Source organism: Cryobacterium gelidum (genome assembly GCF_004403985.1).
Lineage (GTDB): Bacteria > Actinomycetota > Actinomycetes > Actinomycetales > Microbacteriaceae > Cryobacterium > Cryobacterium gelidum.
In genome coordinates this window covers 288,358-346,028 of sequence record NZ_SOHL01000027.1, presented here as the reverse complement: position 1 = coordinate 346,028, position 57,671 = coordinate 288,358, and the positions used below count along the sequence as shown (strand labels likewise).

43 protein-coding genes and 1 pseudogene (2 of these 44 only partly in view) are annotated in these 57,671 nt (G+C 65.7%); 26 read left to right on the top strand and 18 right to left on the bottom strand.

The window, feature by feature from the left end:
* A protein-coding gene (gene ku / locus E3T50_RS14670; protein WP_134461105.1) for a non-homologous end joining protein Ku crosses the window boundary here: on the top strand, positions 1-568 show its 3' portion. It extends 272 nt beyond the left edge of the window; 568 of the gene's 840 nt are visible here — the last part of the coding sequence; the start codon falls outside the window, past its left edge; the stop codon is at positions 566-568.
* A gap of 102 nt (positions 569-670) precedes the next feature.
* Positions 671-1,168: a VOC family protein gene (locus E3T50_RS14665; protein WP_241990945.1), complete on the top strand. Its 498-nt coding sequence runs from the start codon at positions 671-673 to the stop codon at positions 1,166-1,168.
* Positions 1,169-1,266: 98 nt separating this feature from the next.
* Here the strand turns inward: E3T50_RS14665 and E3T50_RS14660 are convergent, their stop codons facing one another.
* Positions 1,267-2,835, bottom strand: coding sequence for a maltokinase N-terminal cap-like domain-containing protein (locus E3T50_RS14660; protein ID WP_134552905.1), 1,569 nt, complete (start codon positions 2,833-2,835; stop codon positions 1,267-1,269).
* A gap of 187 nt (positions 2,836-3,022) precedes the next feature.
* Between E3T50_RS14660 and E3T50_RS14655 the strand changes: the two genes are divergently transcribed.
* Both E3T50_RS14655 and E3T50_RS14650 read left to right on the top strand, forming a co-directional pair.
* Positions 3,023-3,733, top strand: a complete 711-nt coding sequence (locus tag E3T50_RS14655) for a GntR family transcriptional regulator (RefSeq protein WP_134552904.1) — start codon at positions 3,023-3,025, stop codon at positions 3,731-3,733.
* A 561-nt stretch (positions 3,734-4,294) separates the two neighbouring features.
* Positions 4,295-4,792 (top strand): DUF1003 domain-containing protein, encoded by a 498-nt coding sequence (locus E3T50_RS14650; protein ID WP_338145368.1) that lies wholly within the window; start codon positions 4,295-4,297, stop codon positions 4,790-4,792.
* A 41-nt stretch (positions 4,793-4,833) separates the two neighbouring features.
* Here the strand turns inward: E3T50_RS14650 and E3T50_RS14645 are convergent, their stop codons facing one another.
* The gene (locus E3T50_RS14645; RefSeq protein WP_134552902.1) at positions 4,834-5,334 is read right to left on the bottom strand and encodes a GNAT family N-acetyltransferase; all 501 of its coding nucleotides are present in this window, start codon (positions 5,332-5,334) and stop codon (positions 4,834-4,836) included.
* 130 nt (positions 5,335-5,464) lie between these two features.
* Between E3T50_RS14645 and E3T50_RS14640 the strand changes: the two genes are divergently transcribed.
* Together E3T50_RS14640 and E3T50_RS14635 are read left to right on the top strand one after the other, a co-directional pair.
* Positions 5,465-7,183: an AMP-binding protein gene (locus E3T50_RS14640; RefSeq protein WP_134552900.1), complete on the top strand. Its 1,719-nt coding sequence runs from the start codon at positions 5,465-5,467 to the stop codon at positions 7,181-7,183.
* Positions 7,184-7,242: 59 nt separating this feature from the next.
* Positions 7,243-8,256: pseudogene (locus tag E3T50_RS14635) on the top strand (pyruvate formate lyase family protein); the annotation flags it as partial.
* A 386-nt stretch (positions 8,257-8,642) separates the two neighbouring features.
* Here the strand turns inward: E3T50_RS14635 and E3T50_RS14630 are convergent.
* Both E3T50_RS14630 and E3T50_RS14625 read right to left on the bottom strand, forming a co-directional pair.
* Positions 8,643-9,497 (bottom strand): TIGR00645 family protein, encoded by an 855-nt coding sequence (locus E3T50_RS14630; RefSeq protein WP_134552896.1) that lies wholly within the window; start codon positions 9,495-9,497, stop codon positions 8,643-8,645.
* 51 nt (positions 9,498-9,548) lie between these two features.
* The gene (locus E3T50_RS14625; RefSeq protein WP_166784318.1) at positions 9,549-10,286 is read right to left on the bottom strand and encodes an AfsR/SARP family transcriptional regulator; all 738 of its coding nucleotides are present in this window, start codon (positions 10,284-10,286) and stop codon (positions 9,549-9,551) included.
* 203 nt (positions 10,287-10,489) lie between these two features.
* On the opposite strand from E3T50_RS14625, the gene E3T50_RS14620 reads away from it, so the two are divergent.
* Positions 10,490-11,389 carry a caspase family protein gene (locus tag E3T50_RS14620; protein WP_338145367.1) on the top strand — a complete coding sequence of 300 codons (900 nt, stop codon included), beginning with the start codon at positions 10,490-10,492 and terminating at the stop codon, positions 11,387-11,389.
* Positions 11,390-11,464: 75 nt separating this feature from the next.
* Here E3T50_RS14620 and E3T50_RS14615 read toward each other — a convergent pair whose 3' ends face one another.
* On the bottom strand, positions 11,465-13,183 hold the full coding sequence (locus E3T50_RS14615) for a gluzincin family metallopeptidase (RefSeq protein WP_134552890.1): 1,719 nt from the start codon (positions 13,181-13,183) through the stop codon (positions 11,465-11,467).
* Between the two features lie 311 nt (positions 13,184-13,494).
* Here E3T50_RS14615 and E3T50_RS14610 point away from each other — a divergent pair, with 311 nt between their 5' ends.
* From E3T50_RS14610 to E3T50_RS14600, 3 genes are all read left to right on the top strand, one after another.
* The gene (locus E3T50_RS14610; protein ID WP_166784317.1) at positions 13,495-15,693 is read left to right on the top strand and encodes a caspase family protein; all 2,199 of its coding nucleotides are present in this window, start codon (positions 13,495-13,497) and stop codon (positions 15,691-15,693) included.
* 226 nt (positions 15,694-15,919) lie between these two features.
* A complete protein-coding gene (locus E3T50_RS14605; RefSeq protein ID WP_166784316.1) occupies positions 15,920-17,587 on the top strand; it encodes a flotillin family protein in 1,668 nt (555 codons plus the stop codon).
* A gap of 545 nt (positions 17,588-18,132) precedes the next feature.
* Positions 18,133-20,499 carry a transglycosylase domain-containing protein gene (locus E3T50_RS14600; protein WP_206751317.1) on the top strand — a complete coding sequence of 789 codons (2,367 nt, stop codon included), beginning with the start codon at positions 18,133-18,135 and terminating at the stop codon, positions 20,497-20,499.
* 21 nt (positions 20,500-20,520) lie between these two features.
* Here the strand turns inward: E3T50_RS14600 and dnaE are convergent, their stop codons facing one another.
* Together dnaE and E3T50_RS14590 are read right to left on the bottom strand one after the other, a co-directional pair.
* Positions 20,521-23,976: a DNA polymerase III subunit alpha gene (gene dnaE / locus E3T50_RS14595; RefSeq protein ID WP_134552883.1), complete on the bottom strand. Its 3,456-nt coding sequence runs from the start codon at positions 23,974-23,976 to the stop codon at positions 20,521-20,523.
* Positions 23,973-24,245 (bottom strand): hypothetical protein, encoded by a 273-nt coding sequence (locus tag E3T50_RS14590; protein ID WP_134552881.1) that lies wholly within the window; start codon positions 24,243-24,245, stop codon positions 23,973-23,975. The genes dnaE and E3T50_RS14590 overlap by 4 nt, the downstream gene beginning before the upstream one ends.
* A gap of 222 nt (positions 24,246-24,467) precedes the next feature.
* On the opposite strand from E3T50_RS14590, the gene E3T50_RS14585 reads away from it, so the two are divergent.
* The 7 genes from E3T50_RS14585 to fdhD all read left to right on the top strand — a co-directional run bounded on the left by E3T50_RS14585 (position 24,468) and on the right by fdhD (position 34,080).
* Positions 24,468-25,625: a sugar diacid recognition domain-containing protein gene (locus tag E3T50_RS14585; RefSeq protein ID WP_134552879.1), complete on the top strand. Its 1,158-nt coding sequence runs from the start codon at positions 24,468-24,470 to the stop codon at positions 25,623-25,625.
* Positions 25,626-25,700: 75 nt separating this feature from the next.
* Positions 25,701-26,876, top strand: a complete 1,176-nt coding sequence (locus tag E3T50_RS14580; RefSeq protein WP_134552877.1) for a glycerate kinase — start codon at positions 25,701-25,703, stop codon at positions 26,874-26,876.
* A 44-nt stretch (positions 26,877-26,920) separates the two neighbouring features.
* On the top strand, positions 26,921-28,279 hold the full coding sequence (locus E3T50_RS14575; RefSeq protein WP_134552875.1) for a GntP family permease: 1,359 nt from the start codon (positions 26,921-26,923) through the stop codon (positions 28,277-28,279).
* Between the two features lie 131 nt (positions 28,280-28,410).
* Positions 28,411-30,516 carry a PhoX family protein gene (locus E3T50_RS14570; RefSeq protein ID WP_134552873.1) on the top strand — a complete coding sequence of 702 codons (2,106 nt, stop codon included), beginning with the start codon at positions 28,411-28,413 and terminating at the stop codon, positions 30,514-30,516.
* 178 nt (positions 30,517-30,694) lie between these two features.
* Positions 30,695-31,912: a formaldehyde dehydrogenase, glutathione-independent gene (gene fdhA / locus E3T50_RS14565; RefSeq protein ID WP_134552871.1), complete on the top strand. Its 1,218-nt coding sequence runs from the start codon at positions 30,695-30,697 to the stop codon at positions 31,910-31,912.
* Positions 31,913-32,060: 148 nt separating this feature from the next.
* Complete coding sequence (gene moaA / locus E3T50_RS14560) at positions 32,061-33,179, top strand: GTP 3',8-cyclase MoaA (protein ID WP_134552869.1); 1,119 nt, start codon at positions 32,061-32,063, stop codon at positions 33,177-33,179.
* A 49-nt stretch (positions 33,180-33,228) separates the two neighbouring features.
* Positions 33,229-34,080 (top strand): formate dehydrogenase accessory sulfurtransferase FdhD, encoded by an 852-nt coding sequence (gene fdhD / locus E3T50_RS14555; RefSeq protein WP_134552867.1) that lies wholly within the window; start codon positions 33,229-33,231, stop codon positions 34,078-34,080.
* A gap of 6 nt (positions 34,081-34,086) precedes the next feature.
* Here the strand turns inward: fdhD and E3T50_RS14550 are convergent, their stop codons facing one another.
* The gene (locus E3T50_RS14550) at positions 34,087-36,387 is read right to left on the bottom strand and encodes an FdhF/YdeP family oxidoreductase (protein ID WP_134552865.1); all 2,301 of its coding nucleotides are present in this window, start codon (positions 36,385-36,387) and stop codon (positions 34,087-34,089) included.
* Between the two features lie 207 nt (positions 36,388-36,594).
* Here E3T50_RS14550 and E3T50_RS14545 point away from each other — a divergent pair, with 207 nt between their 5' ends.
* The 4 genes from E3T50_RS14545 (at position 36,595) to E3T50_RS14535 (ending at position 41,943) form a co-directional block, all read left to right on the top strand.
* Positions 36,595-37,989, top strand: a complete 1,395-nt coding sequence (locus tag E3T50_RS14545) for an OFA family MFS transporter (RefSeq protein ID WP_134552863.1) — start codon at positions 36,595-36,597, stop codon at positions 37,987-37,989.
* Complete coding sequence (locus E3T50_RS17005) at positions 37,986-38,087, top strand: MFS transporter small subunit (RefSeq protein WP_420898734.1); 102 nt, start codon at positions 37,986-37,988, stop codon at positions 38,085-38,087. Before E3T50_RS14545 ends, E3T50_RS17005 begins: the two co-directional genes overlap by 4 nt.
* 308 nt (positions 38,088-38,395) lie before the next feature.
* Positions 38,396-40,633 (top strand): glycosyltransferase, encoded by a 2,238-nt coding sequence (locus tag E3T50_RS14540; RefSeq protein WP_241990943.1) that lies wholly within the window; start codon positions 38,396-38,398, stop codon positions 40,631-40,633.
* Positions 40,630-41,943, top strand: coding sequence for a nucleotide disphospho-sugar-binding domain-containing protein (locus E3T50_RS14535; RefSeq protein WP_134552859.1), 1,314 nt, complete (start codon positions 40,630-40,632; stop codon positions 41,941-41,943). Before E3T50_RS14540 ends, E3T50_RS14535 begins: the two co-directional genes overlap by 4 nt.
* Positions 41,944-41,952: 9 nt before the next feature.
* Here E3T50_RS14535 and E3T50_RS14530 read toward each other — a convergent pair whose 3' ends face one another.
* From E3T50_RS14530 to E3T50_RS14520, 3 genes are all read right to left on the bottom strand, one after another.
* A complete protein-coding gene (locus E3T50_RS14530) occupies positions 41,953-42,543 on the bottom strand; it encodes a nucleotidyltransferase family protein (protein ID WP_241990942.1) in 591 nt (196 codons plus the stop codon).
* A gap of 69 nt (positions 42,544-42,612) precedes the next feature.
* The gene (locus E3T50_RS14525) at positions 42,613-45,444 is read right to left on the bottom strand and encodes a molybdopterin-dependent oxidoreductase (protein ID WP_134553079.1); all 2,832 of its coding nucleotides are present in this window, start codon (positions 45,442-45,444) and stop codon (positions 42,613-42,615) included.
* A 35-nt stretch (positions 45,445-45,479) separates the two neighbouring features.
* Positions 45,480-46,301 carry an FAD binding domain-containing protein gene (locus E3T50_RS14520; RefSeq protein ID WP_134552857.1) on the bottom strand — a complete coding sequence of 274 codons (822 nt, stop codon included), beginning with the start codon at positions 46,299-46,301 and terminating at the stop codon, positions 45,480-45,482.
* 267 nt (positions 46,302-46,568) lie between these two features.
* Between E3T50_RS14520 and E3T50_RS14515 the strand changes: the two genes are divergently transcribed.
* Positions 46,569-48,062, top strand: coding sequence for a dihydrolipoyl dehydrogenase family protein (locus E3T50_RS14515; protein ID WP_241990941.1), 1,494 nt, complete (start codon positions 46,569-46,571; stop codon positions 48,060-48,062).
* Here E3T50_RS14515 and E3T50_RS14510 read toward each other — a convergent pair.
* Positions 48,044-48,631, bottom strand: a complete 588-nt coding sequence (locus E3T50_RS14510) for a DUF2017 family protein (protein WP_134552855.1) — start codon at positions 48,629-48,631, stop codon at positions 48,044-48,046. The two genes, E3T50_RS14515 and E3T50_RS14510, sit on opposite strands and share 19 nt — an antisense overlap.
* The gene (gene clpS / locus E3T50_RS14505; RefSeq protein WP_134463102.1) at positions 48,628-48,912 is read right to left on the bottom strand and encodes an ATP-dependent Clp protease adapter ClpS; all 285 of its coding nucleotides are present in this window, start codon (positions 48,910-48,912) and stop codon (positions 48,628-48,630) included. Before clpS ends, E3T50_RS14510 begins: the two co-directional genes overlap by 4 nt.
* Before the next feature lie 98 nt (positions 48,913-49,010).
* Between clpS and E3T50_RS14500 the strand changes: the two genes are divergently transcribed.
* Entirely contained in the window at positions 49,011-50,363 is a 1,353-nt protein-coding gene (locus E3T50_RS14500) for an aminotransferase class V-fold PLP-dependent enzyme (RefSeq protein WP_134552853.1), read from the top strand.
* Positions 50,360-50,839, top strand: coding sequence for a Fe-S cluster assembly sulfur transfer protein SufU (gene sufU, locus E3T50_RS14495; RefSeq protein ID WP_134552851.1), 480 nt, complete (start codon positions 50,360-50,362; stop codon positions 50,837-50,839). Before E3T50_RS14500 ends, sufU begins: the two co-directional genes overlap by 4 nt.
* 99 nt (positions 50,840-50,938) lie before the next feature.
* Here sufU and E3T50_RS14490 read toward each other — a convergent pair whose 3' ends face one another.
* From E3T50_RS14490 to flgN, 5 genes are all read right to left on the bottom strand, one after another.
* On the bottom strand, positions 50,939-52,618 hold the full coding sequence (locus E3T50_RS14490; RefSeq protein WP_134552849.1) for an HNH endonuclease signature motif containing protein: 1,680 nt from the start codon (positions 52,616-52,618) through the stop codon (positions 50,939-50,941).
* Between the two features lie 280 nt (positions 52,619-52,898).
* Entirely contained in the window at positions 52,899-53,297 is a 399-nt protein-coding gene (locus tag E3T50_RS14485; protein WP_134463094.1) for a flagellar assembly protein FliW, read from the bottom strand.
* A complete protein-coding gene (flgL, locus tag E3T50_RS14480) occupies positions 53,294-54,202 on the bottom strand; it encodes a flagellar hook-associated protein FlgL (RefSeq protein WP_134552847.1) in 909 nt (302 codons plus the stop codon). Before flgL ends, E3T50_RS14485 begins: the two co-directional genes overlap by 4 nt.
* A gap of 3 nt (positions 54,203-54,205) precedes the next feature.
* The gene (flgK, locus tag E3T50_RS14475) at positions 54,206-55,645 is read right to left on the bottom strand and encodes a flagellar hook-associated protein FlgK (RefSeq protein WP_134552845.1); all 1,440 of its coding nucleotides are present in this window, start codon (positions 55,643-55,645) and stop codon (positions 54,206-54,208) included.
* Positions 55,646-55,679: 34 nt separating this feature from the next.
* The gene (gene flgN / locus E3T50_RS14470) at positions 55,680-56,165 is read right to left on the bottom strand and encodes a flagellar export chaperone FlgN (RefSeq protein WP_134552843.1); all 486 of its coding nucleotides are present in this window, start codon (positions 56,163-56,165) and stop codon (positions 55,680-55,682) included.
* Positions 56,166-56,460: 295 nt separating this feature from the next.
* On the opposite strand from flgN, the gene E3T50_RS14465 reads away from it, so the two are divergent.
* Both E3T50_RS14465 and E3T50_RS14460 read left to right on the top strand, forming a co-directional pair.
* Entirely contained in the window at positions 56,461-57,291 is an 831-nt protein-coding gene (locus E3T50_RS14465; protein WP_134552842.1) for a sigma-70 family RNA polymerase sigma factor, read from the top strand.
* A gap of 68 nt (positions 57,292-57,359) precedes the next feature.
* Positions 57,360-57,671, top strand: the 5' portion of a protein-coding gene (locus E3T50_RS14460; RefSeq protein WP_166784315.1) for a flagellin. Its footprint extends 45 nt past the window's final position; the window shows 312 of its 357 coding nt (coding positions 1-312); its start codon is at positions 57,360-57,362; the stop codon falls past the right edge of the window.

The window sequence follows — 57,671 nt, the reverse complement described above, 5'->3', positions numbered from 1 at the left end:
CGTCGAGTTTGTGCCGAGCGACCAGATCGACCCGATCATGCTTGACAAGAGTTACTTTCTCGAACCCGACGGCAAGTCGTCCAAGGCGTACGTGCTGCTGCGGCGCACCCTCGAGGCCACTGATCGCACGGCCATTGTGCACTTTGCGCTGCGGCAGAAGACACGACTGGGCGCGTTGCGCGTGCACGGCGACGTGCTCATGCTGCAATCCCTGCTCTGGGACGACGAGGTGCGCGAGGGCAAATTTGCGTCCCTCGACGAACGGGTGAAAATCAGCGCCAAGGAACTGGACATGTCGGCGGCGTTGGTCGAGTCGTTTGCGGCGGATTTCGCACCGGATGCCTTCAGCGACGACTATCAGGATGAGCTCCGGGCACTCATCGAGGCCAGGCTGAAAAGTGGTGACGCCGTGTCGACCGAGGCGACGTTCGGCGAAGCCCCCGAAGAGGGAGAGGGCGGCGAGGTGCTCGACCTGATGGAGGCCCTGCGGCGCAGCGTCGAGGCCAGCCGTGACCGGGCCAAACCTCAGCCTCAGCCCAAATCGCAACAGTCCCGCTCTGCTTCCTGATCCTGTGGCCGAGCTCCTGCCGCATCGAGAACGGTGCGGGGTCGCCGGCGCCGTTTGCGTTGGCGTGGGTGATGTGTTTGGTGGTGGTGGCTGGCGGCGGTAGTGCGGCTGCCGAAGTGTGTCGCATGTGGCAGCAACACCGCCTCCTGGTTTGACGGTCAGGCCGAGCAGGCCGCCAATTTCTATATCTCGATCTTTCCCAATTCGCGCATGCTCAACGTGGCGCGCTACCCCGAGGGCGGGCCAGCACCGGCCGGCAGCGCCATGTCGGTGTCGTTCGTGCTCGACGGCCTGGAGAATCAAGGTTTGAACGCGGGACCGCAGTTTTCGTTCACCGAGGCCATCTCCTTCTTCGTGCAGGTCGAAACCCAAGCGGAAATCGACGACTTCTGGAACCAGCTCACCAGCAACGGAGGCGAGCCTGGTAACTGCGGCTGGTTGAAAGACCAATTCGGTTTGTCATGGCAAGTGGTGCCGACGACGCTAGGTCAGCTGCTGGGCGACCTCGACCCGGCGCGGGCCAGTCGGGTGATGGCGACGATGATGGGCCAGACCAATATTATTATCGCCGACCTGCGGGCCTCGGCCGACTCCGAGTAGCTTCAGCGTTGTTCAGACCAGGCAAGAGCGAACCGGTCAGAGCGAACCGGCCAGAGCGAATCGGTCAGAGCGAATCGGTCAGAGCGAACCGGCCAGAACTAAGTCCTGACCAGCCGTTCAATCGCAGCGAGGGGGATCGGCAGCCAGGTGGGGCGGTTGCGAATCTCGTAGACCGCTTCGTACAGTGCCTTGTCGAGCTCGAACGCATCCAGCAGCGCGCTCTGATCGGCCAGTTTGATGCCGGAGCGATCGGCGTAGCCCGCCAAGAAGGCACCGCGGCAGGCCGCGGCCCACTCGAAAATACTGGGTGCGGCACCTGTCGCCTTGTCCGCCGTCGTCTTGTCCGACATCACCTCACCCGGCGCTGACTTGCCCGGCATCTCCACCGTGGCCGTATCGGCCGTCGTCGTTGCCGTCATGGCCCCCGAAACATAGGAGAACGACCTCAGCATGCCGGCGACATCGCGTAACGGAATGTCGGGCCGGGTGCGCTCGCGCAGGGTGCGTAGTGGTTCGCCCTCAAAGTCCAGCAGCATCCAGCCGCGGCCCTGCACGTCGAGAACCTGGCCAAGGTGAAAGTCACCGTGGATACGCTGTAATTTCGGCCACACCGCGGTCTCCGCCCGGGCAAACACAGCCTCGATCGCGTCGCGGTGACCGGCCAAGACCGGCACTTCACGCAGGGCCTGATCGCAGCGCAGCCGCATCTTGGCCATCTCTCCGGCAATCACCGCGGGAGTTGCATCGAGGGTCGGCAGGGTACGGGCGAGGTCGTGGTGTACCTCGGCGGTGGCTTGACCCAGCCGAAAGGCGGGGCCCGTGAAATCGCTGCCGGCGGCCGCTGCGACCAGGGCGGTGCGCCAGGCATCCGGGGCATTGGGCAGAAACTCCTGGGCGAAGGCCAGATGGCCGCTAGCCCGGCTCGCGGGTTCGGCGGGGTCATCCCACTCGCCGAGAATTGCGCCGAATGGCAGCGGGATCCGCTGTGACGCGGCGCTGGCCAGCGCGGCCTGCACCGTCACATCCGGGTTCTCTCCGGCATGAATGATGCGAAAAACCTTGCAGATGATCGGCGTCGCCGGCGCCCCGGTCGGATCAGTGCGCTGCACGATGATCGAGGTATTGGATTGCTCACCGCTGAGCACGCGACTCGATGTGACGCGCGCCATCGATGAGGCGGGGGAGCCCGGTCGCAGGTCGTTCCCGCGCGCGCTGGCGGCCGAGCGACCGGTCGCCCTTTCACTGGTCGTGGACGCCTCGCTCTGCGCCTCCATGAAAGCGAGCACTGCGGCAGCGAAAGCTGGATCGTAGGCTGCGTCGTAGATGTACCGCGCGTGGTCGGAGCCGGGTTTGCGCACAGTGATCAGTGCATTATCTAAACCGGCGAGTTCGGCGACCCGTTCCGTGGTTGGCAGCTGGTACAGCGTGAAGCCCAGGCTCGCGGTGTCCAGCACGAGATCGACGCGGATTGCGACTCCGGGCTCGGCGGAGGTGAGAGCGAAATGGCCGATGCTGCGTAAGGCCGGAACATGCCCCTTGTTGCCGAACCAGCGCTGCGTCGACACCCAGGCGTTGACATAGTCGGGCAACGGGGTGCCCCGATGGATGGGGGCGAGGTCGGGATTGGTGGAGCGGGAAGCGTTGTGGTCGCGGTCTCCATCGATCATGCCGTCAGCGTAGCCTCCTCACCCGCATTGCGCCCACTAGTGCGGGGGCAACTTTTTGGTGGAGTGTCGCGCTGGCCGCACCGCGTTCGTCAAATTCCTCCCTGCGCGGTGGCGAGGATCAGGCGACATTTTCGAGCGCCAGAGCTAGAATTGTTGACAATTAAAACGAGAAAGAACTGGGAAGGGCATGTCCCCGCGATACTCATTGGAACCCGTCATCCAGGAATCCACCCCGTCGATCATCGCCCGCAAGCTGCGGTACGCGATCGCGCACGGCGCGGTAGCGCCCGGGTCGCAACTCGGCGAGGCCGAACTCGCCCGCGAACTCGGTGTCAGCCGGGGTCCGCTGCGCGAAGCGATGCAGCGGTTGACGCAGGAGGGTCTGTTGATCAGCATTCGCAACCGCGGCTTGTTTGTGATCGAAATGACGGATGCCGAGATTCGCGATATGTACGTGTTGCGCACCGCCGTGGAATCGGCCGCCTGCAAAATGCTCGTGGGCGCTGGCCACGTCGCTTCCGGCCAGGACCTGCTCTCCAAAGTCGCGGAGATGGAGAATGCAGCGGTCACCGGCGATCACGCCGCCATGAGCGACGCCGATATGGCCTTTCATGAACACCTCGTGGCGCTGAGCGGGAGTCGCAGCCTCGTTCGCATCCACACCACGCTCATGATCGAGACGCGCATGTGCCTGGCCGTCTTGCAGTACTCCCACCGGGTCACCGATGAATGGATCGAAGAACATCGCGGCATCGCCGAGGCCGTGCGGGGCGGCGACGGTCTCTTGGCCCAGAGCCGTCTGAACGACCACGAAGACAACGCGTTAGCGCAACTGACGAGCGCACCGGCATCCGCTTCGATCGATTCTCGCCGAACCCGAACCCGAACCCGAAGCTGAATGGGTGCCGGATCTCAGCGAGCAGCCGACACAGCGCCACCGGATCGATCGGGGGTTGGCCCCGTCGTGGTCGGCGCGACGGCCGAGCGCGTCACGCCCGTGCGAGCGCCGAGAGGGCGACGTGGGGAAGACGCACGGGTTCAACGCGAATGCTGGTGCGTTCGCAACCGGAGCACTTGAGAATGTAGAGGGGAAGCGTGAGCCGCTGGGCTTGTGCGGGGTTCGGCTTCAAGTCGGCCTGTGACTTGCAAAACGGGCAGGTGATTCGCATCGAGGGTTCTCCCTTGGCTTGATTCTGCGCAAGCGATCACTCGCGTCAGGTCGACCATAGGGGGCAACGCGCAAGGACGGCACCCCTTGAAACTTCCCGGCGCTATGTGTATGCAGAGCCGTGCGGCTGTCCCCGTTCCGACGGACGCACCACTACGACATTCGGGTCGGTGCCCGTCAAGGGGAGGAAATGATTTGCCGCTCTGTATACAGAGGGGTATCGCCAGGCCGGACGATCGGCGTCTTATTCGGCGCGCAAACGCATGGATTCATCAGTCGTATACTGTGCCCATGAATACTGTGCCCGGCACCTCCGACACCTCACCCGGGTCGTCGGGCATCGCTCACACAGCGAGCGCGCACCGCGGACTCACCATTACCTGGCACCAACAGCACAAGAAATCCCTGACCGCGGGGGAGCGGGCCGCCGATACTTTGCGCAATTCCATGGGCAGCTGGCGCTTCGTCGGTGGCTTTGTGCTGTTCATGATTCTGTGGGCCGTGGCGAATTCCTACGCGTCCGGCTGGGATCCGTACCCGTTCATTCTGCTCAACCTGTTCCTAAGCATGCTTGCCGGCCTGCAGGGCGCTATCCTGCTCATCTCGGCCAAACGGCAGGATGCAATCGCCGCAGCCCTGGCCCAGCACGACTGCGACACAAACATCGCCGCGAAGGTCGACATTGAGGCTTTGCTGGAGATCAACAACCGCCAGCTCGCGATGATCAGCGACCTGCGGGCGATCCTGGATCGTCTCGACCGGCCCCGGCCGACACCCGCGAACGACTAGCGCCGCTGGCGGGATCACAGCAGGTCCCGGGCAGTGGCTTGCTAAACGGATGCCGCCAGCAGGCTCACGACGACGGTGTCCCCCTTCGTTGACAGCTGGCCGACCTCGGTGAACCCGAGACGATCGTGAAAGGCGAGCGAACCCGGGTTCGGCGGCTCCAGGTTGACCTCGCACAGCACCTCAGCGAGCAGCTCGCGGCGTGCCGCGCCAAAGATTGCGTCGTAGAGCACCTGGCCGAGGCCCTGCCCGCGAGACCCATCAGCGACAACGATGCGGTCGACATAGAGAAAATCCGTGGACCGGCCGGAAAACCACCGGTAGTTTTCGCTCTCATAGTCTGCCCCGGCGACAAATAGGATGGCAAACCCGAGCGCGACATCGGCTGCGCCGTCGGCAACGACAGCGACCGCGAGGTGGCTATGTTCTGCAAGAGCGGCCAGCGCCGGAGCATCCAGCTCATTGACCGCGGGAACGGCTGCATTGTTGAGCGCGAGCAAACGCGGCAGGTCGTCGGGTACGAGGGAGCGAATAGAGAAGGTCATCCTTCAACGATAGGCCTCGCAACGAGCCGAGTACACGGCTCGCTGTCGGCCAGACTGTGGCTAACCCGAAGCCCTGTCAGAATAGACTGTCGCCGTTTCCCCGGCGACTCGTTCAAGGAGACAACGGCGCATGAGTCACCAGGTGAGCACAAACAACACGAGCACGAGCAACTACCGTGCCGCACGCGACCAGCTTCTCGCCCTACGCGACGATCACGCACGCGCCGCACAAGAATTTCGCTGGCCCGACGTGGGAGAACACTTCAACTGGGCCACGGACTGGTTCGACGTGCTCGCCCGCGGCAACGACAAAATCGCGCTGTGGATCGTCGAGGAAGACGGCAGCGAGCAAAAGCTCACCTTTGACGAGATGGCCCATCGATCCGACCAGGTTGCCACCTGGCTGACCAGGCGGGGCGTGGGGCGGGGCGACCACGTCATGCTCATGCTTGGCAACCAGCGGGAGATCTGGGAGGCGATGCTCGCCATCATGAAGGTCGGCGCCGTCATCATGCCCACGAGCACCGTTCTCGCCTCGCACGACCTGACCGACCGGGTGCGTCGCGGCGGCGTCGCCCACGTGATCGCTAACTCGGGCGACGCGGCCAAATTCGACGACGTTCCCGGCGACTACACCCGCATCGGTGTCGGTCCGGCCCGGCCCGGGTGGGCCGACTTCGCGGATGCCTACCAAATCACCCCTGAACCGATCACGACGGTTGTGGAATCCGCTCACCCCTCGCTGATCTACTTCACCTCGGGCACGACGAGCAAACCGAAAATGGTACTGCACTCGCAGACCTCCTACCCGGTCGGCCACCTCTCCACCATGTACTGGCTGGGCCTGCGTCCCGGTGACGTCCACCTCGCCATCAGCTCGCCCGGCTGGGGCAAACACGCCTGGAGCTGCTTCTTCGCCCCGTGGATCGCCGAGGCGACCGTGTTCGTCTATAACTACTCCAAGTTCGACCCGGCCGCCCTGATTGCGCAGCTTCACCGCGCCGAGGTCAACACGTTCTGCGCACCGCCGACAGTTTGGCGCATGCTCATTCAAGCGGATATCGGCGCCCGCCCGGCCAGCCTCCGCGAGTTGCTCTCGGCTGGAGAACCACTCAACCCCGAGGTCATCCGGCAGATCGACAACGGCTGGAAGCTCACCATCCGCGACGGATTCGGCCAGACCGAGACCACCGCAATCGTCGGAAACGGGCCCGGCTCCGCGCTGAAAGCCGGGTCGATGGGCCTGCCCCTGCCCGGTGTCTCGATCAAGCTGCTCGACCCGATCACCGAGCTGCCCGCCGACGAGGGCGAAATCTGTCTCGACCTCTCGCAGAGCCCGGTCAACCTCATGAGCGGCTACCACGGCGAACCCGACCTCACCGCGCATGCCATTCGGGGTGGCTTCTTTCACACCGGCGACGTCGCAACGGTGGATGCCGACGGTTACCTCACCTTCATCGGCCGCACCGACGACGTGTTCAAGTCGAGCGACTACAAGGTGTCGCCGTTCGAGGTGGAGAGCGTGCTGCTCGAACACCCCGCGGTCGCCGAAGCCGCCGTCGTTCCCGCGCCCGACGCGACCAGGCTGAACATTCCCAAGGCCTACATTCATCTCGCTCCGGGTTGGGAACCGACGGCGGAGACCGCCGAAGCCGTGCTGCGGCACGCCCGCACCGGGCTGCCGGCCTACATGCGGGTGCGGCGGGTGGAGTTCTTCGATCTGCCCAAGACCATCTCGGGCAAGATTCGCCGAGTCGAGCTGCGCGAGCGTGAAGACGCTGCGGCCGCTGCGGGTATCCTTATGCCGGACGAGTGGCGCGACGACCAGTTTCCGGGACTCAAGCGCTAACAGCATCCGCTGCAAAGACGGGACTTCCGGCCCGTGACGCGTTCCGGCGGCGTCGATAGCTGTCGGCGATGTTTCCCCGGGAGCGAGAGCCCGGCGTCTACGACGTCGACGCCGCCACGCCGGCGTCGATCACGGCGCACACACCCGGCTACATCGACCGGCCGAACAAAATTATCGTCGGCCTGCAAACGGATGCCCCGCTCAAGCGAGCCATCATGCCCTTCGGTGGCTGGCGCATGGTCGCGACGAGCCTCGACACCTACGGGTACCCGGTCTCGCCCGCGCCGAAAACCATCTTCACGAAGTATCGCAAGACGCACAACGACGGTGTCTTCGACGTGTATCCGCCCGCCGTCAAACCGGCCAGGCACAGCCACCTCATCACGGGGCTGCCAGGTGCCTCCGGTCGCGGCCGCATCATCGGCGACTACCGCCGTGTCGCGCTCTACGGCGTGACCGCCCTTATCGCGGCGAAGAAACTCGAACGCGCCGCACTCGACGAGCAACCGAGCACCGAAGACGTGATTCGTTCCCGCGAGGAGAACGCCGAGCAGGTACGCACGATTGACGGCGACTATCCTGCGTTCGGCAACGACGACGACCACGTCGACGCGATCGCCGTGACCATCGTCGAAACGTTCATGGCCATGATTCGCCGGCATCCCACCTATCGGAATGCCGTGCACACGCAGTCGGTGCTCACCATCACCTCGAACCTGGTCTACGGCAAGAAGACCGGCAATATCCACGACGGTCGCCGGGCCGGTGCGCCATTCGCCCCCGGAGCCAACCCGATGAACGGCCGCGACACCCACGGCATGCTTGCCTCGGCACTGAGCGTGGCGAAACTGCCCTACTCTGAAGCGCAAGACGGCATCTCCCTGACCAACACGGTCGTATCGACCGGGCTCGGCCACACCCCGGCAGAGCGGATCACCAACCTGGTCGGCCTGATCGACGCATACACGCTCGCAAGCGGCTACCACCTCAATATCAACGTGCTCAACCGGGAAACCCTCGAAGACGCCATGGCACATCCGGAGAACTATCCGCAGCTGACCATCCGGCTGTCTGCTGCGCCGCCAGTACTGCCACAACCCGGATTCCTGGAAGATGAGGGACGGCGTGGTGACGCCGATCGGCGACGTGCTGGCGCGCATCCGTCGCTACCGGGGTATGTTCGCGGCGACCGGCTGCGCGAACGCGGTACGAATGTGTGGGTGCGGTTCGTGCTCGTTCCCGGGCTGACCGACGCGGTGGACAATGTCGACGCCGTTGCCGAAATCGTGGCTCGCTGGCCCAACGTCTCTCGGGTAGAGGTATTGCCGTTTCACCAGATGGGCGAGGACAAATGGAACCGCCTCGCCATCCCCTACCCGCTGCACGGGGTGCACCCGCCCGATGCCGTACTGCTCGAGCGTGTTCGCGACCAGTTTCGCGCCCGCGGCCTCACGGTGTTCTAATACCGCGCGAGAAGTTCCGTCTTCTTGGCGAGGAATTCGGCATCCGTCACCACGCCGGCATCACGCAGCTGACCCAGCTGCGTGATATGCAGGGCGATTCCGGTAGACGTGGCCGGCGCGGCGTGGCCCTCGATCTCGCGGCGCGCGGGTGCGGCAGCCAACGCCGAGACCCGCTCGGGGGCGATGGTGGGCGTCGGCGCAACGGCCGAGGGCATGGCGTGCCCGGACTGCGACATACGGTCGATCCAGGCCAGGGCGATCGCGGAGAGAATGAACACCATGTGGATGATGACCTGCCAGAGCACGCCGTCCCAGGTGTAGACGTTGCCCGTGATGGTCTCGCTCGGGCTGGAGTCGAGGGGGGTGCCGCGGGCGGCCAAATCTCCGACTTCGATGAAGGTCTTGAGCAGGTGGATCGATGAGATTCCCACGATGGCCATGGCGAGCTTGACCTTGAGCACGTTCGCGTTGACGTGGGACAGCCACTCCGGCTGGTCGGGGTGACCCTCTAAGCGAATGCGCGAGACGAAGGTCTCGTAGCCACCGATGATGACCATGATCAGCAGGTTCGCAATCATCACGACGTCGATCAGGCCGAGCACGGACAGCATGATCGCGGCTTCTTCAACGTGGATGCCACCGTCGTCGCCGGGCACGGTCAGTGAGGTCCAGACGTCACCGCCGAGGTTGATGAGCTCGACCATGAACACGATCACGTAGATAATCTGCGCGATGATGAGGCCAATATAGAGGGGCGCCTGCAGCCAGCGGCTGAAGAAAATCATCAGGCCGACGCTGCGTACCCAGCTTGATTGGGGACGGAAAGGGCGGGGGAGGGCTGTTTCAGTCACTACCTGAGGATAGGTTGGGTCCGGGTGGGAACCTCCTGTGAGCGGGTGCGCTCAGCTGGTCTTCATCGACCGGACCAGCACGCGTGAATCCACGATCGCGGAATCCAGGCCGAGGAGCTCGGCGAAATGGGCGGACGGCTCGACGCCGAGTTCGCGGCCCAGATGGGCGCGATAACTGCGGTAGACCTGCACCGCCGACGCATAGTTGTCTTCGGCGAGGTGGCATCGCACGAGCAGGTGCTGGGCGCTTTCGCGGAGGGGATCCACCCGGGCTGCAGCACGCGACGCACCCAGGGCGTGGCGGAAACTGCCCGCCACCAGATAGGAGCGGGCTAGGGCTTCCAGGGCGTCTACCCGTTGATTGACCAGGTGATCCTGTTGGTCGATCACCCATTCCTCGTACCAGCCCGGTAAGAGGTTGGCCTCCTGCAGCAGATCGATCGATTCCGGCGGCACGGGCTGGCCGCCGGTCCGCGTGATCTCGGTGATCAATTTCCGCACCTCGCGCAGATCAACACGCACGGCAGCGTCGATCTGCAGCGGCTCGGTCGCGCGGAGCAAGCGCGGCAGTTCATGAGAGATGCGAAAGACGCCCGCCCGCAGGTTTCCGGCCGATTGGCGCTCGGGGCTGTCCGGCCAGAGCAGAGCGGCGAGCACGTGCCGCGGCTGGGTGTGCAGCACGGCGAGGGCGGCGAGCAAGCGCTGCTGCCGCATGCCGACCTCCACCGGCACGCCGTTGCAGCGCAATTGCCAGTAGCCCAGCACGCGAAGATCCCAGCTCGGTGTCACCGAAAATCCCATGAGTGCTCGATCCGCGAAACTTTCAGGGTGCGCAGTCGGCCCGCAACGTGACGGCGAGTGCTGTTACCGCTCAGAATGGCCAGCCCGGCCGCCGTTGTCAATGCCGACACGACCAAAGGGATGCGTCGGTACACGTGAGATCGCCACCCCGGTAACTCGCCGGTAACGCCGGTGCCACTACCCTCAACTCGGTGCCAGCAAATACGGCGGGGTGCTCTCGAGATTGGACCACCGTGACTCAATTCGCTCTCTGTGTGGGAATCAACCGGTTCGAGAACCTACCGATGACCAGTTGGTTGAACGGCTGTGTGAACGACGCCGCCGACGTCAGCGCCCTGCTCGGGAGGGCTTTCGGCTTTGCTGACACGAGCATCACGGTGTTGACCGATCGGGCCGCGACGAAAGATGCGGTGTTCGGCGCGATGACCGAGGCGCTCGATCGGGCGAATACTCCGGGGGAGCACCTCGACCACATCGTGATCACCCTGTCGAGCCACGGCACCCAGCTGCCCGACACGAGCGGCGACGAAGACGACCGGGTTGACGAGGCGTTCGCCACCTACGATCTGCGCCAGAGCGGGGCCGCGTGGAACCCGGGTTCCCTCATCGTCGACGACGAGCTGCACGATCTGTTCGCCCGGCTTCCGAAGGGGGTGCTGCTCGACGTGATTCTCGACACCTGCCACAGCGGCAGCGGGCTGCGCGCCATGGACCTGCTGCCCAGTCGAGACGACCGGCGCCCCCGGTTCGTGCCACCGCCGACGCCGCTCGGCCGGGACGGTGCCGAGGCAGGGGGCGCTGACACGCGCACCCTGCGCGACCTGATTCGCTCGTCGAAGGCCGCGGCTAAACCGGTGCTGTTCGCCGCGTGCCGGGCCGACCAGACGGCCGCCGACGCCAACTTCGACGGGCGGTACAACGGCGCGTTCACGCATTTTTTGCTCGACGCGCTGCAGTCAGGCGCTGCTTCGAGCCGCGGGGAGGTCATCAAGCAGGTCAACGCGAAACTGCGTGACCGTAAATTCACCCAGCGGGCGCAACTGGAGGCTTCCGCTCCCGGCAAATCGACGGCCTGGGGCACCGCGTTCTGATGGGCACCGCCGGGCAGCCGTTAGGGGTGAAAGGTTGGTCTGCGATCCGTCCTGATGGGCAGCGCCGGGCAGCCGTTAGGGGTGAAAGGTTGGTCTGCGATCCGCCGAGACCTCGGGGGGCTGGGCTGCGATCGATCCGGATTGCCGCCTCGAACCGTGCGGTGTGACCGGCGGGGCTGCGGGCGGGGCGGCATCCGTTGGACGAATAGCCCGCTCCTGTGCGGCTAGTTTCGCCCGCTGGCGTTCCAGATCGAGAATCGGTTTGAGGGCGGCGAAACTGAGGCGCCCGCCCTCGTCGAAACGCAGTTGTCCGCCGCCGCGAATAAACACCGGTGTTCGGGTGGCGAGCCCGAAGCTGCGCGCCTCAGCGGCGCTCAGGCGAAACTCTTGCGTGAAAGTGGCGCCGATTTCCGACACCACGAATCCGTCGGGACCGACGCGCAGGGTAGGCCGCACCCGTTCGACCGCAATCGGCCGGGTCGGGTCGATCTTCGCCGCCGCGAGTAGTACCGGGTTCTCCCAGAGAAACCGTACAATCTCTTCCGGATCGGAGCCCAGGGCGGCCAGCCGAACCGGATACCGCAGGCCGACGAAGGTCGATATGCCCGAGAGGTCGGTGAGCGTGGGAAGCGCGATGCCGGCCTCGGCGAAGGCCGTCACAACGGTGCCGCGATAATCGAGGTCATCGTCGGGCACGACCGCCGTATCCGCGGCGAGAATGCCGCGCAGCAGGTCCTCCCAGGTCACATCGACCGGCGCCATGTAGCCGAGGCTGCGAATGAGCATGCTCAACACCTGACGGCCAACGGATGCCCCGGCGCGAGCCACCTGATACAGGCTCGAGCGACCGCCGGGCGCGTCAAGCCGCTGCAGCCACAGTCGGGCCACGACGCGCAGCAACACCTGCACCATTGCCCCGCCGCGCAGATGCGGGTCACTCAGGGTGCGCCAGTTCGCCGCCAGATCGTCGGTCAGGGACGGCCGGGCCGTGCCGCGTTTGAACAGTCCATCACCTAGGCGAAACAGGTCGCGGCGCAGCAGATCTTCGTCGAGGTCATCGAGGTTGCGGCTGTCCCCGCCGGTCTGGGTCAGCAATTGCTCGACCAGGGTTTGCGTGGAGAACACCGACAGCAGGGCCACGAGGTCGGCGATGGCTTCGTGCAGGGCGAGTTGGTCGATTTCGGCGTGGGAATCGGCCCATTTCGGTCGGTAACCGTCGACAATAGCGTGAGTGACCTCGTGCGCCACAAGGTCACGAAACAGGGCGAGCGGTACCGCCTTGCTCGTGCGGCCGTCGCGTTTGTGTCCAAACCGGATCAGTCCGTCGTCGCGATAATAGCCAGACTCCCGGTAAGAGACCCGGTCGTAGGCGCTGATGGTCAGTCGACCACCATTGACCCAGCCCATACGTCGGCCCAGAGTGGATTCGAACAGCGCCAGAGTGGATGCCGCCACCGCGTACACCTGCTGTGCCAAAAATCGACTGTCCTGCAGCAGGGCGGTGAGATTGTCGGGGGGCTTCTCGTCGACAACCATCCAGGGCGGCGTCGGGGAGCCGAGCTCGAGGCTGAACGGCTTCTCTCCTGGGCGACGCACGATCACGTCGAACCGGGCGCTACGCGGCCCAGGTCCAATGCGCTCGACCGGCACCCGCAGGGTCGTCGTGAGCAGCGCATCCGGTTCACCTGCTTGCGCGTGAAACGTCGTGAACGGTCCCTCAGCCAGCACGGTCAGGCTGACCTGCAGGCCACTCTGTCCCGGATTGCTCGATCCGGAATCGGTACCAGTCGTCATGGCGACCCCCGCAGCATCCGTTTGTGTCTGCAATATGCAACCGAACGACGGGTCTGTCAAGGTTTCGGTGGCAGTCACCGAGCAGTAACGCTGCAGTAACGCTCGCGCGCCATAATCACAAGGCCGGTCCCTGCGGCGGCGCACCTGTTCCAGCAAAATCTGACCGTGAGAGGAACGGTGCCATGCCCGAATCGACGACTCCCGCGAATTCGATGGCCCCCGCGAATTCGATGACTCCCGCGAATTCGATGGCCCCCGCGAATTCGATGGCCGCCGCGAATTCAACGGCTCCCGCGACGAGGCGGCCGCCGTTGCCGCAGAGCGAACTTGACGGACTGCGGCCGCACGTGGTCAATCTTCGCGACGGTAAATTCTCGTCGACCGGGGCGTTCACGACCACCCGAAGAGAGGTCGACGCCATCTTCGCCACGCATTTGCCGGCCTTCGTGGCTGAGCACGGCGGCGTCGTACCGGTGGTGTTCTACGCCCACGGTGGACTCGTCGACGAGCAATCCGGGCTGCGGATCGCCGCGACCCAGGTGGACTGGTGGAAGTCCAACGGCGTATATCCCCTCCACTTCGTCTGGGAGACCAGCCTCGCCGGGGCCATCACGAGCGCCGTCGGTGACTGGGCACAGGGGCGGCGGGGCTGGCTGGACGACGCGAAGGACCGGGTGATCGAACTGGCCGCCCGATTCGGTCAGGGCCAGGCCATCTGGGGCCAGATGAAGCGCTCGGCCGAGGCCGCGTCCGCCGGAGATGGCGGTGCCCGCTATGTCGCGGAGGCGCTCGCCGCATACTGTACGGCGCACGCCGACACGATCAGCGTGCATGCTATCGGGCACAGTGCCGGGTCGATATTTCATTCCTTCTTCATTCCCGCCGCGCTGGAAGCGGGAGTGCCAGCCTTCGAGACGGTCAGCCTGCTCGCGCCGGCTGTGCGCACCGACATCTTCAAGAAGAAGATCGTGCCCCTGGTCGGCGACGGAGTGAAATCGCTCGCCATCTTCACAATGACCGAAAAGCTTGAACGCGACGATACCTGCCTCGGCGCCTACGGAAAATCCCTGCTCTATCTCGTGCGGGCTGCGTTCGAACCCGAAGAGTTTTCGCCCATTCTCGGCCTGGACGAGTGCCTGCGCGCCGACCCGGTGCTCGCCCGACTCTTTGGCGTCTCCGGCGCAAGCGGGTCGGCCGGTGTCGGCGGGGCTGCCGATATCATCTGGTCGAAAACGACGAATGGGCCGTTGACGAGCCGCAGCGCTTCGACCAGTCATGGAGGTTTCGACAACGACATCCCCACGATGGACAGTGTCGTCCGCCGGGTCACCGGCAGCTCGCGCATCCAATCGTTCCCAGTCGTCCGCGACCTCGACGACGACCTCTGGCCGGTGCCTGGTCCGGCTGTTCCCCGGCCGGTTGGTACCCACCATGCACTGTGTGTGGGCATCAACGCCTATCCGGGCGGTGACGCGCTCTATGGCTGCGTAGCGGATGCCGAGGCCTGGGCAACCCAGTTCATCGCCGCCGGGTTCGCAGTGTGCACCCTGCTCGACGCGGAGGCGACCCGGCAGAACATACTGCTGGGGTTGCTCGATCTGGTCGCGCGCAGTGTCGCCGGCGATGTGTTGGTCTTTCAGTACGCCGGGCACGGCACCTACGTGGACGACCTCGACGGCGACGAGACCGAGACCGGCAATGAGGAGAAAAAGTACGACGAAGCGCTCTGCCCGATTGACTTTCGTGACGGCAACCTGATCATCGACGATGACCTGGGAGAGATCTTCGACCAGCTGCCCGATGGCGTCAGCCTCACAGCGTTCTTCGACTCCTGCCACTCCGGGGACGGCCAACGCCGGTTGCAGCTGCAGTTGGCCGACGTCGCCGATCTGAGTGCGGCGTCCGCTCCCCACGGGCGTCGGGCGCGGTTCATCGTTCCCGATGAGGCGACGAGCAAAAACTATCGGGCCAAGCGCGGCACGCCCGCCCGCGCCGGCAAACGAGCGTTGGCGCGGGAGGTGCTGTTCAGCGCGTGCAGACCGACCGAGGTCGCCTACGAGACGGGCGGCCACGGCGATTTCACCGTGGCGGCGAGCCTGCTCGTGGTGCCCAGCGCGAATCGGCTGACCAACGCTGAGTTCCTGGCCAAGATTCGCGAGGCATTTTCGAGTCAGCCGCGACAGAATCCCGCCTTCAACGGACCGCGCAGTGCGAAATCGCGCATCTTTCTGGGGCCACTGGTCGCCAGCCCGGTCGCCAGCACGACCGCCGTTCCGGCCGGCGCCCCGACTGCCGCCCTGGCCGCCAGCCCGGCCACCAGCCCGGCCACCAGCCCGGCCGCCAGCCCGGCCGCCAGCCCGGCCGCCGGCACTGCCGCTGGCCGGATCGACGCGTTCGCGGCATCCGCCGGCCCCGCTCTTGCCGAGGGAAGCCGTGCAGCGGATGCCGCAGCGCGCGCCCTCGCGGCCGCCGCGTTCCTCCGCGCTGCCGCCGACTTCATCGACGGCTAGGCGACGCAAACTCCGGGTGGGCCAGGCGGCCCGTTCGCGCTGTCACTACTCGCCGATCACTCGAATCCCCGACGAGGCCAAAGATTTACCCGAACCGATCCACCGATTGTCGACATCCTTCGTATCCCGAGCTGTGGCCTGCAACACTGGAAGTACAGCTCCGCGCCGAGGTCAGGCGACCGAATCGCGGAAACGACGTACGCGCCTTGCGCCTTGGAAGGACCCCATGCTCGATTTTCTGTTCAGTCCGATCCCCGGGATCATTTTCACGATCGTCGTGGTTCTGCTCCTCGGCTTGATCTATGCCAAGTCGATCTATAAGAACGCCGGGCCCGATGAGGCCCTCATCATCACCGGCAAGAAGAGTCGCAAAACCATCGTGGACGGTGCCACGCTCGAGGAATCCGGCCAGCGCGTCGTGCACGGGCAGGGCGTGTTCATCACCCCGTTCTTCCAGAAAGCGTTCAAGATCAGCCTACGCAGCCGGGCGATCGAGATCACCGCCGTCGCGCAGGACCGCAACGGCATCACGCTCTCCGTCGATGCCGTCGCCATCGTCAAGGTCGGCGATGATCCCGCCGCGATTCGGGCCGCCGCCCAGCGCTTTCTCGGGCAGGACAAGAACATCGATGGCTTCGCGCAAGAGGTGCTGAGCGGGTCACTGCGTTCCTCGATCGGCGCGACCGACGTCATGACCGTCATCCAGAAGCGTGACGAGCTCGGCAGTTCGGTGCTCGCCACCGCACGGCAGTCGCTCGCCAACCAAGGCCTCGACGTCGATTCCTTCGAGATCAAGGGCATCACGGACGAGAACGACTACATCCGCGACATTGGCCGTGCCGAGCAGGCCAAGGTGCGTCGGCAGGCCGAGGTCGCCGAGCATGTGGCGAACCGCGAATCGCAGGAAGCTTTGATCACCGCCGAGCAGGCCATCGCCGAAGCGCAGAACACGCTGGCCCTGCGCAGGGCGGCTCTGCAGCTCGACACCGACAAGGCCTCCGCCGAGGCTGCCGCGTCGCGGCCCCTTGCCGAAGCGAAGGCGCAGCAGGCCATCGTGCAGGAGCAGGAGCTCACCGCCCAGCGCCGGGCCAGCCTGCGTAAGGCCGAGCTGGAATCCGAGGTCAATGCGATCGCCGACGCTGATGCGTACCGCATTCGGGTGACCGCGATCGCTGCCGCTGAGGCATCCGTCGCCAAGGCCACCGCCGATCGCGATAGCCGAGTCGCGAACGCCGAAGCCACTCGGGCCGAGGGCCAGGCCGAAGCTGACGCCATTCTCGCTCGCGGTACGGCCGAGGCCACGGCCACCCGGCTCTCCGCCGAGGCCGTCGCCCAACAGTCCGAGGCGCTCATCCAGCTGCGCCTGGTCGAGATGCTGCCACAGATCGCGCACGAACTCGCCGCCCCCATGGGCAACATCGACCAGCTCACCGTCATTTCGACGGATGGTGCCAGCCAACTCTCCAAGAACGTCGCGTCGGGCTTCAGCGAGGTCGACGCCGTGCTCGGATCTACCATGGGCATCGGCATCAAGGACCTCCTCGGCGGGCTGCTCGGCGGCACGGCCGGGGCCGCCCTGCGCAACGTCGCGCCCGTTCAAGCCGGCGCACCCGCTTCGACTGCTGGCGCCGCCTCGACAGGCTATGAAGCCACGCCGACCTCGGTTTCGGTCTCGCCGTCGGTAGCCGCGTCGTCAGTCTCGCCGTCGTCACCGTCGGCGACCTCCGAGGCGGTGGCTGCTACCGCAGCTGCGCGTTCGGCCGCGGCAGCAGCCGTTGGCGATTCGATCGAGGGCGTTGATTTCGACACTGTCGCCAACGAAGCGGCCGCCGCAATCGCTCGTGCTGCGGCTGCTCGGCTCCCCGAGAGGGCGGGGGAACGACTGCTTCCGTAGCACCTTTTGATTTTCGCGTCCCGGTCAGCAGCCGGGCCGCGGGGGTTGGCACGGCAGTCTTCGGCAACGAGTCCGGCGGAGTCCTTCGCTGTGACAACGATGAACGGGGCCGATGGCACGGTCACGATTCCTTTGACGGGACGCCAGCCCTGGTCGCCGAAGCTGTCGCCGGGCACCAACCCCCGAAACTCGGTCTCTACCGTGTGGTCCCGCTCTACGTCGGTGACCTCCGGCCATCCCTCGGTCTGAAACGGGGCGTCGACCGCTCGATCTGCGAGGCGAGAAGCTTGGCTGACAAACCGCGACACCGGTGAGCGGCCGAGGAGCTCGGCATGCCCCGCGTCACCGACATTCGCAGTAAGGTCGCCGGCTTGAGGAAGATGAATTCCTTTTCACTGCCGAACGTTCGCATCAGGATTTCCAGCAGGTTTACCGGATAGTACTTTGAATCCGGTACCAAGCCGATACATTCTCCTGCTGGCCAGCCGACCACTTGAGCACGGATATGACTAACATGACAATTAATTACAAACCGATGTGCAAGCGTGGGCTCCCGCATTGGATGGACTCAGCTGGGGGTTGACGTGGTGCAGCTAATCGAGGGCCCCTCCGGTGCAGCCCAGACGTGGCGGCGTACGGTTCACGGCGTTCTCGGCGGCCTGCTCGGGTTCGTCGCCATGAGCGCTGTGGCCGGCGTTTTGGTGGCCGTGTCGGTGACCCCGGTCGTGGCGCTCTCGGGCATAGCCGCGACCAACACGATCTCGGTGTTCGAGAATCTGCCGGGCTACGTCAACATCGAGCCCCTGTCGCAGAAGAGTGACATCTTCGCCACCCGCAGTGACGGAACGTTCGAACTGCTCGCCTCGTTTTACGATCAGAACCGCATCGAGGTGGGCTTGGATGCGATCAGCCAGTTCGCGCAGGATGCTGCGGTGTCGGGAGAAGACCCACGGTTCTACGAACATGGCGGGATCGATCTGCAGGGCACTCTGCGGGCCACGGCGACGACGGTAACCGGGGGAGATACCCAGGGCGGGTCATCCATTACCCAGCAATACGTGAAAAATGTGCTCGTGCAGAAGTGCGAGGTCATCTCCGAGTCGCGCGCGCACGACGCCTGTTACACCGCGGCGACCGAGACCACGCCCGACCGCAAACTCAAGGAGATGCGGCTGGCTATCGGAGTCGATAAGAAATACAGCAAGCACGACATTCTGCAGCAGTATTTCAACATCACCGGTTTCGGCGGCACTGTGTACGGCATCGAGGCCGCCGCCAACTATTACTTCAACACCACCGCGGCCAATCTCACCCTGCCGCAGGCGGCGAGCCTCGTCGGTATCGTGAACAACCCGGTTAAGTTTCAGCTCGACAAGCCCGCGAGTGAGACCAACGGGGCCGCCAACGGCTACGCCGCCAACAAACAGCGCCGCGATTACATTCTGCGCGAAATGCTGCGCTACAAAAAGATAACGCAGGTCGACCACGACGCCGCGGTGGCGGCACCGGTCGAACCGTTCATCACTGAACCGAGCACGGGCTGCCAGACGGCAATGGCCAATGCGTTCTTCTGCGACTATGTGACCAAGATTCTGCAGACCGATTCCACCTTTGGTTCTGACGCTGCCACCCGCATGCTCAACTTTCGCCGGGGCGGCTACGACGTGTACACAACCCTTGATCTCGACGTGCAGAACGCGGCCGTCACCACCATGAACCAGCAGGTTCCCAAGGTCTACGCTGGCGGCGACGTCGGCGCGGTCATCACGAGCGTGCAGGTCGGCACTGGTCGAGTACTCGCCATGACCCAGAACAAGGACTACAGCCAGGACCCGACGGTGCAGGCGACGGGGGCGAACTACACGGGCATCAACTACAGCACGGACTTCGCCGAGGGCGGCTCGAGCGGATTCCAACCCGGATCGACCTACAAGGTTTTCACCCTGGCGGATTGGCTCAAGGAAGGTCACTCGCTCAACGAACGGGTCGATTCCCGGCGAAAGGCGAATTGGGGCACCTTTCAAGACAGTTGCCTGGGTCCTCAGAATTACGACAAGGAGAAGCCACCCTTCAACCCGCGCAACGACGCCAACGAATCCGGCGCCAACTACAGTGCACTGGAAGCCACCGTCGGCTCCATCAATACCGGCTTCATCGGCATGGCGAAGCGGCTTGACCTCTGCGGTATCCGCCAGACGGCGGAGGCGTTCGGCGTGCACCGGGCCACCGGCAACCCGCTGTCGCAGTCGGCAGCATCCGTGATCGGAACCAATGAGGTTGCGCCGCTGACCATGGCCGTCGCCTTCGCCGGCATCGCCAACAAGGGCGTCACCTGTTCGCCGATCGCCATCGACCGCATCGTCGACCGCGATGGCGTGGAGGTTTCGGTGCCGCCGTCGGTCTGCACGCAATCGGTGGATTCCACGGTCGCGGCCGGCATGGCCTACGCCATGCACCGGGTGATGACCGGTGGCACCGGACGACAATCCAACTCGAATACGAAACCGAATGTGCCGATGATCGGCAAGACCGGAACGACGGATGGCGCTAAAGATACCTGGATGAGCGGTGCGAGTACCAAGGTGGCCACGGTGGTCGCCGTGGTGAGCCTGACCGGAGCGCTCAGCCAACGGCGGCAATTCTTCGGGAAAGACCAGATTGCGACGGCGCGGCACCGCATGTGGCCGGTCGTGATGTCGGTCGTCAACGCCAAGTATGGTGGTGACGCCTTCGAGGAGCTCGCGCCCAAGTACATTCCGCCGCCCGTGGTTGTGGCTCCGCCCGGCCCGCCAGCCCGCCCCGCCCCGCAGACCCCGCCCGTGGAGCCCGCCCCGCCGGCCGATCCGGCCCCGCCGGCCGATCCGGCTCCGCCGGCCGATCCGGCCCCGCCGGACCCGGCGCCCGGCCAGTAGCGCTCGCTGGCCAAGGTAGCGTCACGCGCTCTCTGCGGCCCGGAGATGGTGCAGGATGCCGCCCGGCACTTCTGAAAAATGTGTGGTGGACACCTGTGTCTGCACCGCCAGCTCGGCCGCGTAGGCGGCCGCGCTGGCCGCTTCCTCCGCGGCGGCACGTTCAACGGCGTGCCGTTCCTTCACCTGCCGGGCCACGTCGAACAGATTCCAGATGTTCTCCCCGGTCACCGAGACGCCCCTGGCCCCAGAACGGCGGGTACGACCGCGCACGAGCATGTAGTTGGTCTGAAACACCTGCCCGCCCACCCGCTCCTGCGCATCGTGAAAGAACACCACGTTCGAGACCGGGCCGGTGCCATCATCGAGGCTGATGAACACCACGCGGCGGCCACCGCGCATCGGCGGTGTGTTTGTGGCCCGACGCACCCCGGCCAGCAGCACCTCGGTGCCGCCGGGCAGGTTGCCCAGCTCGCTCGCCGGGGTCACCCCCAACTCCTTGAACAGCGCGTGAAAGCGCTTCATCTGGTGCGTCGAAACGGCCAGGTTGAGGTCGAGCAGCTCCAGATCGGTCTGGGTGCGGCCACGCAGCTCGAGCGAGGTGATGGCGCCGGCGCGGTCTCCGGAATACCGCGGCACCGGCAGCTCCACCTCAAATGCGAGCTGGTCGGCGCGAATGACCACGGCGGTGCCGCGCAACGACTGAATGTGCGCGAGCAGTTCGTGCCGCCGCGAGCGGTCGTAGCCGATGAACGTGTCGAGGGCGCCCACCCGGGCGAGTGCCTCGAAGGTGCGTCGCCGCGGATGCACTCGGTCACGAAAGTCCTGCAGCGACCCAAACGGTTGGTGCTGCGCAATGCGCGCCCGCTCCGTCTCCGTGCTGCCGACCAGTTCGGGCAGCGCCAAACGGATGCCCTGGCTCCCGTCGGCGAGATCCTCCACCCGGTAATCGAGCGCACTCGACTGCACGTCGAGGGGGAGTACCGGAACCCCGAGCACCCGAGCCTCGGCGACGATGAGGTCTTTGGGCCACATGCCGGGGTCGTGGGTGAGCAGCCCGGCCAGGAAGGCGGCCGGATAATGGGTTTTCAGCCATGCGGACTGGTAGGTGGGCAGGGCGAACGCGGCGCCGTGGGCCTTAGCGAAACCGAAGCTGCCAAACCCGGCCAACACCGTCCAGACCTGGTCGATGACGGCAGCGCTGAACCCGCGCGCAAGCGCCCGTTCGCGCACGTACTCTTCGATCTCGGGGAGCTGCTCGGGCTTACCGAGGTGCCGGCGAAAGACATCCGCTTTGCCGAGCCCGCAGCCGGTGAGCTCGTCGAACAGCCGCATGACCTGTTCGTGAAAGATGACAACGCCATTGGTTTCGCGCAAAATCAGCTCGAACCGGGGGTGAATGTAGTCGGGGGCGACCTCGCCGTGTCGGGCCTGCAGGTATTTGAGCGGCATGTTGTTCTTCATCGGGCCGGGCCGAAATAGCGAGATCTCCACGGTGAGGTCGTTGAACACCTCCGGTTGCAGCTTGCCGACCAGCTCCATCTGCCCGGGTGATTCGATCTGAAAAATGCCGAGCGTGCGCGTGGACCGAATGAGCTCGAAGGTTTTCGGATCGTCGAGCGGCACCCGGTCGAGGTCGATGCTCTCACCGGTGAGCCGGTGGTGCTCTTCAACGGCGTGCGCCATCGCCGATTGCATGCGCACGCCGAGAATATCGAGTTTGATGAGGCCCATCGGGTCCATGTCGTGCTTGTCGTACTGCGACATCGGCAGGCCCATGCCGCTTGCCTGCACCGGGGTACGGTCGAGCAGGCTCGCGTCGGAGAGGATCACGCCGCAGGGGTGCACCGAGATATGTCGGGGGAGCCGGTCGAGTTTGGCGGTGAGGTCGACCAGCAGGTCGAGCTGTTGCGACTCGCGCACCTCGGTGGCGAGGGCCTCGAGTTCGGGTTTCTCCTCGAGGGCGCGGCGAAAATCGCGGGCGTTGAACCGCCACATCTGCTTGGCGATCACGTTGATCTGCGCGTCGGGCAGGCCGAGGGCCAGGCCGGCATCGCGCACGGCGCCACGGCCCCGATAGGCGTTGGTCATCGACATGAGCGAGACCCGGTCGCTACCGAAAGCGCGAAAGACCTCGCGGTAGATGTCGTGCCGCCTGGCTGACTCGACGTCGATGTCGATATCGGGCAGCGTCTGACGTTCGGGGGAGAGAAAGCGTTCCCAGAGCAGTCCGTTCGCGATGGGTTCGACCGAGGAGGTGCGCAGCGCATAGTTGAGCACCGAGCCGACCCCCGAACCGCGGGCCTGAATGCGAATGCCCATGCCGCGAATAATGTCGGCCACGCGGGATACGGTGAGAAAGTAGCTGGCAAAGCCGAGGTGCTCGACCGTTTTCATCTCGTGGGCGAGCTGGGCGTGGGCCGCTTCGACCGCGCGCGAGCCGCTCATTGAGTACAGGTCGGCGATGCCGCTTTTGGCGCGCCGCCACAGTTCGGTGACCGGGTCGCCGGTGACCCCGATAATGCGCGCCTCCGGCATGCGCGGGCGCCCCAGCCCAATATCGAGAGTGGGGTCGAGGCTGCACCGGTCGGCGAGCTGCTCGGTGTCACGCAGCAGCCGTTCCAGGGCGCCCGTGTCGTGCAGGCCGGCATCGACGACCATGCGGGCCACCTGGCGCATCGCTCCGGCCGGCTTGAGCCAGGCCTGGCCGTTGGTTTGGGGGGTTTCGAGTTCGGCGAGCGGGAGCAGGAAGCGCGCGGCATCGGCGAGATCGGCGGTGACGGCCTCCTCGGGGGTGCCGTACCGCACAGCATTGCTGAGCACTGCGGGCAGCCCAGCGTTTTCGGCGAGGGCCAGCATGCGCGTGGCCGGGGTCACGCTGCCGACCGTGCCGCTTTCGGCGAGGTGACAGACGATCTCAAGCACGACGGACTGGGCGGGCAGGGCGCGCTGCCAGTGGGCAAGCCGCGCCGCGGCATCCGTATTGTCGCGGCGGCTGATAGCGAGGCCGACGTCGGAGTCGGGGCCGAGCAGCACGGTGAGCGAGGCGAGCCCGGCCAGGTCGGCCAGCCGATCGCGCGAGATGCTCGGCCCGGTGCTGCCTGTCGTGATCGCGGAGCGCTGACCGGCACCGCCGTGCGCTGCACCGCCGTGCGCTGCACTGACCGCACGGCAGAGTGCGCCGTACCCGCGACCCTCGGTATTGCCGTGGGCGAGCACGACCACCCGGCCGAGCGAGCGATACTCTTGGTCGTGCACGGCGAGTTCTGCACCGAGCCCGGCGCGGATGCCCGCAGCGACGCATGCTCGCATGTGCTTGACGGCGCCGTAGAGCCCGTCACGATCGGTGACGGCCAGAAAGCTCGCGCCCTGCGCGGCCGCCTGCTCGGCCAGGGCTTCGGGGAGTGTCACCCCATAGTGGGTCGAGTAGGCGCTCGCGACGTGCAGGTGCGCGAAGTCCGTCCCCGGTGCACTGGTCATCCCCAGTCCAGCGCTAACACCCAGGACCCGTCAGTGCCGCGGCGCAGGTCGTAGCGGTGCTGTTCTTCGTCGCCGCGGCTGGCGTCGAGGCGCCACAGCTCGGTGTCGATGCGGGTGGGGGTTCCCTTGTCTTCCCACCACCTGGTGCGTTTGAACACGGCCTGCGGTTGCCCGATGACGGTGTGTTCGAATCGATTCCAAATGAACGCGCGCGGGTCGCCGTCGGCGGACAGCTCAACGTCAACCGGTGCGTCGATGATGTGGGGCAAGGGGGTACTCCCTGGGCTCGTGACGGGTGAATAGCGGTACGGTACTGAAAAGGTGCTGATGAGCAATGGTTAAAAAATCTCGCAATAAGTTCGAATAAACATTCACTGAAACCAATCACTATCGAATATGTCTTCTAGGTAAAAGTGTATGTCAACCCACTGACATGCGCCACAGGCGGTTGCGTGCGGTCCGGCTGGCGGCCCGCGATCTACGATGGCCAGATGACCGAAACCGCACCGATCGGCAGTACACCCGGCAGCGCCGTCAGTACCGCGCAGATCACCCGTGAACTCGCCCAGCGCCTGGTCGAGCAGGTCGCGCCGAGCCTCGTGCACAACGTCAACATCATGGATGCGATGGGCGTGATCATCGGCTCCCGGGACGCAGCCCGCATCGGTACCCTGCACGATGGAGCCCGGGATGCCGCCGTTCGCGGCGAAGCGGTGCAGATTGCTCCCGGTGACGAGCGCCAGGGCACCCGGCCGGGTGTGAACATTCCACTGATAGTCGATGGGCAGGTCGTGGCCGTGGTCGGGGTCACCGGAACCCCCTCCGAGGTTGTGCCGGTCGCGCAGGTGCTCGTGCTGACCGTTCAGATGCTGCTCGCCCAGGAACGGCAGCGCGATAACGCGTCGTGGCGAGAATCGGCGATTCGGGATATGCTCTCGACCCTCGCGCGGGGCGACCTCACCGAAAGCCATCTGCTGTCGGGCTTGAGGGCAATCGATACGCCCCTGCAGCCGCCGTGGAATCTGACTGGAATTCTCGGCACCAACCAGTCCGTGGCGCTGCTGCGTCAGCTGCGCGAGTTCTCGGGAGTCGTAGCCGCGGACATCAACGGCGCCGTCTGGGTGCTCAGCGGATCGTCGAGCGTGCTCAGCCTTGAGCTGCTCCGGCAGCGCCTGCAGCAGTCCCGCGTGCAGCCCCTGCGCTTTCTGACCGGGCGCGTGGCAGCGACGACGGCGCAACTCGCCGGTGACGCGCAGCGTCTGAGCTCGCTGCTGGCTCGGCCTGGGCTCCTCGAACCTCTCGCCAGTGACCCTGTCGCGATTGCCGCTCACTCCGAGACTCGGCTCGACTCCCTGGGCCTCGAACTGGCGATCGCCGGCCTGCCCACCACCATGATCGAGGATTTTGCCGGTTCGGTGCTCGGGCCACTGACCGCCGCCCTGAACGAGACGGCGCGAGTGTTCCTGCGTGATGAACTGTCGATTGCCGTCGCGGCGCGATCGCTCGGCGTGCACCGCAATACCCTCGTGCAGCGACTGGACCGCATCGAAATGCTGACCGGCCTGAATATTCGGCAGTTCAACGCCGCCGTCTCGATGCGACTCGCGTTGGCGGCCGGTGCCGCTCGTTATGTGCAGGATGCACAGTGATTCTCCGAAATTTCGACGGAAATTGTGGGTTGATTTCACCTGAATATGTGTGTGATTGTGTTCTAGCCTGATCCAATGAACGACCACCCGGCGCTGAAGCCGCCCACCATAGTCATCGCGCCGGATTCGTTCAAGGGCAGTCTCAGCGCGGCCGACGCTGCCGCCGCCATGGCTGACGGGGCCCGCGATGCCGGCCTCGCGCTCGGCCGGGCCGACATTCACCTCACGCTCTGCCCGATGGCTGACGGCGGTGAGGGAACGCTCGATGCCATCGCTGCCGTCTGGGAGGTCGAGCCCCGCACCATACTCACCGTCGACGCGCTCGGGCGCAGCCGCCCGGCTCGCTATGCCTTTTCCGCCGACGGTCGCACCGGGCTCATCGAAGCGGCCGAGTCCAATGGCCTGCCCCTCGTTGCCGATGTCTTTGCCCAACCCCAGCGTGCCGACACCTTCGGGGTCGGTCTGCTCGCCCGGGAACTGCTCGACCTGCAGGTCGATGAAATTCTGCTCTGTGTCGGTGGCTCCGCCAGCACTGACGGCGGAACGGGACTGCTCGCCGGGCTCGGCGTGCGTTTTCTCGACGCTGCCGGGGTGAGCGTGGCTCCCGGCGGGGCCGGCCTCGCCCAGATCACATCGATCGACCTCTCCGGGCTCCACCCGCGCGCCCGGATGGTGCGCTGGCGCGTCGCCGTCGACGTGAACAACCCGCTCTGCGGCCCCGCCGGTGCCGCCGCCGTGTTCGGCCCGCAAAAGGGAGCGCAGCCCAGCGATGTCGCACAGCTCGACGCCGGCCTCGCCCACCTCGGCGCAATCGTGTTCGCCGCAACCGGCGAGAACATGCGCGACCGGCCAGGGGCCGGAGCCGCCGGCGGCATGCCAGCTACCCTCGTGCCGCTGCTAGGCGCCGAACTGGTTATCGGCTCCACGCTGGTAGCGGATGCCGTGGGCCTGGCCTCAAAAATGGCCTCCGCTGATCTCGTCCTCACCGGTGAAGGCAGCTTCGACTCCCAATCGCTCGGCGGCAAGGTGGCCGTGGCGGTTGCTCGTCTTGCCCCGGCAGGCTGCCCGGTCGTCGTCATTGCAGGGCGCGTGGAATTGTCGTCGGTAGACACCGCGACATCCGGTGTCACCGCCGCCTTCTCGATCGCCGGGGGACCTGCGACCCTCGACGACCTGCAAAAACACGCCGCCGAACGGGTGCGCGAGACCGCAGCGCAAGCCGTCGCCCTTTTTCTTCACTCTCGCAAGTAACACCCAGAACCCCAGTTGCATCCTGAAATAGAAAGGCCGTCTCAATGCTGAGTATCGCCATCCTGGTGACCCTCGTCGCCGCCATCGTCTTCGCCACCGCGAAGTTGAAAATCAACCCGTTCCTCGCGCTGCTCGCCGCCGCCCTGATCGGCGGTTTCGCGTTCGGGTTGCCGGTCGACACGATCGCCCCGACCATGACAACGGCGTTCGGCGCCACCCTCGGCAACATTGGACTGATCATTCTGTTCGGCACCATCATCGGCGTAATCCTCGAGCGCAGCGGCGCTGCCATCGCCATGGCAGAGGCACTCATTCGGGTATTGGGCACCCGGTTTCCCACCCTCACCATGAGCGTCATCGGCTTCATCGTGTCGATTCCGGTGTTCTGCGACTCCGGATTCGTTATTCTGAACTCGCTCAAGAAGTCGCTCGCCGCTCGCGCCAAGGTGTCGCTTGTGGCCATGACCATCGCCCTCATGACCGGCCTCTACGCCACCCACGTCTTCGTGCCGCCGACTCCAGGCCCCCTCGCCGCCGCTGGCAACCTCAATATCATCGACCAGCTCGGCCTCATCATCGGGTTCGGCTTGATCGCCGCTGCGGTTTCGGCGCTGGCCGGACTGCTCTGGGCGAACCGGTTTTTGAAGAAGAACATCGAGCTCATGCCCGAACCGTCCGGCGAAGAGGGCGAGCAGGATTATGACCTGATTCGTGCCTCCTACGGCAAGCTGCCGAACGCTTTTCTGGCCTTCCTGCCGATTCTCACCCCGATTCTGCTTATTTGCGTCGCGTCGATCGCCAAGCTGCCGGCTGCACCGTTCGGCAACTCCGGTTTGTATATCGCCATCACCTTTCTCGGCACCCCGGTCATCGCCCTGGCCGTCGGCCTGCTCGCCGCGCTGTTTCTGCTTCGAGGCACGGGCAAGCTCGACACCTTCGGCATACAAGTGACCGAGGGCATCCGCATATCGGCGCCCATTCTGCTGATCACCGCCTCTGGCGCCGCTTTCGGAGCCGTACTCGCCGCCTCCGACCTCACCGATTTTCTCGGCAGCACCCTCTCGACCCTCGGGCTTGGACTCGCGGTGCCGTTCCTCATCTCGGCCGCCCTGAAGACCGCTCAGGGGTCCTCCACGGTGGCCATGGTGACGACGTCGGTGTTGCTCCTGCCCCTGCTGCCTGCCCTCGGCCTCGACTCCGACCTGGGCAAGGTTCTTTCGGTGCTCGCGATCGGCGCCGGAGCCATGGTCGTCTCACACGCCAACGACAGCTTCTTCTGGGTGGTGTCGCAGCTCAGTCGAATCCCGGTCGCAACCGCGTACCGCACGCTCACCCCGGCCACCGCCATTCAGGGCGTCGCGGGTTTCGCCGCCGTCTGGGTGATCGGGCTCATCGTTTTGTAGGTCCGGTGTCACCAAGCGTTCATGTACGGTTCACCGATCAGACACCGGATGGCCTCGAACCGGAGAGGGGGCGGCGGGACAGTGGGTATATCCCCAGTTCGGGGCTCGCATCGACCACGAGGAGTGCTCCCATGCTGCACCGTGAATCCACCGGCCCCCGCCAGCACACGCCCGACCGGGACCGGCCGCTGCTGCCGCTGCTCCCCATGGAGGGGCACACCCTCGGCAAGCGCAGTGCGGTCACCTGCCACCTCAAGTGCGCAGATGCCTGCTTCCACCCGGTGCCCAACGAGAGCGCGAACGATTACTTTCGCGACATCGTCGGCGCGGCCCTGAGCCGCCGCTCCCTGCTCGTTGGCGTGGGTGTCGGCGCTGCGGCGATCGTGCTCGGGTCGGGCCAGACAACTCCCGCGCTGGCCGCACCCGGCGGTCCGGCCGGCCGTGGGCTCGCCTTCACCCCGATCGCGCCTGTTCCTGCCGCCGTCGACGCGTTCTCGGTACCCGTCGGCTACTCCTGGAACCCCATCATCCGCTGGGGGGATCCGCTCTTCGCCGTCACCGATGCGTTCGACCCGACGCGCCAGAGCGCCGCGTCGCAGGCACTCCAGTTCGGCTACAACAACGACTACCTCGACATCCTCGAGGGTCCGGGGCGCAAGGGGCGCGACGGGATCCTCGTCACCAACCACGAGTACACCAACGAGAACATCATGTTCCCACCGGCCACGACACCGGCCGAAGCGGATGAGCAGCGTCGGGTCGCCATGATGGCCCACGGCATGTCCGTCGTCGCCCTCGAACGAAAGCGCGCCGGCTCGCCCTGGACTTACCGCGTGGGCCACCGCCTCAACCGGCGCATCACCGCGAGCACCCCGTTCACCGTCACCGGTCCGGCCGCGGGCAGTGACCTGCTGAAGACGAAGGCCGACCCCACCGGCCGCACCGTGCTCGGAACCCTCGGGAACTGCGCGGGCGGCACCACGCCCTGGGGCACGGTGCTCTCCGGCGAGGAGAACTTCAACGGTTACTTCCGTACGACGGGTACCAGCACAGCGGATGCCCGCTACGGCCTCGCCAACCGCCCGACCGGTCGGCTCTGGGAGCAGATCGACGACCGCTTCGACGCCACCATCGCCGGCAACGAGAACGAGCCGAACAGATTCGGCTGGATCGTGGAGGTCGATCCGGAGGCACCGAACGAGCCCCCGGTCAAGCACACGGCCCTCGGCCGGTTCAAGCACGAGGGCGCCAACGTGATCGTCGGAAAGACCGGGCATGTCGCCGCCTACATGGGCGACGACGAACGCTTCGACTACCTCTACAAGTTCGTCTCCCACGACCGCTTCGACAAGAAGAAGAGCCCGAAGGCGCGCAGCCACAACAAGTCCCTGCTCACCAGGGGCTCCCTGTACGTGGCCCGGTTCACGGGCAACTCGCCAGCCGCCGAGATCACCGGCACCGGCCAGCTGCCCGCCGACGGCCAATTCGACGGCACCGGCCAGTGGGTGGCGCTCGTCATCGACGGCGTCTGCCAGGTTGCAGGCTTCACCACGGATGATGCGCTCGTGAACACCCGTCTGGTCGCGGATGCCGTCGGCGCCACCAAAATGGACCGCTGCGAAGACGTCGAGCCGAGCCCGGTGACCGGCAAGATCTATGTCGCCTGCACCAACAACAGCGATCGCGGCCGGCTCGGCAAGGAGGGTGCCACCGAGGCCAACCCACGGGCGATCAACCGCGACGGTCACATCGTCGAGATCACTGAAACCGGATCCGACGCCACCTCAGTGACCTTCGACTGGAACCTGCTGCTGGTCTGCGGCGACCCGAAGACCAACACGAGCACCTACTTCGCCGGTTTCCCGAGCGACAAGGTGTCGCCAATATCCTGCCCAGACAACGTGGCCTTCGACGCCGAGGGCAACCTGTGGATCTCCACCGACGGCGCACCGGGCACGATCGGCTTCTGCGACGGCTTGTTCAAGGTTCCGCTCGCCGGACCCGAGCGCGGGCGGGTGCAACAGTTCCTCGCGGTGCCGCGCCAGGCGGAGACCTGCGGGCCGGTCATCCGCTCGGAGCAGTCGATGGTTTATGTCGCTGTGCAGCATCCGGGGGAGGACGGCAGCTGGGCCGCCCAGTCCAGCCGATTCCCGGACTATGTTGCGCTGGGGACGACCGCTCCGGCTGGCGCGTGGGCCGGGCCGCGGCCATCCGTTGTGCAGGTCTGGAAGCCCTGAGTCGCTCCCCGTTCTGGTCGCTCATAGACTAGAACGGGGACCACGAACTGGGAGTAGGCTGATTGTAATTTCTGAGATTCGTGGTGAGATGAGGGGCTGCCATCAGAATCGCAGCGCTCACCCAATGTGGAGAAGGTCGTCTGGCCTGCTCCGCGAAGAAAAACGAGAAAGGTAGTTCATGACGGGGAACAGAGCAGTTGCCTACAAAAGCCCGGGGGTCGTCGAGGTCATCGACATTGATTACCCGAGCTTCGAACTCAAAGACGGACCGGGCGTCAACCCGCAAAACGTCGGCCGCAAGGTGCCGCACGGTGTCATTCTCAGGACCGTGACGACCAATATCTGCGGCTCTGACCAGCACATGGTGCGCGGTCGTACCACCGCACCGAGCAACCTGGTGCTGGGTCACGAAATCACCGGCGAAGTGGTCGAAGTGGGCCCGGACGTCGAATTCATCAAGGTCGGCGACATCGTGTCGGTGCCGTTCAACATCAGTTGCGGCCGCTGTCGCAACTGCAAGGAACGCAAGACCGGCATTTGCCTCAACGTCAACCCGGACCGTCCGGGTAGTGCGTACGGCTATGTCGACATGGGCGGCTGGGTCGGCGGGCAGGCCGAATACGTGCTCGTTCCCTACGCCGACTGGAACCTGCTGAAGTTTCCCGATCGGGATCAGGCGCTCGAAAAGATCATGGATCTCACCATGCTCTCCGACATCTTCCCGACCGGGTTCCACGGGGCCTATTCGGCCGGTGCCGGTGTCGGATCGACCGTGTACGTGGCCGGAGCCGGCCCGGTAGGCCTTGCAGCGGCCGTCTCGGCGCAGCTGCTCGGCGCGGCCGTGGTCATTGTCGGCGACATGAACGAGGACCGTCTCGCGCAGGCCCGCAGCTTCGGCTGCGAGACGATCGACCTGTCCAAGGGCGAGCCGGGGGAGCAGATTGAGCAGATCCTCGGCGTTCCCGAGGTCGACGCCGGAGTCGACGCCGTCGGGTTCGAGGCGCGCGGCCACGGCAAGGACGCCGACCACGAGGCACCGGCAACCGTGCTCAACTCGCTCATGACGATCACCGCGGCCGGTGGTGCCCTCGGCATTCCGGGCCTCTACGTCACGGGTGACCCTGGCGCAGAGGACAAGGCCGCCCAGGTCGGTTCGCTGTCGATTCGGCTCGGTCTCGGCTGGGCCAAGTCGCTGTCCTTCACTACCGGCCAATGCCCGGTGATGAGGTACAACCGCCAGTTGATGATGGCGATCCTGCACGACAAGGTGCACATTGCCAAGGCCGTCAACGCCCAGGCCATCAGCCTCGAAGATGCGCCGCGCGGCTACGCCGAATTCGACGCCGGTGCGGCGACGAAGTACGTGCTGAACCCGAACGGCTACGTCAAGAGTTAACAGCGGCACTGCTCTACTGCACGAGGCAAGCGGATGGCCCGATCCGGGAACTCTCCCGGTTCGGGCCATTGTCGCGCCGGCATCAACATCTGCTCAGAACCGGTGTTCGCAGCACGCTCGGCAGGGGCATGAGGTTTAGGGTTGAAACATGACCCGCGTCAACCTTGCCGAACCAGTTCCGCGCTACTTTCGAGAGCAGGCAGACATTCCGGTGCGCCTGGAGGCCCCCACGGGTTCCGTGACCGACCGAATGAATCGACCGTTGCACGATCTGCGCCTCAGCGTCACCGACCGGTGCAACTTTCGCTGCGTGTACTGCATGCCTAAAGAGATTTTCGGCCGGGATTTCGCGTTCATGGAACACGACGAACTGCTCAGCTTCGAAGAACTGACCAGACTCGCGCGCATCGCCGTCGCCCACGGCGTCGAGAAGATACGACTGACCGGCGGGGAACCGCTGCTGCGCAAGGGCCTGGAAGAGCTCATTGCCCTGCTGGCCGAACTGCGCACGCCTGATGGGCGCGAAATCGATATCGCGCTCACCACGAACGGGTCGGCGCTGGCCGTGAAGGCGCAGGCGCTCAAGGACGCCGGCTTGAAGCGAGTGACCGTGTCGCTCGACTCACTCGACGACACGACGTTTCGCACCATGAACGACGTGAAGTTTCCGGTCGCCAAGGTGCTGCACGGCATCGACGTGGCCGAAGCCGCTGGTCTCGGTCCGATCAAGATCAACATGGTCGTGCAGCGCGGCAAGAACGACCAGGACATTGTTGCCATGGCGCGGCACTTCAAAGACACCCCCTACATCTTGCGGTTCATCGAATTCATGGACGTCGGCACGAGCAACGGCTGGGAGATGGGCGCGGTCGTGCCCTCCGCAGACGTCATCTCACGCATCCACGCCGAGTTGCCACTTACCGAGATCGCCCCGAACTACAGCGGCGAAACGTCCCGTCGCTGGCGCTACCAGGATGGTGGCGGCGAGATCGGCGTCATCTCCAGCGTGACCCAGTCGTTCTGCCAGACCTGCTCGCGCGCCCGCGTGTCGACCGACGGCAAACTCTTCACCTGCCTGTTCGCCACCGAGGGCCACGACCTGCGCGCGCTCATGCGCGGCGGCTGCTCCGACGCGGAGCTCTCCACCGTCATGGCGCACCTCTGGCGTGAGCGCACCGACCGCTATTCCCAGTTGCGTAGCGCCAAGACCAGCGAGCTGCGCGCATCCGGTGCCAAGAAAATCGAAATGTCCTACATCGGCGGTTAAACAGTAGCGCTGGAGTGCGGAAGCGGCACCAGCGTGGCAGACTTTCAGAATGAACAGAATTACCGCGCGACGTAAAATTACCCGAATCACCGTCGGCTCCCAGCCTCTGGCTGGCGAGGACCTGCTTGCGGTCGAAGAACCCCTGGAAATCCGGGTGAACGGCCGCCGGCTCGCCGTCACGATGCGCACCCCGGGCAATGACATCGATCTCGCGGCCGGGTTTCTGGTCTCGGAGGGCGTCATCACGCAGGGTGAGGACTTCAATTCGGCTCGCTACTGCGTCGGGGCCGTCGACGGAGTCAACACCTTCAATGTGTTGGACGTCACCCTCGGGGCCGGCGTTGCACCGCCGGCCCCCAGCCTCGAGCGCTCGCTCATCACCAACAGCTCCTGCGGGCTGTGCGGTAAGGAGAGCATCGACGCCGTGCGCACGAAATCAGCTTTCGTGATCGCGGATGACGCGGTGCGAGTAGATGCCGAGCGGCTCACGACCTTCCCCGAGCAACTGCGAGCCGGGCAGAACGTATTTGAAAAGACCGGCGGCATTCACGCGGCCGGCCTGTTCGATGCCGCCACCGGCGAACTGCTCGTGCTGCGCGAAGATGTCGGCCGGCACAATGCCGTCGACAAGGTGATCGGCTGGGCGGTCAAAGAGAACAGGCTGCCGCTGACCGGCACTGTTCTCATGGTGTCGAGCAGGGCAAGTTTCGAACTCACCCAGAAGGCCCTGATGGCAGGCATTCCGGTACTCGCCGCGGTCTCGGCGCCGTCATCGCTCGCCGCAGAGTTCGCCGCCGAGGTCGGCATGACCCTGATCGGCTTTCTCCGCGGCAAGTCCATGGTCGTCTACGCCGGCGGCGACCGAATCATCGACGCACACCGTGACGCGCAGGCCGCCTAGCTCAAACTAGGCGGCGGTGCCGGCCCGCACGAATCGCACGGTCATGGCCTTGTAGCCGGGGGTGTTCGATTCGCGGGCCACGAGCTCGCGGTGCATGAGCGCGTTCGCCTCCGGGAAATACGCGGCCGCGCATCCCTTCGGTGTGGGGTACACCACAAGGCGGAACGTGTCGGCACGGCGCTCCGCGCCCTGGAAGGTGCTGATCACGTCGACCATGTCGCGGTCGGCAAAGCCCAGCTCGGTGACGTCGTCTTCGTGGATGAGGATGACACGACGCGCGTTCTTGATGCCGCGGTACCGGTCATCGAGCCCATAAAACGTGGTGTTGTACTGATCGTGGCTGCGGATGGTCTGCAGGATCAGGTGCCCCTCCGGCGCCGACAGGTACTCAATCGGGCTCACCGTGAAGCGGGCCAGGCCGATGTCGGTGGCGAAGCTGCGCGTATCGCGCGGCGGGTTGGGCAGCACGAACCCGTTCTTCGTCTTGAGCCGAACGTTGAAATCATCAAAGCCGGGGACAACGCGGGAGATATGGTCGCGAATGACGTCGTACTCGTCGGCCATCGCCTTCCAGTCGACCGCATGGTCGTCGCCAAGCGTGGCATGTGCCATGCGGGCGATGATCACCGGTTCGGCCAGCAGGTGCTCCGACACCGGCTCGAGGCGCCCCTGCGTGGTGCGCACGACAGACATCGAGTCTTCCACCGAGAGCACCTGACGGCCAGACGGATGCTTGTCATCGGTGTCGGTGCGGCCGAGCGTCGGCAGAATGAGTGAGGTCACACCGTGCATCACGTGCGAACGATTGGGTTTGGTCGACACGTGCACCGTGAGTCCCACGCGCTGCATGGCTTTCTCGAGCAGGTCGGTGTCGGAGCAGGCGAGGGCGAAGTTGCCGCCCATCGATACGAACACGTCCACCCGGTCGTGCACGAAGGCGTCAACCGTGTCGACGGAGTCGAGGCCGTGCTCGCGAGGGGAGACGATGCCGAACTCGGCGTCGAGGGCGGCGAGCATGGCCTCCTTCGGCTTCTCCCACACGCCCATGGTGCGGTCGCCCTGCACGTTGGAGTGGCCGCGCACTGGGCAGGCGCCGGCGCCGGGCTTGCCGAAGTTGCCCTGCAGGAGCAGTAGGTTGATGATCTCCTTGAGGGTATTGACCGAGTGTGGCTGCTGGGTGAGTCCGAGCGCCCAGCAGATGATGGTGGCCTTGCTCGCGATGAGGAGCTGCGCCACGGCCTCGATCTGGGCCCGGTCGAGGCCGGTGGCCTTCTTCGTCTCGTTCCAGTCGATCACCGAACGCGCCGCGCGGTAGGCATCGATTCCATCGGTGTTCGCGGCGACGAACTCGCTGTCGATGACCGACCCTGGTACGCGCGCTTCTTCTTCGAGCAGCAGGTGGCCGAGTGCCTGGAACAGGGCCAGGTCGCCTCCGACCTTGATCTGCAGAAACTCGTCGGCCAGGTTGGTGCCTTTGCCGATGACACCCTTCGCGGTCTGCGGGTCCATGAAATTGAACAACCCGGCTTCGGGCAGCGGGTTGACGGCCACAATCTTGCCGCCGTTGTCCTTGCATTCGGCCAACGCCGACAGCATGCGCGGGTGGTTGGTGCCCGGGTTCTGGCCGACGACCAGGATGAGTTCGGCCCGGTGGATGTCCTCGAGCGAGACCGTGCCTTTGCCGATGCCGATCGTGGGGTTGAGCGCCGAGCCCGACGACTCGTGGCACATGTTCGAGCAGTCCGGCAGGTTATTGGTTCCGATGGACCGTGCGAACAATTGGTACATGAACGCCGACTCGTTGGCGGTGCGGCCGGACGTGTAGAAGACGGTGCGGTCCGGCACGCTAGCGCGAATCTGCTCACCGATGAGTTCGAAGGCGTCATCCCACGAGATCTGCGAGTAGTGCGTGTCGCCCGGGCGAATCACGACGGGGTGCGTGATGCGGCCCTGGTTTCCGAGCCAGTATTCGGTTTTAGTCGCGAGTTCCTCGATGGAGTGCTCGGCCCAGAACGCCGGTGTCACCGTACGCAGGGTGCTCTCCTCGGCGACGGCCTTCGCGCCGTTTTCGCAGAATTCTGCGGTCTTGCGGTGCCCCTGGGACTCCGGCCATGCGCATCCGGGGCAGTCAGTGCCGTCGCGCTGGTTGAGCCGCAGCAGGGAACGCGCGGTGCGGGCAATGCCGGCCTGCGCGATGCCCCGATCCAGTGCCACGATAACGGCTTCGACGCCCGCAGCGTGGGTCTTGGGCGGGGTCACGACCAAATTATCTTCGTTGATGTCGTCGATCGGAGCTGAACGTGTCATACATCTATCCTGCCTTGCCAGCGAGGGGAAATACCCCCGATCCGCGAAATGGGTAGAGATTTCGACGACAATTTGTTCGATACGTTCGTATAGTCTTCTTATCCGCAGATATTGCAGACCCCGTCGCGTAGTATTTTCACGGTCACCGTTGGCACGCTGACGCGCACAACAAAGTCGTTATTCGCCCTCCGCAGCAAGGACACCCCCATGAGTTGGCTCGATCGAGACCACACCATCGCCCCGCCAGGATTCAATCGCTGGCTCATTCCGCCGGCCGCACTCGCCGTTCACCTCTGTATCGGCCAGGCCTATGCCACAAGCGTCTACAAGACGGCGCTGGTGGCGCACTTCGACGCCAGCCTGGTTCAGATCGGGGTGATCTTCTCGATCGCCATCGTGATGCTCGGTCTGTCTGCGGCAGTCATGGGCACCTGGGTCGACACGAACGGGCCGCGCAAAGCAATGTTCGTCGCTGCTCTGTTCTGGTCGGGAGGATTCCTCGTCGGTTCGCTCGGAATCTTCACGAATCAGCTCTGGCTGGTGTACGTCGGCTACGGCGTCATCGGCGGTATCGGGCTGGGTATCGGCTATATTTCGCCGGTCTCCACGCTCATCAAGTGGTTCCCGGACCGCCCGGGCCTCGCGACCGGCATGGCGATCATGGGCTTCGGAGGCGGAGCGCTCATCGCCAGCCCGGTCTCGACGGCGCTGCTCGGCATCTATGACCCCAACTCCGGGGCAGAGAACTGGGTGGCCAGCGGTGATGCCGTGGGTAAACTCTTCCTCACCCTGGCCGTGGTCTACCTCGCGTACATGATGTTTGGCGCGTTCACGATCAAGGTTCCGGCCGCTGATTGGGTGCCGGCCGGATTTGATCCGTCGAAGGTGCGTACCAAGGCCCTGGTCACGAGTAACCATGTCTCGGCCAAGAATGCCATTCGAACCCGCCAATTCTGGCTGCTCTGGACCGTGTTGTTTTGCAACGTCACGGCCGGCATCGGCATTCTCGAACAGGCTGCACCGATGATCCAGGACTTCTTCCGGCAGAACGACGGCAACTCACTGGTCTCGGCGACCGTTGCCGGCGGTTTTGTCGGCTTGTTGTCACTGGCCAACATGGGTGGACGTTTCGCCTGGTCGGCTACCTCGGACAAGACCGGGCGTAAGAACATCTACATGGTCTACCTCGGCGTCGGTACGGTGTTGTACCTGCTGCTGGCCCTCGTTGGATCGAGCACGACAGCGCTCTATGTTGTTCTGGCTTTCATCATCATCTCGTTCTACGGTGGCGGTTTCGCGACCGTACCGGCCTACCTGCGCGACCTGTTCGGAACCTTCCAGGTGGGGGCTATCCACGGCCGGCTGCTGACGGCTTGGTCGGCGGCCGGTATCGCCGGGCCCCTCATCGTGAATTCGTTCCTGGACGCGCAGGGGGCTCCGGGTGAGTTGACCGCTGCGGCCTATCAGCCGGCCCTGCTCACCATGGTCGGGCTGCTCGTCGTCGGCTTTGTCGCGAACCTTTTCGTGCGACCGGTTGATGCCGATTATCACGAACCAGAAAAGCCGCGTGTCGGCCTAACAGTGGGGGAGGCACGCGCATGAAGGCTGTCCGCATCATCGGAGCCTGGGCGTTGGTGGGTATTCCACTGGCCTTCGGTGTTTATCAAACCCTCGCGAAGGTAACGGCGCTGTTCGGCTAAGCCCAACGGCCCGAAACTAAAAGAATAGAGTCACGCTCCAGTCACTGGGGCGTGGCTCTATTTTTGTATCTCCGTGTGGTGCCGATGACGGAATCTCCCAGCTTGGAGGCTGCCAGTCATGCAATGATGGCAAATGGTAATGGCTAGCTAGGTTAGCTACTTCTGGTCCAGGCGCAGTTTGTGTGCAAGATTTGAGATTTCTACATTTCTTTCCCGGCGTGGATCGACCGAGATCAACCCAAGTTCACTCGCGGCGTGCCGGATCACCGCGATCGATCCGCGGAGACTTCCGCGGGGAGGAGATGCCCGTGGCTACCCACACCGCTCTGGACGCGCAGCGTGCCGCTGCCACTATTCTCGAAGGCATTCGCCGGGCCGACGATCTCACGGTCGCGGCCGCTCGCGACGGTGGGGCTCGGGCCGTGCGACTGCTGGCCCAGGCGGCGACCGACCCGAGCGACCAACTCACTGCCATCGCGGCGGTGCATGCCCTCGCCCAAATCTTCGACAATTCTGCCGACGACGTTCTCGTTGTCCTGTTGCACCACGACTCGGCGTTTTTGCGCGAGCACGCGGCCTGGGCGCTCGGTACCCGGCTGCCACGCTACGACGCCATAGCAGGCCTAGTGACGCTCGTTCGCGGAGGCGGTTTCACCGGAATGCTTGCCCAGCGCACCCTGGGACAGTGGGGCTCCTCGGCCGCTTCTCAAATCGGATTGTTCCTCGAGGGCGCTCTTCTGGGCATCAGCGAGGCGCCCGCCCGCGCCCGACTGGTCGAGACCATCGGCCTCATTCCCGGCCGGGTCCCGGAACGTCTGCTACGACGCGTAGCCACCGACAACACCGAGAATCTGCACGCCCGCGTCGCTGCCATCGCGGCATTGGGTGACCGCGCCCCGAGCACAGCCGTGGTGTCACTGTTGCGTGTGCTCTCAGAAACGGATGCCCGCTCTCCTGACAACGAGGCAAGCGACCTCGCCGCCGTCGCGCGCCTGGCCCTGTTCGACCTGACGGCGACGACCGCTTCCGGGGAGACGTGGAATCAGGGCACGACGGTTGCCCAGTTATTCCTGCACGCCGACATCGACGGTGAGCTCTCCCAGGTGGGTGCCGGGGACAACGGCGGCATCGCGACCCTGCTCGTCAGGCTCGGTGATGCTCTTGTTGCCGGCTCCGCTGGGGAAAACCGGGTGATCACCATTTCGCGCGGAACGCCCGAATCGGCCCTAAACGGTCTAGCCGGTGTTGGTTCGACGCCAGCGCATTCCTTCGCAACGGTGCCATTCGTGGGCGGCGCAGTACCGTCGATCGACGCGTGGCCGCGTCGGGTCGCGGCCGAACGTGGTATTCGCCGCATTCTGCGCTCGGCCGGCGAGGTCGACGCGATCCACCTGCGCATGGCCGATGTCGGCAGCCTTGCCGCGGCGACGGTGGCTCGCGACTTGGATATTCCGGTGGTATTCACCGTGGCGCCCGACCCGCACGGCGTGATCGATTCGCTCGAATCGAGCGGCGCTCTCACCCGGGCCAACTTCGGCGCCGTCGATGCGGTCGAACATTTCTGGTTTCGCGCCCGTCTCGTACAGCGCCTCGCCGCCGATGCCGCCCACACCGTGCTGTTTCCGCGACCGCAACTGCAGCAAGATATTGAGCGGCTGATCGGCATCGACGTCGGAGCGCACCCTGAGCGGCATTCCGTCATTCCCGAAGGCATCGACCTCGCAGTGATCGACCGGTCCCGCACCGATGCGCTCGGATCGCTCGGACTGACCGGCGGGAGCCTGCTGGTCGGCACTGACGCCCACGCCCGGACCGCGCTGGAACCTGCCGCCGTGGCGTTCGACCAGCTCGACACCCTGCTCCGCACCCTCCCGCTCCTGCGACGCGGCCTGCCGCTGCTGGTCAGCGTCGGTCGTCTGCACCGCGTCAAGGGCATGGCCGCCCTGGTCGCGGCGTGGAACACCGATCTGGCACTGCAGGCTCGCTGCAATCTGCTGATCGTGGGCGGCGACCTGGAACATCCGTCGTTCGATGAAGCTAGCGAGTTGCAGAGCATGGCCAGCACCGTGGCTGGAGGTGCTCTCGCCGATTCCGCTGCCCATGGCTTGCTGCTGGCCGGACATCGTGCCAATGACACCGTCGCTCGCTGGCTCGCCGCGGTCCGTTACGGTCGGCCGGGCCTTGCGGCCCCGTTCGGCGTGTATGTCTGCGCGAGTATGAAAGAAGAGTTCGGAATTGCGCTGCTCGAGGCGATGGCTACGGGGCTCACCGTGGTCGCCCCCAATGGCGGCGGACCGGCGACGTACATCGAGCAGGGCGTGACGGGCGTTCTGGTCGACACCGGAGACAGTTCTGCACTGACTCGTGGCATCACGCACGCTTTCGCCCTGGCAGCCGGGGTGCACGGCGGGGAAAACGCCGCGCGGGCTCGCGCCATGGTCGCCGCCGATTTCACGACCGAGGCAATGGCCAGCACCCTCTCGGTGGTGTACCACGACGTCGCCGCGGCGATCGACCCGGTTTCCTGGGAATTGAGCGTCTCATGACCCTGCTGATCATCAGCCCGGACTACGCCTCGCACCTGTATCCGCTCGCCACGCTCGGTACCGCCTGGGCAGAAGCCGGGGAACGCGTGGTGGTCGCGAGCGGACCGGCCACGGCCGATATCGTTGCCGCGTTCGGGTTCGAACGGGAAAATCTGCAACTGGGCCGCGGCTCCAACCCCGGCACCATCCGGGTCGAGCAGCAGCCTGCGGGTGAAGACGTCGCCCTGCGCGGCTTCTTCAATGCGACCCGCCGTGGCATGGTCGACACCCTGCGGTTTCAAGCCGAGGCGCGCAGCAGTGATCTGCTCTTCAACCCGGTCCAGGTCGCCCGCGAGGTGCAGCGCATCGTCGCCCGGGTGCGTCCAGACCAGGTGATCGTCGACCACCTGGCCTTCAGCGCCCGGCTCGGGCTGCTCACGGCGGGCGTCGCGCACGCCGACGTGGTGCTCGGGCATCCGTCGGCGCTGCCGGTGGGCGTAGAGGTCTATGGCTATCCGCCGGCCTGGCCCGCCGTGTTCACGCCCGAAGTTGCCGAGCTGGCCCTGCTCGAGCTGCAGTGCGAGGCTGTGCGCGATGCGTTCACCGCCCAGTGGAACGACACCCTGCTGGAGCTCGACCCGGCAGCGGTGCCGAGCCGGGACGCCTTCCAGGAGTGCGGCGACGTGCTGCTACTCAACTACCCGGCCGAACTGCACGCTCTGGCGCGCACGACTGCGCTGCCGCCACACGTGTTTCTCGGGTCTGCCGTGCGGTCCGAGGTCGTCGACCCCGAGGTTGAGGCGTGGCTGGATCAGGATTCCCTGCCCGTGGTGTACGTCAGCTTCGGAAGTTTTCTGTCGGTGCGCGGCGATGTGCTCGCACGCGTTACCGCAGCTCTGAAGGACCTGCCGGTGCGGGTCGCCGTCGCTGTCGGGGCGACGGACCGCGGTGAACTCGGGCGCATTCCTGACTCCTGGCTGGTGCGCGCTTTTCTTCCGCAGGTGCGCCTCCTGCAGGAAGCCGTGCTCGCCGTGACCCACGGCGGCAACAATTCAGTGACGGAGGCGATGACTGCCGGGGTGCCGCTGGTCGTGCTTCCGTTCTCGACCGACCAGTTCGCCGGCGCGGCCGCCCTCGATGCGGCGGGGTTCGGCACCTCATTGCCACCCAATACCGCCACGATCCTCGATCTACGGGGCGCTTGTGAGCGGATGCTGCGCCTCGCCGGCGACCCGCGAGCGCGCCTCGAGGCGCTGTCGGTGTTGCTCACCCTGCAGTCTGGAGCGTCGCGTGCCCATGCGGCGCTCACCAAGGTGCCGTCTCGGGCTTAGGTTCCCTGGTCAGTCTGGCCGGTCGACGTCAACCCCGGTGCCGAGGTCGCCACACTCGACCGCCCGGGCCGTGTGTGCCTTCAGGTACGCACCGGCGCCGGAATCACCGGCTGCAATTGCGATGAGCGGCGCCCAGTGCGCCCGGCCGATCACGACAGGGTGGCCCGGTTGGCCGAAAAACCGCGCTTGGCGCAAGACGCCTGGCTGGCTGTTCGTGCCGATCACCCGGGTGACCGTTGCCGCGTTCAGGTCGGGCACGTCCACCGGAATGACCGCCACGGCCGTGATATCGGGTTGATCGAGGGCGCAGCGCAGACCGGTACGCAGGGAGGCGGAGAGGCCGTCGGCCCAGTCGACAGCCTGCACCACCAGAACGGATGCCGCCGGTGGGAGCAGGGCCGCGGCCTCGGCCCCGCGCGCGCCCAGCACGACGATCACGGGGAAGCATCCGGCCGTTGTCAGTACCTCGACGGCGTGCTGAAGCCAGGATCGCCCGGCTGCGTCGCGCACGAGTGCCTTGGGCTGGCCGAAGCGCGAACCAGCCCCGGCGGCGAGCACGAGCCCGGCGACACCGCTGGGCGGGGACGGCGGCATCTGCATGCTTGCCATCGTAGGGTTTTCGGGCCGTCACCGGGCGGAGGTCGGGAACCTGGGGAGCCAGGCTGCCGCTCAGCCGTGCAACAGCCGCCAGATGCGGTCTGGGGACATGGGCAGTTCCGTGGGACGGATGCCGATAGCGTCGCGGATCGCATTGGCCAGCGCCGGCGCGACCGGGTTGTAGGTCGATTCGCTCATCGACTTGGCACCGTATGGCCCGAGCACGTCGTGGCTCTGTGCAAAGTACACCTCGGTGACCGGCAGATCCACGAGCTGGGGCACGTGGTAGTTGCGCAGCACCCGTGTCGTCACGGCTCCAGCACCGTCGAGCACGACCTCCTCGAACAGGGCGGTACCGAGCGCCTGCGCGACGCCGCCCTCGATCTGCCCGCGGCACTGCTCAGGGTTCACGACGAAGCCGGCATCGGCGGCTTGAACGGATTGCAGAATGCGCACCTCGCCGGTCGCGGTGTTCACGGCCACCCGAAACGCGTGCACGTTGAAGGCGAGGGAGCGCAGCGCCCCGTCTTCGCGGCGCACGGCGGTCAGGCCGACGTCGTTCGCAGTGGCCCAGTGCATCAGGGTATCAAGCGAGACCAGTTCGGACTCTGACTCCACGGCGCGCAGCCCGTCGTGCTCGAGCTGCCAGGTCCCGGTATCGGTTCCTCTGGTCAAGCCGTGTCCGCTCCACGCCGACGCGACTTCGACGAGCGTTTCGGCCAGCGCGGTCGCCGCGGCGAGCACGGCCTTGCCGGCCACGACGACACCGGCCGAGCCGAACGCGCCGGAGTCGTAGCCGGCGGAATCCGTATCGGAGTGCAGCAGATCGATGCGGTCTACAGACGTGTGCAGCGCCGTCGCGGCGATCTGGGCGTGCACGGTCGTGGTGCCGTTGCCGAACTCGGTGGTGCCGACCCGCACCAGATAGCGGCCGCCCGCCACGAGCTGAACGGATGCCTGCGAGCGGTGCCCGCGCGGCGGCGTGGTGGCGATCATCGACGACGCCATGCCGGTGCCGACCCGCCACTGCAGCCCCACCGGGACGACGGCCCGATTGCCGCGTTTCAGTGCCGCTTCGGCGAGGTCGAGGCACTGGTCGAGGCCGTAGCTGCCGAAGATGAGGTCGGGGCCTTCCTCGTGGGTGACCACGAGCGGGTCACCCGGCCGCACCGAGTTCAGTCGGCGCAGCTCAAACGGATCCACGCCGAGTTCGCGGGCCAGTTCGTCGAGCGCGCATTCGATCGCGAAGATGACCTGGCCGAGGCCGTAGCCGCGGAAGGCACCCGACGGGGGATTGTTGGTGTACACACTCTGCGCATCCACTCTTTTGTTGGGCACGTTGTAGAGCGCGACGGATTCACTCGTACCGTGGAACATCACGCCGGGCGCGTGGTTGCCATACGCGCCGGTGTCGGCGAGCACGCCCAGTTTCAGGGCGGTGAGGCGGCCGTCGCCCTGGGCTCCGACGGTCACATCGATCGTCATCGGATGCCGTACCGGCGTGATGGTGAACTCGTCGGTGCGGGTGAATTCGTATTGCACCGGGCGCCCGGTGCTGAGCACGGCGAGGGTGACCAGGTCTTCGGTGAGCAGCTCCTGCTTGCCCCCGAAGCCGCCGCCGACCCGCGCGGTGAACACGCGCACTCCGGCCGGGTCGAGGTCGAACAGGCGGCAGATCTCCTTCTGCACCAGGAATGGAACCTGCGAGCTCGTGCGCAATACCAGCCGGTCGCCGGAGAGCCAGCCCATCGTGGCGTGGGTTTCGAGGTGGGTATGGGCGATCCGCTGGGTCTGCCAGCGACCGGAGACGATGGTGGTCGCCATCTCGAGGCCCTCGTCGACGGAGCCGAATTCGCCGTGCAACTCGGCCACGAGGTTGCGGGTCGGATCGGCCAGGCGGGAGACGACCGGGTCCTTGTCGCCGTGCACGAGCGGCGCGCCGGGCGCGCCGGCCAGTCGAGGATCGAACACGGCGTCCCGCAACTCGTATTCGACGTCAATGAGCCGGCAGGCCGCCTCGGCGATCGCCACCGAATCGGCCACGACCGCCGCCACCCGCTGCCCGCGAAAGCGCAGGGTCTGGTCAAAAACCAGGGTGTCGTCGGGGTCGTCGAAGCGGCTCTCGTGCCGCGCCGTCGAAAACAGGGTCGTGGGGGAGTCGGCGTGGGTGAACACACGGTGCACGCCCGGTAGCGCGGCAGCCTTCGCCACATTCAGAGAGCGGATGCGTGCGTGGGCGTGCGGACTCCCCAGCACGGCCAGGTGCAGCAGACCGGGGATGGCCACATCGAGTGTGTACGGTTCCAGGCCGCTCACCACGCGCTCCCCGGCGATCGCGCCGGGGGAGGTCCCGACCAGACCGGCGCCCCGAGCACCCCGGGTGCGTCCGGTCGCCCGCACCGGTCCAAGGCTCGACGCCTCGGCGTGCTCGTGCCCAGGCGCGGTGTGGCAGGACCCGTCCGGCGGGGTGTGCTGGCCGACGATCGAATCGGAGATCGAGCGGTAGCCGGTGCACCGGCACAGGTTTCCCTTCAACAGTCGGGGCAGGTCGTCGACGCCCAGGGCGGCATCCGCTTCGATGGCGGCGGCGGTGACGATCATGCCCGGAGTGCAGAAGCCACACTGAAAGCCGGAAGCGTCGACGAAGCGCTGCTGTATCGGGGCCAGGTTGCCGGGCTGGCCGAGACCGGCCGCCGTCGTGATCTGCTTGCCGACTGCCCGGTGCGCCGGGTAGATGCAGGAATGCACGGGCGTGCCGTCGATCTGCACCGTGCAGGCGCCGCAATCGCCGGTGTCGCACCCCTTCTTCACCTCGAAGTGCTCGTGCTCGCGCAGCAGGGTGCGCAGGCACTGGCCGGGAGCCGGCGTCGCCTCGACCCGGGTGCCATTGACCTCAAAGGTCATGGCGCCGGTCTCTTCGATTTTCGCCTGTTCCAGCGTCATGCGCGGCCTCCGGCCAGTTCAAGTTCGACGCGAATCTCTTCGCCGAGCAGTAGACCCATCGCGCGTCGCCAGTCGGCGGCGCCGTGGGCATCCGTGAACCAGCAGTCGATCGTGTCGATATCGCGGGCGAGGACGTGGGCGGTAGGTAGCGCCGAGTAGCGCAGCTGCACCGGGCGCAGCGTCGCTGCCGTCACCGTGAGCACGAATGCACCGACCGCGTCGAGCCGTCCGGCGAGCACCGCGCCCGAGCGCCCGAGCGGCGACAGGGCAATCTTGCGATAGGCCGTCTGCGCGTGCAGCGAGGCGAGCGGCACGTGGATCGAGCGCAAAACATCGCCGTCGGCGAGCACATTGGTCATGTCGCCGGTCACGAAGGAGCGGGCCGGCACGACGTCGTCGCTACCGTCAGCCCGCCAGACCAGCAGTTCGGCGTCGAGCGCGACCGCGAGGGTGATCATGGGGCCGGCCGGCAGGGAGGTGGCCAGGTTACCGCCGACCGTCGCCACGTTCCACACCTTGAAGGAGCCGTACAGGGCCGTGCAGCACTGATAGAACAACGGATGCGCCGCCCAGCCGTTCTGCAGCGGCAGCCGGGAGAGCTCGGCTACCGTACAGGTCGCACCGATAACGAGACCATCGTCGGTCACTGTGAGGGCCGGCCAGTCGAAGGTCTGCAGGTCGATGAGACCGGTGAGATGTGTGCGCGGGTCGGCGTACAGCTCGGATCCGCCGGCCAGCGGCACGACGGTCGGCCCGAGCGCGTCGAGGTCGCTGCGCTGACGAGCAGGGATGACGTGTGTCACGGTGTTGAGGTCCATGGTTGTCTCCGTCGGATGCCGTGGAGCCACCTTGAGAGGCGGTGGCGCATCCGTGCGAGCGGCTCTGGGCGCACGGTCTGAGGGCCCGAGCGCGTGTCGGATGTTCTGCCGAAGCCCACGCCGAGTCTTGGCAAATACTACCCCGTGGGAGCCGTGCGTTTGCCCCGGCGCTGGTACCCGGTTGAGACTGCCGTCGCCACTCGGAAACCGGTCGATTCACAGCCGACGGTGTCAGGATAAGCCACCTTTCGACGGTGGGAGACCGAGATGACCGCTGCCCCAACCCCCGATCACACAATGCCGATCGCAAACCCGACTACCGACTCATCCGCACGCGTTCCCGACCATTTCGACGTGGTGGTGATCGGTGCCGGCCCGGCGGGGACTGCTGCAGCCCTGCGCGCCGCCGAGCTCGGGGCATCCGTGGCCATCTGCGAGTCTGATCGCCTCGGGGGCACGTGCGTGAATACCGGATGCGTGCCCACCCGGGTGCTCGCCAAAACAGCGAGGCTCATGCGCGAGATCCGAACCGCCGACGCGTATGGCATCTCGGTGGCTGAACGCCCCATCGACTGGCCGGCCACGGTCGCCCGCGTCCGGGAGACCGTCGACCGGGTGCGGTCACTGAAATACGAGGCGAACCGCTTTGCCGACGCCGGCGTTCAACTCATTCTCGAAGGGCGCGCCCGCTTTGTGGATCCGTCTACGATCATGCTCGAGACGGGGCGCACGATTACGGCCGGCGCAGTGCTGGTGTGCGTGGGTGGTCATTCCCGACGTCTGCCCGTGCCGGGAGCCGAACTCGCGATGGTACCGGAGCACGTACTCGACCTGCCGAGCGTTCCCGTGCGCCTCGCCGTGATCGGCGGGGGGAACACTGGTGCGCAGCTGGTCACCGTGTTCAGCTCGTTCGGCTCCGCCGTCACCTTGCTCGACGTCGCAGACCGGGTGCTCGCCACATCCGATCAGTCCGTCTCGCAGGCCGTCGCCGACGCCTTCGTCGAGCAGGGCATCGCGCTTCGCCTCGGCATTGAAGGAATCGGCGGGCTTGAACGAGCCTCCGACGGCTCGATCACGCTGACCTGGCACGAGGACGGCCGCACCGTAGCGGGCAGCTTCGACGCGGTGATGATGGCAACCGGCTGGCCGGCGGATGTCGACGACCTCGGACTCGAAACAGCCGGCGTGGTCACGAGCCGTTCGTCTATCCCGGTCGATGCGGATTTTCGCAGTTCAGTACCGCACATCTTCGCCGTCGGCGATGCCAACGGCCGGGACATGCTCGTGCAGGCCGCACAGTTCGAAGGAGAGGCCGCAGCCGAGAACGCCGTGTTGGACGCCACCCGGCGCTCGCCGCAGCACTTGCTTCCTGCGGGTGGGTTCACCGATCCCGACTACGCAGGTGTCGGCCTGACCGAGGTGGAGGCCCGACAACGCGACGAGCTCTGCGTCGTAGCGGTGGTGCCCTATTCGCTCCTGGATCGCGCGGTGATCGACGATCGCCAACGAGGATTTCTGAAGCTCATCACTGACCGCCGGCGTGAGCTCATTCTTGGCGCCCACGCGGTCGGCGAAAACGCCGTGGAGGTCATTCAATCCGTCACTACGGCAATGGCCGCCGGAATCGATGTGGCGACGCTGGCCAACGTACGGTTCGCCTACCCCACCTACAGCGCAGTGATCGGACTCGCTGCACGGGCTCTGCTGGCCGAGCATGCTGATCGCTCACCGATACCCCTCAGTCACACGTCGATCACGTAGACGAGTTCCTCCTGCAACATGCCGAGCCATTCGTAGAGTTCGCGCAAAAAAGGCATGTCTTCGGTCGTGAGGTGCACGTCACCATCGGGGGAGATCTGCAGCCGGTCGGCGAGGGTCAGCCGCAGGTCGGTGAGGCTGCGCAGCCAGGCCTGCACGGTGTCGGGGTCGAGCGGGATCGTGATCGGCTGGCGATCATCGGTGTTCGTGTCGGTGTCTGGGTTCGCGCCCGAAGCCGAAGCAGCGCCCGGGCCGGTGGCATCCGCTTCGCTGGTCTCGCTGACACCGAGCGAGTCCCGCACGATCTGGGCATTTTGCGCCTTGCGTTCGAGGAGACCGGGGGCCGTGAAGCGACGAAACTCAGCCGCAGCTTCGTCGTCGTCGCGGTAGGCGTCGGGGAGCAGCCGGGCGAAGACTGCGTCACTGGCCGCGAGCTCCGGGTCGGCGGAGCCAGCATTGAGCATCTCCAACAGCTGCGTGATGGCCAGGCCCAGCAGGTCCGCCTCGACCGGCTCGAAGTGGCCGAGCAGCACGCCGGACTCCTGCATGGCGAACCACCGCATGACGGTCATTCCTCCGCCTTGGCCAGCGTCGCCCAGAGACCGTAGCCGTGCATGGCTTCGACGTGGCGTTCCATCGATTCACGGTTGCCGGTAGCCACGACGGCCCGGCCGTTGTTGTGCACCTGCAGCATGAGTCGTTCGGCGTGCTTGGGGGTGACTCCGAAGTAGCTGCGAAACACGTAGGCGACATACGACATGAGATTGACCGGGTCGTCCCAGACCAGGGTCACCCACGGTCGGTCGAGTGACACCTCCTCGCGCAGCTCGGTGTGTTCGGCAGTCTTGGTCACCCCTTAAGCCTCACACGCTCCCGCCGGGTTTTCCACCGCGGGGTCATACTTGCAGCCCGCGGCGCCCGGGTTCGGGGGCGAGGGAATATCCTTGGGGTATGACGTCTTCCGCACCATCGTCCGCGAGTTCCGCAGTCCCCGGCGCGCTGCACCCTGAGTTGGCCCCGTTGACCAACATCGACGTTGAGCGCATTCGCAACGACTTCCCGGTGCTGCACCAGACGGTGAACGGGCATCCGCTCACCTATCTCGACTCGGGCGCCACCTCGCAGAATCCGATCAGCGTGCTGGAAGCGGAGCAGGAATACTACGAGCAGCGCAACGCCGCCGTGCACCGCGGCGCCCACACCCTCGCCGTCGAGGCCACCGAGGCCTTCGAAGCGGCTCGCGAGAAAGTGGCCGCGTTTGTCGGCGCCGAGACCGACGAGATCGTCTGGACCTCCAACGCCACCGAGGCCATCAACCTGCTGGCGTACAGCTTCTCCAACGCCTCGCTCGGGCTGGGCGGCCCGCCGGCCCGCCGGTTCAGCCTCGGTTCCGGCGACGAGATCGTGGTCACCGAGATGGAACACCACGCCAACCTCATACCCTGGCAGCAACTCGCGCTGCGCACCGGCGCTACCCTGCGTTTCATTCCTGTACTCGATGACGGCAGCCTCGATCTGCTGGCCGCAGCGGATGTCGTCGGTCAACACACACGACTGCTCGCCTTCACCCATGGCTCGAACGTCACCGGAATCATCAACCCGGTCGCCGAACTCGTGGCGCTGGCTCGTAAAGTCGGGGCCCTGGTCGTGTTGGACGCCTGCCAGACCGTGCCCCACCTGCCGGTCGACGTGCAGGCGCTCGATGTGGATTTCGCCGTCTTCTCCGGCCACAAGATGCTCGGCCCGACGGGCATCGGCGTGCTCTTCGGCAAGGCAGAACTGCTTGCCGACATGCCGCCTTTTCTCACCGGCGGATCGATGATCACAACGGTGAACATGCAGGCAGCCGAATTTCTGGCACCGCCGCAGCGCTTCGAAGCCGGCACTCAGCGCATCTCACAGGCGATCGCGCTGGCCGCAGCCGTTGACTATCTGAGCGAAACCGGCATGGATCGGGTCGCTGCCTGGGAGGCCCAGCTCGGCCAGCGCCTGGTCGCGGGGCTCGCCGAAATTGGCGGCGTGCGCTTGCTCGGACCCGGCGTCGGCGTGGAACGGCTCGGCCTCGCCGCCGTCGATGTCGCGGGTGTGCACGCGCACGATGTGGGCCAGTTTCTCGACGATGCCGGTATCGCCGTGCGGGTCGGCCATCACTGCGCGCAGCCGCTGCATCGCCGGCTGGGCGTGACCGCGTCCACCCGGGCGAGCACCTATCTCTACAACACCACCGACGAGGTCGACCTGTTTCTGGCCACCCTCGCCGAAGTCGCCCCCTTCTTCGGCGTCAGCGCAGGAGCCACCCGATGAGCGACCTGCAAAGCCTGTACCAGACCATTATTCTGGAACACTCCAAGGAACGGCACGGAGCGGCCACGCTCACGCCGCTGGCCGAGGCCGTATCCCGCGGCGCCGCGACCGGTTTGAGCGTGGCCGAATCGCACCAGATCAACACCACCTGCGGTGACGAGGTCACCCTGCGCGTCTCGATCGCCGCCGGAACGGTCACCGACCTGGTCTGGAGCGGCGAGGGCTGCTCGATCTCGCAGGCATCCGCTTCGATTCTCACCGACACCCTGCGCGGCCTCAGCACGGACGAGGCACGCGCTTTGCTCGACAACTTTCGCGAGATGCTGCGCTCCCGCGGCAAGATCGAGCCGGACGAAGAGATTCTCGGGGATGCCGCCGCCTTCGGGGGAGTGTCGCGCTACCCCGCCAGGGTCAAGTGCGCCATGCTGCCCTGGGTCGCCTTCGAGGCTGCCCTGATCGAGACCGAGTCGCGCTAGCAGCGCACAGCTGACCTGGCGACGGAACGCGTGGCGTTGCCGATTCATCCTCGTGCCTGACAGGGTGAATGTAGAAAGCCGATAGATGACGTACCGCAGCTAGAACGGGGCGGTGTCGCCAGCTTGGTTGGGGTCGTCGGGGGTGAGGACCGCGAGGTCGGCCCAAACGTCGATGGGTCGCTGCGCGGTGCTAGTGGCGGGGATGTATTCGCTTGCGGCGGAGTTCGGGCCCAGGCGAGTGGCGGGGTGGGTGGCGTAGTGTTTGCCGGCGGGGCTGGTCCAGTGCAGGACACCGTCCGGGGCCTGCTGTGCGGTCCATCCGGTCTCTGTTTTGAGTCGGTGGCCGCGTTTGCACAGGTGGGCGAGGTTGTTCCAGCGGGTTTCGCCGTTGTATTGCCAGTCGTGGGTGTGGTCGATTTCGCTGTGCCGTGCTTGTCGGGTGCAGCCGGGGAAACGGCAGGTGCCGTCGCGAATCTCGAGCCATTTTTTCAGGTCGGCGGGGACTTTATAGCGGGTTTTGCCGACGCTGAGGACCGCGCTGGTCTCGGGGTGGATCGGGATCCGGGTGAAGCTTTTCGCGGTGGCGGCGACGCGGCGGGCGGTTTCGGCGTCGATCGGGCCGAAGCCGTCGAGGGTGCCAGGCGCCTCGCTGTGGCCCATCAGCGTCAGCACCGGCACGGTCACGTTCACCAACCCCTGCACCCCGGCGCCGAGTCCGGTCTCCGTCACTCCCGTCAGCAGCAGGTCGACGGCGACGTCGAGGCGTTGCTGGCCGAGATGGCGGGTGTCGACGGGCTCCAGTGCGGCAGCGTTGTGCAGGCTGCGTGCGAGGGTGTCGACGCGGTCAGTGATCGCGGCGGCGTCTTCCTGGCTGAGGGTCAGTTCAAGGCAGGCCATTCCGTCCCGGGCGGGCATGACCGAGAAGCAGCGCCGGCTGAGCGCCTTCTTGTGCCGGGTGACGATGGATTCCGGGTGGGAGAGTTCCCGCACGGTGACGGCGCGCTTCTTCAACTGCCCCACCGTCAGGTCTTCAGAACCAGTGAGCGCCTCGGCTTCGAATGCTGCCCAGCTATCGGCGGGTAGGGACAGCGCGTTGTCGACGATGACCTCCACGTGCCGGTAACTGATCAGCCCCGCGGCGAGGCGGGCGCGGGTGGCGGGCAGGTCGTGCTGCAACGTCTTGCTCACACAGAGCAGGTTGCGTGCGGTATTTTCGTGCACGCGAAGCAGGCAGCCGAGTTCGGCGACGAGGCCTTCCTCGGCGGCTTGTGTCTCCGACCAGCGCTGCAACGGCCGGCCCTGTTCGCCGGCCGCTTGTGCTTGCTGCGTCAGCATCACCCGCGCCAGCGGGCGCCCGGTCACGGCAGTGCTAGCCACCCTGCGTGCGAGGTCGTCGATCGCGGTCGCCCGCGCGGCGTGGGCCCGGTTGATGGTGAGGTCACACTCCCGCACGGCGTCGAGCAGCCGCACCTGCTCCGCATCGACGGGGCGCGCCTTCCAGTCCTGCAGGGAGGCCTCGACCACGTAGTTCAAAGCCTGCACCCCCGATATCGTCTTGCGCCCGGCCGACCGCCGCGTCTCCGGGCGCCTGCCGGGCACAATCCCCGCCGCCACCATCTCGGCCGCCCACTCCGCACGTTCGGCAGCAGTCACCACGGCTCGGGCGTCAACCGCGGCATTCTCCGCCGCGAGGGCGGCGGACTCGGCGGCGGCTGCGGGGACGACGGCAGCTGCGGAGACGACGGCGGCTGCGGACTCCGCGCCGCTTCTTCTCGCCACGGCAACTTCGGCAGGCTCGTGAGCGGCTTTACCAGTGCCTTGAGGTTTACCAGTGCCTTCAGGTTTGCCAGGGCCTGGAACGGCCGCGCGGCTCGCGCTGGGAGGCTCCGAGTTTGGAGGTGGATCGTCGTTGATCGCCATAAGATCATTATTTCACGGATCGAACAAAAAAACGATACTCGCTCAAGTTTTATCGGACAATATCGACCTGAGTCTCGTATTCAATTGCTAATCACGCGCCCATGGCAGATTGTCTACTCGAGCAGAAAAGGCGCAGAAACTAGCGGTCCGTGGTACCGAGCTCGGCGTGCAACGGCCAGTCCTGGTCGTCGAGGATGAGCTGTGCGCAGGCACCGGTGCGAGCATTGACCACGATGGGAGCCATCAGGTTCACCGTCGTGGTGCTCTCGCCGGGGTTGACGACTACGAGCACGAGGGCGTCGTCAGGCGTCGTCAGAGACAGCGCGATCGACTGCTCGCTCGAGATCGTCGGGGTGTAGTTCGGCAGAAAAATGGCCGCATCGAGCACGAACAGGCGCGTGGCCGGCTGAGCGGACGCCTGCAGCGAGTACAGCCCGGCGGCCCCCTCGATCTCGTTGAGCACGAAGTCGGTGAGCGGCGCCAGCCCTGGCGGGGAAGAGACGAAGCTGAGGGTGGGGCTGGTGAGAGTCGTGCTCATGAGAGAAAGTCCATCAGGGTTGGTTGAAGCACACGGGCGGTAACGGCGAGGGCGGCCTGATAGGTCACTTCCTGTAGTTTCAGATCGATGATGACCTGCCCCAGGTCGGCGTCTTCGATGCCGGACCGCTGGGCATCCAGTGTGCCGGTCTTTTCGAGCAGGGTCGATTGAGCGCGTTCCATTTGCACCTGGCGGGCGCCGATCTCGCTATGCTGACCGGTCATGATGGCCATCCGTTCGTCGAGACCTTCGAGGCGGGCGCCCACGTTGATCGAAGTGTCGGTTGAGCGCAGGTCGGCGACGATATCGTCGAGCAGCGTGAACACCGAGGCGTTCGCGGTGCCGAAAATGGTGCCACCGTCGGCATCGACCCGCACGGTGCTGGTGGCACTGATGCGCCGCTCGACGCTGCCCGTGCCACCCGCATAGTCGTAGATTTTTGGGTTCGTACCCTGAGCGGTGAATGCCGTCGGCTCATTCGAGTTACCGGCAAAGACGCTTCGCCCGAGAAATTTTGTGTTCGCCTGCGACAGCAGGTCGATCTTGAGGCCCTCGACCTCGATCGCGATGGCGTTTTTGGCCGTTGCCGAGAGTGAGCCGGAGTTCGCGCCCTGCACGGTGAGGTCACGCACGCGGTTCATGATGTCCGACACCGAACTGAGCGACGATTCGATCGTGGTGAGCCAGTCGTTACCGTTGTCGGCATTGGCGCTGTACTGGTCGACCGCACGCATCTCGGCGCGCACCGCCATCGCCGCGGCGGCAGCCGTGGGGTCGTCGGAGGAACGGTTGATGGATTTGAGCGTGCTCGCCTTTTCCTGGAGCCGGGCGAGGTGCGTCATGTTTTCCTGCAGGTTGCGCTGGGCGGCGCGCATCTGCGTCTGGGTGGTCACTCTCTCGACCATGGGTTATCTCCCGACCAATCCGGTGCGGTTGATCAGGGTATCGAGCATCTCGTCGACGGCCGTCATCATGCGCGCCGCGCCCTGGTAGGCGTGCTGGAACATGAGCAGGTTCACGTTCTCCTCGTCGAGGTCCACCGACGAGTTGGCGAGCTGCTGGTTGGCTGCCCCCGACGCCGTCGCGCTGGCCAGCGCCGCCGATTGCAGCTCGGTCTGCGTGAGCACGCCGGTCTTCGTGACGAAATCCGACCAGGTGGTACTCGGCGAGACGATGGCGCTGCCATCCGCGGCGAATCCCGCGCCGAGCTGGGCGATGGCATCCGCTATCGAACCGTCGTAGGCGCCGGTGCCTTCGGCACGCAAGGCCAGGTCAGCGGATCTCGTCGGCACGACACTGAGACCCGTCGCGGCGGGTGCACCTGAAGCGAAGGTAAAGAACTTAAACCCGGTGGCATCGGTTTGCGTATACCCGGTTGTATAGATGGCGTTGACCTTGGTGGCCAGATCGCTCGCGAATGAGTTGTATGAGGTCGCAGCCTCGGCCAGAGCGCCACCGGCACCGCTACCTGCAGCAGGAGCGAGTAGTGACAGCGCCCCGGCGATTTCACCTGCGTCCATCGTGACGGGGGTGTTGGCGTTATCCGTCCACTCGAGCTGCACCGACTTGTTGTCCTGCATGACCCGTGCACCGGTAACGCCCAGTTGATGGGTCGTGCCGCCGGAGACGAGCGTGTTGCCGCCCACCAGCACGTTCACCGTGCCGTCGGCCTGCTCGGTGACGGTCGCACCGGTGAGGGCGGCGATCGTGGTGGTGAGGGTGGTGCGCTGGTCGAGTAGTTCGTTGGCGGTGCCGCCGGTAGCGATGGTCTGGCGAATCTGCACGTTGAGCGCGGCGACCTGGGTGGCCGCGCCGTTGAGTTCGGAAACCATATTGTTCAGGTCGCTGCGCACCGATAACCACTCGTCGGAGACGGCCTGGTAGCCCCCGGAGATCTGGGTCAGCAATTCGCCGGCGGTGCCGAGCAGCAGCGCGGCGGGCGCTGCGGTGTCGGTGCCATTGGCGAGCGTCTGCCAGCCGGCCCAGAATTCATCGAGCTTGGCCGAGATGCCATCTTCGCCGGGTTCGTTGAGTGAGTCCTCGACCGAGGCCAGCGCGTTGGCGCGCACCGCCGTGTAGCCGGCGGTCGCGGCGGTGGCGCGCACGCGGGCATCCAGTTGGGCACTGGCGAGGCGAATGATGCCGTCGAGGGCAACGCCTTCGCCGACCCGAGCGCCCTGGGTGAAGACGCCGGTCGACGCCGTGGCGCCGAGAGCGGAGGTTGATACTCGCTGTCGCGTGTAGCCATCCGTGTTGGCGTTGGCAATGTTCTGCCCGACCACGTTAAGGCCTTGGCGCGCGGCGACAAGGCCGGTGTACGCGGTGTTCAAACCACCAAAAGTGCTCACCGTGTTCTCCGATCTTCTCGTTGGGCGTTCGAATTCAAAGGTTGCGATCGAAAATGCGCGCAGCTGTCACAGGTTCACCGGTGGTGCCGCTGGCATCGTAGGTCTTGGGATTGGCGCTGACCGTGGCCATCGTCTCCTGCGCGGATCGGGCCGCCGCACGAATAAATCGTTCGTTGGTGTCGCGCAGTTCTTTGATCTGGGTGGTGAGATCGCCCATGGCTTTGAGGTGTGCGGCGAAGATCTCGCCCCACGGACCGGCGGGAGCATGAGCGCCGAGTTCTCGCAGCGTGGCATTCTCGGTCGTTCCCCACTGGGGGGCGAGGGCGGCTACCTCGACGGAACGGCCGAGTCCGGCTTCACGCACGAGGGTCATGACCTGTTCGACCTCGCGGGTGGCGTGCTGGAGCCAGCGGCTCTTGCCTTCCTGCAACAGCAGGTGTTCCTCTTCGAGTTTGAAGACGAGCAGCTCGAGCAGCTCCCGTTCGCGCCAGAGCAGCGCAGATAGTTCGTTGGCGCCCATGACTCCTCCGTTCACCATTCCTGTCTCGGCCGATGCCACACGGGCGCGCGCACTCCAGCCGATTCGTAGCCACTATCGGCATGAATAACCGCTCGGTTAGCAAATTCTTGCCGCAATGTTGCCGCGATGACTGCGGGTGTCCCCTAAAGATAGGACCCAAATGTTGCAAATGGATCTTGTTTTGGTACCCATTTACCCACCTCTGGGGGTAGCTTATTAGCGAGGCTGTTGTGCCTCGCGCGGGGGTGAACAGCACACACCGTGAATGGGGTCAGCCAAGGTTCGGGGGGTTGCAGTGAATCGAGCAGATCGCAACGCCCTCGTCGTCGAAAACCTGCCGCTGGTCGGCTACCTCGTCTCGGAACTCTGGGCCAAGGCGCGCCACCTGTCGCGCGACGATCTGGCGTCGGCCGGCGCTGTGGCCTTGATCACATCAGCGGATGCCTTCAACCCTGCCCTCGGGGTTCCCTTCGGAGCCTTCGCCCGCCGTCGCATCATTGGCGCTTTCGCCGACGAGATGCGCTCGAGCGACTGGGCCACCCGCTCAGCCCGTCGCCGCATCAAAGAAACCCTGGCCGTGCAGGAGACCCTCGCGGCATCGCTCGGACGCACTCCGAACGTGAACGAGATCGCCGCCGCCCTCGGCGTCGACCGCGAGACGGCCGCGGCTGGCCTGGCCGACGCAGCCCGCACCCTGTCGGCCCTCGACGACACGACCGCCGAGTTTCTCGTGGCCGACACTGCCATGCCCGAAGAATCGCTGCTCTCCACCGAACGCCTCGTCTACCTGCGGGCGGCCATCACGGCCCTGCCCGAAAAGATGCGTGCCATCGTCGAGCAGATCTACTTCGACGATCGCCCGGTCAAGGACATCGCCGCCGAGCTCGGCACCACGCACTCGGCCGTCTCACAAATGCGGGCCGAGGCCATCCGGCTGCTGCGCGACGGACTCAACACGCACTACGCCGATGAGGCCGAGACCGCGGCCTTGTATCAACCGCAATCGCGCATTGCTCCGGCCCGCCAAGGGGCCTACCTCGCTCGCCTCGCCGAACTCGCCACGGTGGGAATGACTCGTGCCGCCGATCACCTGCACCTCGACAACAAGGAACGCGCAGTCTCCTGACTGTGCAGTAATCTTTCCGCTGGCCCATGGATGGGCCAGCTTCGCACCACCTCACGGAAGAAACCATTATGAGCATGCAGATCAACACCAACACCTCAGCGTCAGACGCGTATCGCACGCTGGCCGCGACACAGACTCGGCTGACGCAGCCAACCGTAGCTATTACGAGTGGACTCGCCTCCACCGAACCGGCCGACACGGAGCCGGCCGTCATAGCCGACAGCGTCAATTTCGAGGGCAAGACCCGTGCGGTTTCGGCCGAGAACACCCTCGCCGCCGCATCCCGCCTGACCAACAACGCCATGGCCGAGCAGATGGTGGACCTCACCCGCGTGAGCATCCTCACCCAGCCGGTCACCGCGGTCTCCGCCCAGGCCAAC

What these genes read in the sequence shown, in the direction of transcription:
- E3T50_RS14660 (WP_134552905.1), bottom strand. Translation starts at nt 2,835, where the DNA reads ATGATCGATGGAGACCGCGACCACAACGCTTCCCGCTCCACCAATCCC.
- E3T50_RS14655 (WP_134552904.1), top strand. Translation starts at nt 3,023, where the DNA reads ATGTCCCCGCGATACTCATTGGAACCCGTCATCCAGGAATCCACCCCG.
- E3T50_RS14650 (WP_338145368.1), top strand. Translation starts at nt 4,295, where the DNA reads ATGAATACTGTGCCCGGCACCTCCGACACCTCACCCGGGTCGTCGGGC.
- E3T50_RS14645 (WP_134552902.1), bottom strand. Translation starts at nt 5,334, where the DNA reads ATGACCTTCTCTATTCGCTCCCTCGTACCCGACGACCTGCCGCGTTTG.
- E3T50_RS14640 (WP_134552900.1), top strand. Translation starts at nt 5,465, where the DNA reads ATGAGTCACCAGGTGAGCACAAACAACACGAGCACGAGCAACTACCGT.
- E3T50_RS14615 (WP_134552890.1), bottom strand. Translation starts at nt 13,183, where the DNA reads ATGACGACTGGTACCGATTCCGGATCGAGCAATCCGGGACAGAGTGGC.
- E3T50_RS14605 (WP_166784316.1), top strand. Translation starts at nt 15,920, where the DNA reads ATGCTCGATTTTCTGTTCAGTCCGATCCCCGGGATCATTTTCACGATC.
- dnaE (WP_134552883.1), bottom strand. Translation starts at nt 23,976, where the DNA reads ATGACCAGTGCACCGGGGACGGACTTCGCGCACCTGCACGTCGCGAGC.
- E3T50_RS14585 (WP_134552879.1), top strand. Translation starts at nt 24,468, where the DNA reads ATGACCGAAACCGCACCGATCGGCAGTACACCCGGCAGCGCCGTCAGT.
- E3T50_RS14580 (WP_134552877.1), top strand. Translation starts at nt 25,701, where the DNA reads ATGAACGACCACCCGGCGCTGAAGCCGCCCACCATAGTCATCGCGCCG.
- E3T50_RS14575 (WP_134552875.1), top strand. Translation starts at nt 26,921, where the DNA reads ATGCTGAGTATCGCCATCCTGGTGACCCTCGTCGCCGCCATCGTCTTC.
- E3T50_RS14570 (WP_134552873.1), top strand. Translation starts at nt 28,411, where the DNA reads ATGCTGCACCGTGAATCCACCGGCCCCCGCCAGCACACGCCCGACCGG.
- fdhA (WP_134552871.1), top strand. Translation starts at nt 30,695, where the DNA reads ATGACGGGGAACAGAGCAGTTGCCTACAAAAGCCCGGGGGTCGTCGAG.
- moaA (WP_134552869.1), top strand. Translation starts at nt 32,061, where the DNA reads ATGACCCGCGTCAACCTTGCCGAACCAGTTCCGCGCTACTTTCGAGAG.
- fdhD (WP_134552867.1), top strand. Translation starts at nt 33,229, where the DNA reads ATGAACAGAATTACCGCGCGACGTAAAATTACCCGAATCACCGTCGGC.
- E3T50_RS14550 (WP_134552865.1), bottom strand. Translation starts at nt 36,387, where the DNA reads ATGACACGTTCAGCTCCGATCGACGACATCAACGAAGATAATTTGGTC.
- E3T50_RS14545 (WP_134552863.1), top strand. Translation starts at nt 36,595, where the DNA reads ATGAGTTGGCTCGATCGAGACCACACCATCGCCCCGCCAGGATTCAAT.
- E3T50_RS17005 (WP_420898734.1), top strand. Translation starts at nt 37,986, where the DNA reads ATGAAGGCTGTCCGCATCATCGGAGCCTGGGCGTTGGTGGGTATTCCA.
- E3T50_RS14535 (WP_134552859.1), top strand. Translation starts at nt 40,630, where the DNA reads ATGACCCTGCTGATCATCAGCCCGGACTACGCCTCGCACCTGTATCCG.
- E3T50_RS14530 (WP_241990942.1), bottom strand. Translation starts at nt 42,543, where the DNA reads ATGCAGATGCCGCCGTCCCCGCCCAGCGGTGTCGCCGGGCTCGTGCTC.
- E3T50_RS14525 (WP_134553079.1), bottom strand. Translation starts at nt 45,444, where the DNA reads ATGACCTTTGAGGTCAATGGCACCCGGGTCGAGGCGACGCCGGCTCCC.
- E3T50_RS14520 (WP_134552857.1), bottom strand. Translation starts at nt 46,301, where the DNA reads ATGGACCTCAACACCGTGACACACGTCATCCCTGCTCGTCAGCGCAGC.
- E3T50_RS14515 (WP_241990941.1), top strand. Translation starts at nt 46,569, where the DNA reads ATGACCGCTGCCCCAACCCCCGATCACACAATGCCGATCGCAAACCCG.
- E3T50_RS14510 (WP_134552855.1), bottom strand. Translation starts at nt 48,631, where the DNA reads ATGACCGTCATGCGGTGGTTCGCCATGCAGGAGTCCGGCGTGCTGCTC.
- E3T50_RS14500 (WP_134552853.1), top strand. Translation starts at nt 49,011, where the DNA reads ATGACGTCTTCCGCACCATCGTCCGCGAGTTCCGCAGTCCCCGGCGCG.
- sufU (WP_134552851.1), top strand. Translation starts at nt 50,360, where the DNA reads ATGAGCGACCTGCAAAGCCTGTACCAGACCATTATTCTGGAACACTCC.
- E3T50_RS14485 (WP_134463094.1), bottom strand. Translation starts at nt 53,297, where the DNA reads ATGAGCACGACTCTCACCAGCCCCACCCTCAGCTTCGTCTCTTCCCCG.
- flgL (WP_134552847.1), bottom strand. Translation starts at nt 54,202, where the DNA reads ATGGTCGAGAGAGTGACCACCCAGACGCAGATGCGCGCCGCCCAGCGC.
- flgN (WP_134552843.1), bottom strand. Translation starts at nt 56,165, where the DNA reads ATGGGCGCCAACGAACTATCTGCGCTGCTCTGGCGCGAACGGGAGCTG.